Origin of the sequence: Pseudonocardia thermophila (assembly GCF_900142365.1) — a bacterium.
Lineage (GTDB): Bacteria > Actinomycetota > Actinomycetes > Mycobacteriales > Pseudonocardiaceae > Pseudonocardia > Pseudonocardia thermophila.
In genome coordinates this window covers 336,215-393,885 of sequence record NZ_FRAP01000002.1, presented here as the reverse complement: position 1 = coordinate 393,885, position 57,671 = coordinate 336,215, and the positions used below count along the sequence as shown (strand labels likewise).

The following is a 57,671-nucleotide window of genomic DNA, read 5'->3' as shown; positions in this document are numbered from 1 at the left end:
GCCGCCGGGGGTCGAGACGCGCCCAGCCCACGCCGACCTCGCATCGTTCGACGGTCTGCGCCTCGGCGCCGGCAGCCGCGTCACCATCGAACCCGGGGGTCAGGTGGAGCTGTCCACCGCCCCGTTCCCCACGGCGGCCGGCGCCCTGAGCGCCGCGCAGGCCGACAGCGACGCCCTGTTCGCACTCCTGCACCGGGCCGACCTGGTCCCGTGCACCCTCGCGGTGGACGATCGCCGCAGACCGCAGCGCATCCTCGACAAGTCGCGCTACGGCGCGATGGAGGAGTTCTTCGCCGGGCAGGGCTGGGCGGGCGCGTGGATGATGAACAACACGACGTCGACGCAGATCAACCTCAGCCACGACGCCGCGGACCCCGTCGGCCGCTGGGATCTCCTGCACCGCCTCGCGCCCGTCCTCATCGCCGCGTTCAGCAACTCGCCCGGCGTCGACGTGCACGGACGACGCTGGGCGTGTCTGCGCCAGGCGATCTGGTGGTCCATCGACCCGGGGCGGACCCGCCCGGTCCGCGTCGCCGCCGACCCCGCCCGCGCCTGGGCCGACTACGCGCTCGACGCGCCGGTCATGTTCATCACCGGCCCGGACGACACGCGGGTCGTCCCGGCGCCCGGCCTGACCTTCCGGGACTGGTTGACGCACGGCCATCCGGCGGGCTGGCCAACGGTGGACGACCTGCGAAGCCATCTGACCACGCTGTTCCCACCGGTGCGACCCCGCGGCTGGCTGGAGCTGCGCGTCCTGGACGCCCTGCCCGAGTGGATCCGCTCGGTGGCCGTCCTCGCCGTCGCGACGGCGGTGCGGGACGACGCGCGCCGGGAACTGCTCCGGCGGCTACCGGACACCGGCGGCCTGTGGCTCCCGGCGATCCGCGACGGCCTGGCCGACCCCGCCCTGGCCGGGCAGGCGGAGATCTTCTTCGAGGTCGTGACCGCCCACCTCGACCCGGCCACAGTCGGCCCGGAACTCGCCGCGCGGGTCGCCGAGTTCCGGGCCCGCTACGTCGCGCGCCGGCGTTGCCCCGGCGACGACCGGCCGGTTCCGTTCGACCTGCGTGCGCCGCTGCTGCGCACCGCAGGAGCGGCCTGACCCACCGAGCCCCGGCCCACCGGCAACGGCCTCCTCAGCCACCCTCGGCGCTGTCCTCGTCCGGGTGTTCGAACTCGGCGAGGAGGATCTTGAGCAACCGGCGCAGCTCCCCGCGGTCCCGCTCGGTGAGGACGGACAGCAGCTGGTTCTCGTGCTCCATGAGGTCCGCGAGAACGCTGTCGACCAGCGCCATCCCCTCCGGGGTGAGCTGGACCTCGATGCGACGCCGGTCCTTCGGGTGGATGTGGCGGCTGATCAGGCCTGCTCGTTCCAGCTTGTCCAGGCGCTGCGAGACCCCGCCCGAGGTGATCAGCGACGAGCGCGTGAGCTCCCCGGCCGTGCGCCGGTACGGCGGGCCGGACCGGCGCAGCATCGCCAGGACGTCGAGCGTCACGCGGTCGGTGCCCAGCTCGGCCAGCCGCTCCTTACGCACCCGCTCGAGATGCCGGCTGACCCGCCAGAGCCGGGAGATGATCCCGACCGAACTGACGTCGATGTCCGGGCGCTCCTTGCGCCAGGCGGCTTCGACCCGGTCGATCCCGTCCTCGAAGGAGGCTCGTCGAATGGCCGCGCGCCTGCTCGCCAACGGCGCAACCTCCTCGGTCCGGATTACCTTACGACTAAACAAGTCGTGTCCAGGCTACCGGCCGCGGAGGGCACGAGCCCAGACGGCCCGCCGCCGTCGTCAGGCGCCGTGGCGCAGGACGCGGCGGACCGTCTCCGACGGCAGCACACCGAACCGTTCGCGGTACTGCTGCGCGAACCGGCTGAGGTGGAAGAAGCCCCACCGCACGGCGACGTCGGCGACCGCGACCTCGCCGGCCCGTTCGACGAGCTCGGCGTGCACCCGGTCGAGCCGCACCGCGCGCACGTACGCGGTGGGCGACATCCCGACGACCTCCTTGAACCCGCGCTGCAGGGCACGCGCGGTGACCCCGGCGGCGTGGGTGAGCTCGGCCAGCGTCCAGTTCGCGTCCGGGCGCTCCTCGATCATCTCGATCACCCGCCCGATCTTCGCCCGGGTCGCCGGCCGCTCCGGGCGGTGCAGGACGTCGGTGTAGGAGTTCGGGATCGTCAGCAGGATCTGCGTCAGCACCATCGACTCCAGCTGCTCCCGGACCAGGTGCTGGGAGGCGATGCCGCCGGGTCGGCTCAGCTCCTGCCGCAGGAACGTCACCGCCGACAACAGCGCCTGCCCCATCGGCGTGGTGAGGTCGAACCCGAGATCGAACCGGATCGGCTGCTCCACCGGCTGGTTGATCAGCCGGGAGAGCTGGCCCTCCAGCGAACGCCGGGGCAGCTTGACCGCGTACTGCACGGCCTCGGGGCTCCAGCGGACGGTGAACGGGTCGGTCGGGGAGAACATGACCCCGCCACGGCCGGCGTCCGTCGCGGCGCGGCGGCCCTTCTGCGTGACCATCGTCCGACCGTGCAGGGTCAGGTTCATGTGGTAGCACCCGATCATCGGCGGCACCAGCAGCTCCGAGTCGGCCCCGTACACCAGGTGCCCGACGGTGAGCCGGTCCGACGCGAGGTAGGGCAGCGTGAAGTCGAGCCGGTTCCCGTCCCGGGTCTCGAGGTCGTGCGGGATGTAGACGTCGGTGATGTACTGGTGCGCCTCGTCGGGGTTGTCCGTCACGAGGAGCGGGAGCGCCTCGTGGGACGACGTGTCCACTGCCGTACTGCCCGTCATCGCAACCTCCACAAAGGCCCGCTGTCCGAGCACCGGGCGACGATGCCCCGGCGGTGAGCGAAGGCGAATCTAGGCGAGCCGTGACGGCCGCCACCATCCGCGGAACGACGTAGATGTCCGCGGAACGACGGGTGGGCACGACCGCTTCGCGGCCACCGCCCGCCGCCTCGCGGATAGCGCGGCGCTGCCGGTGACACCTAGTGTCGGGGCACACCACGTCGAGGAGGACGCCGCAGATGCCTGGCGAGCTCGAGCAGTTCCGCATGCTGATCGGTGGGAAGCCGGTCGACGCCGCCTCCGGGCGCACCTTCGAGTCGCTGAACCCCTACACCGGTGAACCGTGGGCGGTCGTGCCCGACGGAGGGCCGGAGGACGTCGACGCCGCGGTGGCCGCGGCCCGCTCCGCGTTCGAGGGCGAGTGGGGGCAGACGACCGGGTTCGCCCGCGCCGCGCTGCTGCGCCGGCTCGGCGACCTCATCGCCGACGACGCCGAGCGGCTGGCCCGCCTGGAGGTCAACGACTCCGGGAAGCTGTACCGGGAGATGATCGGCCAGACCACGGCGCTGGGATCCTGGTACCACTACTTCGCCGGGCTGGCCGACAAGATCGAGGGCCGCCAGATCCCCTCACCCAACCCGAACTACCTCGTCTACACCCGCCGCGAGCCGGTCGGCGTGGTCGCGGCGATCACGCCGTGGAACTCCCCGCTGCTGCTGATGAGCTGGAAGCTCGCGCCCGCGCTCGCCGCCGGCTGCACCGTCGTCGTGAAGCCCTCGGAGCACGCGCCGGTGTCGACGCTCGGGTTCGCCGAGCTGGTCGAGAAGGCCGGGTTCCCACCCGGCGTCGTCAACGTCGTGACGGGGCTGTCCCGCGAGACCGGTGCCGCGCTCGCGGCCCACCCCGGCGTCGACAAGGTGGCGTTCACCGGTTCCACCGCCACCGGCCGCGCGGTCGCGAAGGCCGCCGCCGACAACATCAACAAGGTCACGCTGGAGCTGGGCGGCAAGTCCCCGCAGATCGTGTTCCCCGACGCCGACCTCGCCGCGGCCGCCAACGGGATCGTCGCCGGCGTGTTCGCCGCGACCGGCCAGACCTGCATGGCGGGCTCCCGACTGATCGTCCACGCCGACGTGCACGACGAGCTGATCCGCCTCGTCGCCGACCGCGCGGCCCGCATCAGGCTCGGCGACCCGACCGCACCCGAGACCGAGATGGGCCCGGTCGCCAACGAGCCCCAGTACGAGAAGGTCCTCCACTACCTGGAGACCGCGAAGGCCGAGGGCGCGACCGTCGCCTACGGCGGCGCCGCCGACCCCGGCCTCGGCGGCCTCTTCGTCCAGCCCACCGTCCTCACCGGGATCACCCCCGAGTCCACCGTCTACCGGGAGGAGGTCTTCGGCCCCGTCCTCGCGGCCCTGACCTTCACCGACGAGGACGAGGCGATCAAGCTCGCCAACGACACCCCCTACGGCCTCGCCGGCGCCGTCTGGACGAAGGACGTCCACCGCGCCCACCGGGTCGCGGCGAAGATCCGCGCCGGTTCGGTGTGGATCAACGCCTACCGCGTCGTCGCGCCGTCGGTGCCGTTCGGCGGGTACAAGATGTCCGGCCTCGGGCGGGAGAACGGCATCCACGCCATCGACGAGTACCTGGAGGAGAAGGCGGTCTGGGTCGAACTGACCGGGGGGACGAGGGACCCGTTCACGTTGGGCTGAGGCACCGGAGGGCGATCAGGTGGCGACCGCCTGATCGCTGACGAGGACCTGCCCGACCACGGGTGCGTCGAACACCTCCACCAAGGAGGCGAAGTACTCCTCCGCCCCTGCTCCCCCGACCACGGCCGCGAACTTGACCCGCAGGTCCTCCTCGGACACGGGGTTGTCGCAGACCCCGCGGGGCCGGTCGACGCGGGCGCGCCGGGTTCCGGTGACGGTCTCGACGGTGACGGTGGCACCACCGATCGGCTCGCCGGCGCGGGCGTGGCTGTCGTCGACGACGAGGCGGACCTTCTCGGCCAGTGCGAACGCGTGTGCGTCGTAGCCCATCGCGGTCACGCTCGCCTCCCCGCGGAGCAGAGCGGTCGCGACCGCGTACGGGATCGAGAAGCGGGTGGAGAGCGAGTTCGGGCGAGGCAGGGCACCGATCCGCTCCGCGGCCCCGGACATGACGGCGACGGTGACGGAGCGGATCTCGGCCGGGTCGAGAGCCGGGCGGCGGACCGCCAGCGCGGCCTCGATCGCCGCGTGGGCGTGCAGGCAGGCGCTGTGGATCTTGAAGGTGTTGCGGGTGATCTGGGCGTGCCGCCAGCCGTGGCCGGCGTGCGCCGGGTTCGCCTGGCGGACTCGGCAGCCGAGCGCCGCAGTGAGGGAGTCCAGCACGGTCGCGGACGGGCCGATCCCGGCCGCGGCCAGCTCGGCGGCCCGCACGCCCATCGCGGCGGCGTCGGCGGCGAGGACGTGCCGCACCGTCGCGCCCTCGGTGCACGGGTCCCACACGCCGACGGGCAGGAGGTTCGACGCGATGCGGGCCGGCGGCCCGGGGTCGTCACCCCGGGCGACCGCAGCGCCGACGGCCGCCCCGACCGCACCGAACAGGCCGTGCGGGTGCACCGGATAGCGCAGGTCGTACATCGCGTAGAGGGCTGCGGCGACCTCGTAACCCGTGACGAGGCCGCGGAGCAGCTGCTCACCGGACAGGCCGTCGCGCTGCGCCACCGCGAGCACGGCGGGCAGGACCTGCGCGGCGACGTGCCCGCCCGGTTTGGAGTCCTCGTCGATCTCGAGCCAGACACCGGCCATCGCGTTGACGGCAGCCGCCGCGGCGGCGCCGACCCGGGGGTGCCCCGGCACCGCGACCTCGGCCTGCGGGCGCGGATCGCAGGTCGCGGCGAGGGCGGCGAGCTCCGGAGACCGGCCGCCGGCGATCATGGCGCCGACCGTGTCGGCGAGGACCAGCCCAGCGTGGTGGCGGACGGCCGCGGGCACCCCGGTGGCGACGACCGCGGTGACGTCATGGACGAGGGCCTGCAGGTCCATCGCTTCCCCCGGGGTTCGATGCGCGGTAGCGGACGAAGGGCGCCGTGTCGTCCCCGGTGGGGATGTGGCGCAGGTGGTCGCGGCGGAGCTCGGCGAGGTCCTCCCGGATCCGGATGACCTCCACCGGCGAGGCGAAGCCGTGAGCCGCCGCTTGCTCCGCGGTCGCGGCGTAGACGATCTCCTGGACGCCGGCGGCGACCGCGACGACGTGGCAGACCGGGCACGGTTCGCAGCTCGACACCACGACCGCGCCGGGGAGCGCGGTGGTGCCGAGCGCCCGGCACGCGGCGCGGACGGCGGCGACCTCGGCGTGCGCGGTCGGGTCGTGGTCGCGCAGGGTCGTGTTGACGCCGGTGGCGATCACCTCCCCGGCCCGGACGACGACGGCACCGAACGGCAGCTGCCCGGTGGCGCCGTTCGCGGTGGCGAGCCGCACGGCCTGTTCGACGAACCGGAGCTCGGTGGCGGGTTCCATCAGGAGGCCTCCACCGGGACCCTCCGGGCGTCCTCGAAGAGGTTGATCTCCCAGAGCACCTCGTCGTGCTTGTCGCCGGTGAGGATCGCGGGGAAGCGCTGCGGCCGCTCGGGGGTGCAGCAGGTGGCGAGCGGTTCGAGCACCGTCCACGCGGTCGGGTGGCAGAACTGGACGACGCTGTAGCGGTCGCCGACCTGGTCGGGATCGGCGACGACGCGGTGCACGCCGCGCGGTATGAGCCCGTTGGTGAGGTGCTCCAGCATCTTGCCGGTGTTGATGATCGCGGCCCCCTCGGGTGCGACCGCATCGATCCAGCCGTCTTCCGTCTTGACCTGCAGCCCGCGCGCTGTGGCCCGGGGCAGCGCGGTGATGAGGTCGATGTCGGCGTGCTCGCCCGCCCAGACCTGGTTCCCCTCCGCGTGGTGCTCGTGGATGTCCGGGTAGTGCAGGGCCCGGCTCATCGCCGACGCCGGGATCACCATTCCATCGAAGAAGTTCTCGTGGACCCCGAGCCCCAGGGCGATGATGCGCAGAACGCGGCTCTGCAGATCGAAGATGCGGTCGTGCAGCAGCCGCAGTGCCGCCTCGATGCCCGGGACGACGTCTTCGGGGAAGATCTGGTCGCGGTAGCGGTGCGGGAACCTGCGACGCAGCGGATGCCCGGCGGGCAGTTCCGCACTCCAGTTGTACATCTCCTTCAGATCAGGCTTCCCGACCGACACCGGGGTCTCCACGCGCATTCCGGTGTAGCCGGTCTGCCCGGCGGAGCCGACCACCGTGTACCGGTTCTTCACCTCCGCAGCCAGGGAGAAGAAGGTCTCCAGCTTGTGGTACGCGTCGTCGAGCACGCCGACCGGGAGATCGTGCCGGGCGTAGACGAAACCAGTTTCGAGACTGCGCCGCATTCCGTCGACGATCGCCCGACGGGTCCGCTCATCACCGCGCTCGAATTCCACGACGTCGATCTCAAGAATATGATCCATACAACCTACAATACAATCCGAGAATTGTTATGTCAACAAAAAGGGTACAATTTCGATCAGCGTGTCCCGAAGCCGTACGCGCGGCGGGCGGAACGGATCTGCACCGTCTTCAGGCTGGTGAACTCCAGGAGCCCCGCACGGCCCGCTTCGCGGCCGAAACCGCTCGCCTTCACCCCGCCGAACGGGATGTGCGTCGATCCGTCCAGGTGGGTGTTCACCCACACCGTGCCGGAGCGCAGCTCGCGCGCGACCGCGTGCGCCGTGGACACGTCGGAGGTCCACACGGTGTGCGCGAGCCCGTAGCTCGTCGCGTTGGCCAGCCGCACCGCCTCCTCGACACCGGTGATCTCGGTCAGCGACACGACCGGGCCGAAGATCTCCTGGTGGAACACCGGCGACTCGGGGGTGAGGCCGTCGAGGATCGTCGGCGGGAGGAACGCGCCGCGGGCCAGCTCGCCGCCCGACCGTGCTCCGCCGCGGAGCACCCGCGCTCCGGCTGCCCGTCCCGCGTCGACGTGGCCGAGGACCTTCCGCAGGTGATCTTCATGGATGAGCGGACCGAGATCGGTGCGCTCGTCGGCGGGATCCCCGGTCACGAGCCGGTCGGCCTGCGCGAGGAAGGCCTCGCGGAACCGATCCGCGACGGCGGCGTGCACCAGGATCCGCGGTCCCGCGACGCAGCACTGCCCCGAGTTGAAGAACGCCGCGAACACCGCGGCCTCGACAGCCTGGTCGAGATCGGCGTCGTCGAGCACGACGACCGCGCCCTTCCCGCCGAGCTCCAGGCCGGCCCTGGTCAGCGACGCCCCGGCGGCCGACGCGACCGCGCGTCCGCTCGCGGTCGACCCGGTGAACGACACGACGTCGACGTCGCGGTGTGCGGACAGCGGGGCGCCGACCTGCGATCCGAGGCCGGTGACGACGTTGACGACGCCCGGCGGCACCCCGGCCTCCTCCGCCAAGCGGGCGATCTCCAGCGCGCTGCTCGACGTGAACTCCGACGGCTTCACGACGACCGTGCAGCCGACCGCGAGCGCGTAGGGCAGCTTCTGGCAGAGGATCCCGGCGGGGAAGTTCCACGGGATGATCAGTCCGGCGACGCCGGCGGGCTCGTGCACCGAGTACGCGACGAGATCACGATCGACGTCGGTCCACGACTCGCCGCACTGCGTCTCGATCAGCGCGGCAGCGGTGGCGATGTGCGCGGCGGCGGAGCGGACGTCGGCGCGCGCGAACCGGATCGGCCTGCCTGCCTCCTCCCGGTCGAGCGCGGCGAGGGCGGGTAGCTCCGCCTCCACCGCGGCGGCGAATCGGCGCAGCACCGCGGCCCGCTCCCCCGCCGGCATCCGCGGCCACGGCCCGTGGTCGAACGCGCGCCGCGCCGCGGTGACGGCGAGGTCCACCTCGTGCGCCGAGCCGGCCGCGAACTCGGCGACCGGTTCGCCGGTGGCCGGGTTCTCCCGGACGAGGTAGGTCGCGGAGACCACCGGTTCCCCGTCGATGTGGTGGTCGCGGCGGCGCGCCGCGGTCGAGATCGTCATCGGACCTCCGTTCCCGGCGTCGGCCGGTAGATCGGGCCGCGGGCGACGACCGGGTCGAGCAGGCCGTCGTGCACGGTGCGGACGACGTCGTCGGGATCGACGATCTTCGGTTCCTGGCCGGGGTAGCCCAGAGCCGCCTTCACCCGCGGGGACATGAGGTAGCCGCCGGCCACGACGAGCGCGACGACGTCGAACCCCGCCACGGCGCCGGAGCGCAACCGGGCGACGGCGGACACGGGATCGTCGTCCGCGACGGCGGTCAGCACGTCGGCGAGCGGTGCGACGAGATCGGGCCGAGCGCGCACGACGTCGTCGAGCAGCGTGTCCGCGACGCCGACCTCGGTCGCCGACGGCATGCCGTGGGCGGCGGGGATGAGCTGGTCGGCGATGCCCCCGAGCACCGCCCGCAGCCGGGGGTCGAGCGCCCTCACGCCGGCACCACCTGCTCGGCGCGGGCCTTCACCAGTGCGTCCGCGCAGCGCAGCGCGTTCGCCGCGATCGTCGCAGACGGGTTCACCCCGGACGACGTGGGGAACGTGCTCCCGTCGAAGACGAACAGGTTCGGCACGTCGTGCGCCCGGCCGACCGGGTCGACGACCGACGTCGCGGGATCGGGGCCCATGACCGCGGTGCCCATCAAGTGCCACCCGGACGCCCGGATGTGGCCGTTCAGGATGATCTCCTTCGCCCCCATCTCGCGCAGCACCTCCTCCAGCCGCGCGAGGTGGAAGGCCATCATCGCGCGGGCGTTGTCCGAGGTCCGGTACTCGATCCGGACGCCTGGGACGCCGCTGTCGTCGACCGTGTCCGGGTCCAGGACGACCCGGTTGTCATCGTCGGGCAGGTCTTCGCAGATCACCGTCCAGATCGCGGAGCGGCCGAGCCTGGACCGCAGGGCGAGGTGGAAGTCCGGACCCCAGTGCCCCTCCGCGCCCCACAGCCCGGGCAGCATGATCGACAGGGGTGCCCCGCTCGGCAGCAGGTTCCACTTGGCCCCGCGCACGAACCCGCGCGAGGTGTCGGTCTCGTAGAACTGCAGCGAGTACAGGTGCTGCCCGAGCGGCCCGCGCCAGCTCTCCAGGTCCTCGTCGAAGATGCCGATCGCGTTGCCGAACGGGTGCATCATGAGCCGCCGCCCGACCAGCCCGGACGAGTTGGCCAGTCCGGAGTTCAGCAGGATCCGCGGGGTGCCCAGGGCGTTGGCGCACAGGATCACCACCTGCGCCCGCTGGATCCGCTCGACGCCGGCCTCGTCGACGTACACCACCCCATCGACCAGGCCGGACGCCGTGGGGACCAGCTCACGGACCCGCGCCCGCGTGATCAGCCGCACCCCGTCGGCGATGAGGTCGGGCCAGTGCGTGCGGTCCGGAGAGGCCTTCGCCCCGACCGGGCAGCCGAACGGGCACGCGGTGCTCTGCGCGCAGGCGTGCAGGCGCCCGTAGTCGCGGGTCGCGATGGCGTTGCTGCCGGGCCACCAGTGCCAGCCGAGGCGGTTGAGGGCCTCGGCGCCGCGCCGGCCGACCTTGTTGAGCGGTACCGGGGGCAGTGGCGGCGGTGTGGACGGCGGCAGGGCCGGGTCGCCCTCCAGACCGGACACGGCGAACTGCCGCTCGACCTCGTCGTAGTACGGCGCCATGTCCTCGTAGGTGACCGGCCAGTCGTCGGCCACCCCGTCGAGCGTGCGGACGCGGAAGTCCGAGGGCAGGAACCGCTCCCAGTGCGCCGCGTACATGACCGCGCTGCCGCCGACCCCGTTGAACATCAGCGCCGTGATGTCGGAGCCGCGGTCGTCGATCGGGTAGTCCCCGGGTGCCCGGCGGGTGTTCGGGTCCCAGTCCCAGTGCTTGCGGGCCACCAGCTCGAAGTCCGGGAAGCCGGCGCGGGCGGTCGAGTAGTCGGGCCATCCGCCCTGCTCCAGGCAGACGACGGACATCCCCGCATCCACAAGGCGCCGGGCCGTGACCGCCCCGGACGGCCCGGACCCGACGACGACGGCGTCGATTCGGTCGGCGTCTCGCATGGTCACCTCCTTCACCAGTTCTGCAGCGACTCGGTGAGGATGCGGCCGAGCACGTCCGCGTCCACCGGCCGCGGCGCGCCCGCGAGCAGCCGCTGCTGCTGCAGCGCGCCCTGCGCGAGGGACGGGACATCGGCCGCGGCGTAGCCGAAGTCGGCGAGGCCGCGCGGGCCGCCGATGTCACGCATCAGCTCGACCACCCCCGCAGCGAGATCGTCCGGCGCGCCGAGCGCCTCCGCCGCCGCGCGCTGGGCGTCCGGCACCGCGGGGGCGACGTAGCGCAGGGTCGCGGGCAGGGTCGCCGCGACCGCGCAGCCGTGCGGGACGAACGGCCGTCCCGGCGGGAACCCGGGCGGACGGAAGTCACGCACCTGCGCCGCCACGGAGTACGAGCACGCGTGCGGGATGTGCACCCCTGCGGTGCTCGACCCGATGGCGGTCAGGGTCGCGGCCAGCATCATGTCGGTGCGCGCGGCGACGTCGGCACCGTCCTCGACGGCCTTGCGGAAGCTGCGCGCGACCAGCCGCAGCGCCTCCCGGCACAGGGGGTCGGAGACGGGGTTGGCCCCGCAGTACGTCGGCCGCTCCCCCGTCGCGCGCGGCCGCGTGTCGAACCGGCTCGCCGTCAGCGACTCCAGGACGTGGGAGAGCACGTCGAGCCCGGACGAGACCGTGGCCTCCCGCGGCAGCGTCAGCGTGGTGAGCGGGTCGACGACCGACAGGACGGGCCGCAGCGCGCGGTGGCTGATCCCCGACTTGAGGTGCAGCCGGGTGAGGTCCATGACGCACACCCCGCTGCTCTCCGAGCCGGAACCCGCCGTCGTCGGCGCCGCGATCAACGGGAGCAGCGGCGCGTGCGGGGCGCGGCCCGCGCCGACCGGCGCGTTCACGTAGTCGGTCAGCGCACCGCCGTTCGTCCGCAGCAGGTCGACCGCCTTGGCGGTGTCGATCACCGATCCGCCGCCGACGGCGACGATCCCGTCGACGTCCAGGTCCTTCGTCGCCGCGTGCGCCGCGGCGCAGGACTCGTCGGTCGGCTCGATCGCGACGTCGGCGTACACCTGCACCTCGACGCCCGCGGCGGTCAGCGAGTCGACGGCCCGCCCGGCGACGCCGGCGTCGACGACCTGCCGGTCGGTGACGACGAGCACCCGCTCGAGCCCCAGTCCAGCGGCGTCCGCGCCGATCTCGTCGAGCGCGCCCGGCCCGAACTTCAGTGCTCCCGCGAGCCACCAGAACAACGACTCGCGCGCAACGGTCCCCCACTGATCAGTCATCGGCGCCGATCACCGACAACCGCTGGGAGCCGAGCCCGGTGACCCCGAGCTCGATCACATCGCCCTTCGCGAGGTACCGCGGTGGGTCCTGCAGGTTCCCGACGCCGCCCGGGGTGCCGGTGTCGATCAGGTCACCGGGCTCCAGCACCATGAACTGGCTCAGGTGCCAGACGAGGAACCCGACGCTGAACAGCATGTGCTTGGTGCTGCTGCGCTGCATCGGCTCGCCGTTGACGTCCAGCCACAGGTCGAGCGCCTGGACGTCGTCGATCTCGTCGGGGGTCACCAACCACGGGCCGAGCGGGTTGAACGTCTCGCACGACTTCCCCTTCGCCCACTCCCCGCCCCGGGTCAGCTGGAAGCCGCGCTCACTCATCTCGTTGACGACGGCGAACCCGGCGACCGCAGCGAGACCCGCGGCTTCGTCCGGTAGGTAGCGGGCCTCGCGGCCGATGACGACGCCCAGCTCGACCTCCCAGTCGGTGCGGTCCCCGCCGCGCGGGATCCGCACCTGGTCGTAGGGCCCGACGATCGTGTTGGGCGCCTTGAAGAACACCGTCGGCTCGGTCGGGACGGGGAACCCGGCCTCCTCGGCGTGGTCGGCGTAGTTCAGGCCGATGCAGACGATCTTGCCGGGGCGGCCGATCGGCGGCCCGATGCGGACCGTGGCCGGGTCGACACGCGGGAGCGCCTCGGCCTCACGCAGGACCTCCTCGAGGTGGGCGAGCCCGCCCTCGGCGAAGAACCGCGGATCGTAGTCCCGGATGCGGCTGCTCACGTCGACGATCACGTCGTCCTGCAGCACGCCGGGGCGTTCCCGGCCGGGGTCGCCGAATCGCACGAGCTTCATCTGTCGGTCCTTCCGTATCGATCTGTCAGGTACCGGTCCAGCGGGGGGCGCGCTTCTCGCGGAACGCGGCCGGGCCCTCCGCGCCGTCGGCCGAGCCGAGGGCGCGGACGACCTCGGGCGTCGCGATCTGCGTGATCTCCTCGGGAGCGGGCCGGGTGCTGGCGTGCATGAGCTGCTTGATCGCCCGGTGGGACAGCGGCGCGGCCCGCAGCACGCGCTCGATCCACCGGTCCACCGCGGCGTCGAGTTCGGCGGCCGGCACCACGTCGTTCACCAGCCCGAGGGTGAGCGCCTCCGCGGCCGGGATCCGGCGGCCGGTGAGCACGAGCTCGGCAGCGACCTTCCGCGGGAGGGTCTGCAGCAACAGCGGCACGCCGCCGTCGAGCGGCAGCCGGCCGACGAGCGCCTCCGGCAGCCCGAACTCGGCGGTGTCGACGGCCACCGCGAGATCGGCCCCGAGGACCATCTCGAAGCCGCCGCCCAGCGCGATCCCGTTCACCCGGGCGATGACGGGGACGTGCAGGCTCCGGCGGACCGAGATCCCGCCGAACCCCCCGCGGCGGGGCTCGGTCCAGTAGGCGAGCCCGTCGGCGTCGCCCGCCTTCATGTCCGCACCTGCGCTGAAGGCCCGGTCACCCGCGCCGGTGAGCACGACGACGCGGATCTCTTCCGTGCGCTCCACCTGATCCCACGCGTCCTCCAGTGCGCGCTGGGTCCGCCGGTCCACCGCGTTGCGCACCTCGGGCCGGTCGACGGTGATCCGCGCGACGTGCCCGTCGACCTCGAACCGGACGGTCACGCCACGATCCCGGCCGATCGGAGCGCGGCGATCCGCTCGGCGTCGTATCCCAGCTCGGCGAGGACAGCGTCGGTGTGCTCGCCGAGCCTCGGCGGGGGGAACCGGACGGTCGCCGCCCCGTCGGTGAGCTTCACCGGCGAGCCGACCGTGCGCACCGGTTCCCCGTCCCGGTCGATCTCGACCACCATGCCGTTGGCGTCGGTCTGCGGATCGGCCAGTGCCTCGTCGAGGGTGCGGATCGGGGCGCACAACAGGTCCGCCTTCTCCAGCACCTCGATCCAGTGCTGGGTGGTGTTCCGCCGGAACACCGCACTCAGCTCAGCGTGCAGCTCGGACCGGTTCGCGCACTGGAGCGCGAACGTGGAGAACCGCTCCTGGCGGGTGAGGTCCTCGATGCCGAGCGCGGCGCAGATGTCGGCGATCGGGTCGTCGCGGAACGCCCCCACGAGCACGAGCGCCCCGTCGCTCGTCTCGAACACGCCGGTGTGCGGCATCGCCACCCAGTTCAGCTCCACACCGCGCATGAGCAGGTGCGTCGCCTCCTGCATCTGCATGGCGAGCATCGCGTCGTACAGCGACGCCTGCACGAGCTGGCCCCGTCCGGTCCGTTCGCGGGCGAGCAGCGCCAGCAGGATGCCCTGCATCAAGTGCATCCCGGCCGCGTAGTCGGCGACGGTGGTGGCGTACAGCTGCGGTGGCCTGCTCGGGTCCGCGCGCCGGTGCGTTGCGCCGGTGAGCGCTTGCGCGAGCATGTCCTGGCCACCCTTCGACCGGTACGGACCGGTGAGGCCGTAGCCGGTCCCCACCGCGAAGATCAGCCGGGGGTTGAGCTCGCTCAGCTCGTCGTAGCCGAGGCCGAGGCGCTCCATCACCCCGGGCCGGAAGTTGCTGACCACGACGTCCGCGTCGCGCACCAGCTCCCGGGCGATCACGCGGCCCGCCTGCGTGGACAGATCGAGCGCGATGCTGCGCTTGTTGCGGTTGAGGCTGCTGAACGCCGGGTTGTCCGAGCCGGCCGGGTCGTCCGGCAGGGTCACCCGGGACAGGTCGCCGGTCCCGGGCCGCTCGATCTTGATCACGTCGGCGCCGTAGTCGCCGAGCATCTGGGTCGCCGAGGGCCCCAGCATGATCTGGGTGAAGTCGATGACCCGGACCCCGGCGAGGGGCTGACTGGACACCACGGACGTCTCCTGTCTCGCGTCGACTGCTCGTTCTGCCGCCGTCACCTCGGGAACACCTCCCGGACATCGCGGCCCAGCGCCAGCGCGACCTGCAGCCGCAGCCGCGCCTTGAGCGCGGGTAGCCGTCCGGCGTGGACGGCGCCGAGACCGCGCAGGTGCGCCTCGCCACCGGGCCCGCCGTAGGTGTCGTGCAGGGTCGGACCGGCCGCGCACCGCGAGGCGACGACGACGGGGGTACCGCCGGCGACCACGGCCCCGATCGCCTCGGCGACCGACGGCGGCGTGTGGCCACCCCCGGTCCCCGCGACGACGATGCCGTCGGCTCGCTCCGCAGCGGCCTCGATCAGCGCGCCGTCGGCGCCGGCGTAGATCCACACCAGCTCCACCCGGGTGCCGCCGAGCGAGTCGGGCAGGCCGAGGTGGTCGGAGTCGGCGGGCGGGGCGTTCATCAGCACCCGCCCCTCGACGACGACGCCGGCCGGGCCGGTCTCGGGCGAGGCGAACGCGGCGGGTCGGCTGGTGTGCTGCTTGGTCACCCACCGCGCCAGGTGCAGCTCGTCGCCGAACGCGAGCAGCGGCCCGAAGGCAGCGAGGTCGCGGCGGGTCGCGGCCACCACGGCGGTGCGCAGGTTGGCCCCGCCGTCGTGGCCGGGATCGGCCGGCAGCCGCATCGCCCCGGTCATGACGACGGGGACGGGCACGTCGAGCATCAGCGCGAGGGCGTAGACCGTCTCCTCGATCGTGTCGGTCCCGTGGGTGATCACGACCCCGGAGCACCCGGCGGCCACCTCGGCACCCACCCGGAGCGCGATGTCGTGCATGTCCTGCGGGGTCATCGCACGGCCCGGGATGCGGCGGACGTCGCCGCTGCGGATCACCGCGATCTCGTCGAGGGCCCCGGCGCCCGTGACGATCTCGCCCGCCGAGAGCCCTGCTCCGTTGCGCCCGCGGGCGTCGGCGACGGCGGAGATGGTGCCGCCGGTGCCCAGGACGACGATCTCCGGCAGCATCGTCGGTGCGCTCACAGCTCCCCCTCGATCAGGTCGGCGCAGTCCTCGGCATCGCGCAGCGCGGTGAGCCGGGCGTACAGATCAGCGCGGCCGGGGACCAGCTCGGCGAACTTCGCCGCGAGATCGGCCTCCGTGGCGGGCCGCCCGGGAGCGCCCTTCGGCTCGGTCACCAGGGCGGTGCGTTCCCCGTCCGGGCCGACCACGGTGACGCGGGCGGCGTGCGTGCCGGGGTGACGAGCCTCGAGCTCGGGCTCGGCGGCCACGCGGACCCGGCCGGCCAGTGCGGCGACCTCCGGGTCGTGGTCGAACGACCGCACGCGCGCCGGGTCGCGGCACAGCGCAGCCGCCACCGCGTACGGCAGGGAGAACCGGCTGGACAGCGAGTTGGGCCGGGGCAGGCCGGCGAACTTGGCGTTGTTCGGGACGGTGGCGACCCGGACCTCGGTGATCGGACCCGGCCGGGCGAGGCTGCGCGCCGCCTCCACGGCGCAGTGCAGCGGTCCGGCCACGCTGACGTGCTTGGTGACGGCGCCGTGCACCGCGAGCCGGGCCGGGTCGACCGGCGCTGCGAGCCCGGCGAGGTCCCGCCGCTCACCGGCGACCTGGCCGAACGCTTGCTCCAGCGCGTCGGCGGCGCCGGTGAACCCCGCGTCGGCGAGGTCGACGGAGGTGATCGCGACGAGGTTCGCCAGCCCCACGACGGCGTTCCGCGCGGATGCGCCCTCGAAGCAGGCCGCCCAGGTCGACAGGATCGGCAGGGTCGAGGCCACCCTGGCCGCGGCCACCGGGTCCGTCCCGGAGAGCAGCGCGACCGCGACGGCACCACCGACGGCACCGAGGTGCCCGTGCGGGTGCGCGGGATGGCGGAGCCGGAAGGCCCGGAACAGCCGGGCGGCCACCTCGTACCCGGCGGCCACGGCGACGACCAGCTCGCGTCCTGCGCGGTGCGCGCGCTGGGCCGCGGCGAGGGCCGCGGGGATCACGTGAGCGCCCGCGTGACCGCCGCCGACGAGCCCGTCGTCCAGCTCCAGCGCGACGCACGCGCAGCCGTTGACGAACGCGGCGACGCCGGCCTCGCCCCAGCGATCGCCCGGGACCAGCATCCGGGCCTGCCGGGTGCTCGCCGCCTTGTCCGCGTAGCGGGGCAGCTCGCCGCGGCGCGCGCCGGCGACGGCGGCGCCGACGAGGTCCGCGACGAGCAGCTCGACCCGGCGCACGGTCGGCTCCGGCAGGTCCGGGAAGGTCAGCCCGGCCACCCGGTCGACGAGGTCGTCGAGCACGACCGTCATGCTGCGGCCCCCACGGGATCGGGCAGGGTGGCCGCGCTCGTGCGCACCAGCCGGCCGCGACCGGGCTGCACCGGTTCGCCGTCGCGCATCACGATCTCGCCGCGCAGGAGGGACGCCACCGCCGCGCCGCGCACCGTTCGCCCGTCGAACACGGAGACCTTGTGCTTGGTGTGCAGCGCCGCGGCGGTGATGCAGTGCTCGCGGTGCGGATCGACGAGGGTGAGGTCGGCGTCGAGTCCGGGCGCGATGCGCCCCTTGCGGTGGTCGATCGAGTACAGCCGGGCGGTGTCGCCGGCGAGGACCGCGGCGAGCCGCTCCGGCGTGATGCGGCCGCGGGCCATCCCGTCCAGCATCAGCGGGACCATCGTCTCGACGCCGTGCACGCCCGCCGGGCGCGCAGCGAGGGAGCCGCCCAGCTCCTCCGGCGCGTGCGGGGCGTGGTCGGAGCCGACCGAGCACACGGTGCCGTCGGCGATCGCCGCCCACAACGCCTCCTGGTCCTGCGCGCCCCGGATCGGCGGGAAGACCTTCATCCCCGCACCGTGCCGCGCGTAGTCCGCGGCGGTGAGCCAGAGGTAGTGCGGGCAGGCCTCCGCGCTGATCGGCACTCCGTCGGCGCGGGCGGCGCGCACGATCTCCAGCGCCCGCGCCGTCGAGATGTGCACGACGTGGAAGCGGCACCCGGTCACCCGGGAGAACTCGGCGGCCCGCGAGACCGCGGCGACCTCTGCGAGCGCGGGACGGCCGGCGAGCAGGTCCTCGTACGTGCGGACCTCGCGGCCGAGCGCGCGCTCGCCGCCGAGGACGACCTCCCGGTCCTCGCAGTGCGCCGCGAGCAGCCCGCCGTGCGCGCCGACCACCTCGAAGACGCGCAGCACGTCGCCCGCGTCGGGCGGGGCGACGACGTCACCGGGCGCAGCGTCGGCGGTGTTGTAGACGAGCTTCTTGGTGCGCTTGTCGAGCGCGTAGCCCCAGAACAGCTTGATCGCCACCGCGCCGGCGTCGAGGAGACCGGGCAGGTCGTCGAGGTTGGACGCGCCGAACACCTGCCCCCACAGCCCGAAGTCGACGGACGCCACGCGCTCGTGCGCGGCCGCCCGCTCCTCGAACACGGTGCGGTCGCCGATCGGCGGGACCGCGTTGGGCATCTCCAGCAGGGTCGTGACCCCGCTGCACAACGCAGCCAGCGTGGAGTGGGCGAAGTCCTCCTTGGCGACCTGGCCCGGGTCGCGCGAGTGGACGTGCGGGTCGATGAACCCGGGGAAGACCAGCAGTCCGGACGCATCGACCCGCTCGTCGGCCGCGGCGGTGGCGCCGCTCTCCAGGATCGCGGCGATGCGGCCGTCGGCGCAGAGCAGGTCGGCGCGGACCTGACCGGCGTCGGTGACCAGCGTGCCGCCGGTGATGTGGATCCTCATCGATCGTCTCCGCTTCGGTCGGGTGCGGGCTGGGGAGCGTGCGGGGAGCGGCGGAACCTGGTCAGCCAGGAGCCCTGGGCGAGCGCGCCGGTCATGAGGGCGAGCAGGATGATCGCGCCGTAGATCGCGTTCACCCAGAACGACGGGATCTGCGAGACGAGCAGGATGTTCTGAACGAGCGCGAGCAGCAGCACACCGGTGGCGACCCCGACGATGCGCCCGCGGCCGCCCCGCAGGTCGATCCCGCCGATCACGGCGGCGGCGAACACCGTGAAGAGGATGTTGTTGCCCTGGCTCGCGGTCACCGACGCGATCCGCGCGGTCATCAGCAGCCCGGCCAGCGCGGCGAGCACGCCGCTGGCGACGAACAGCCAGAACGTGATCCGCTCGACCCGGATGCCGCTGGCCCGCGCCGCGTCGGGGTTGCCGCCGATCGCGTAGATCTGGCGCCCGGTCACCGTGTAGCGCATGAACAGGCCGGCGGCGACGAACACCGCGACCGCCACGACGACCTCGGCCGGGATCCCGAGCCAGCGAGCGCTGCCGAGGTAGGTGAACACCTCCGGCAGGTTCGACAGCGTCTCCCCGCCGCCGATGCCCAACGTCATCCCCTGCAGCAGGATCAGCATCGCCAGGGTCACGATGAACGCGTTGAGCTTCAGCCCCGCGACCAGGAACCCGTTGATCGCGCCGACCACCGCTCCGAGCACGAAGATCAGCAGCAGGCCCAGCACCGGGTCCAGCTCGACCCCTGAGCCCCCCGCCGCCGCGGGCATCACCAGCCACACCGACAGCACCGGGGCGAACGCGACGACCGACTGCGTCGACATGTCGAAGTGCCCGGCGATGATGATCAGCGCCGCGGCCACGGTCAGCACGCCGAGGACGGCAGACGCGGCCAGCACGTTCGTCATGATGTTGTCGACGGTGAGGAAGGCCCGGTTGAGCTGGCTGCCGACCAGCACCGCGATGACGATCGCGGGCAGCGCCGCCAGCTGCCCCAGCATCGACGGCTTGAGCACCCCGCGGACGCGGGTGAGCACCCGCGGCGGGGATTCCGTGGTGGGCGTCGCGATCACGCCGCCTCCCCCTGCATCGCGGCGACCAGGTCTGCCTCGGTCCACTCCTCGTCCAGCACCGCCACCACACTCCCGCGGATCATGATCAAGATGCGATCGCACAACGCGAAGTCGTCGGCGTCCTCGGAGAACACGAGGACGCCCGCGCCGCGGTCGAGGGCACTCGACAGCGACGCCAGGATCGAAGCCTTCGCCGACACGTCGACCCCGGCCGTCGGGTTGACCAGCACGAGCAGCCGCGGATCGGTGGCGAAGGCGCGCGCCATCACGCACTTCTGCTGGTTCCCACCGCTCAGCTCGGAGATCAGCTGACGCGGCGAGGAAGCGACGATGCGCCACTGCCGCGCCAGCTCGGCGTACGCGCGATCGAGATCGGCGCGCCGGGAGAGCCGCGGCAGGAACCCGAGCGGGCGCCGGCCGATGCGCGGCGCGAGCGCCATCGTGGAGTTCTCGCTCACGTCCAGCACCGACACCATCCCGTCGACGTGCCGGTCCTCGGGGACGTAGCCGATCCCCGCGCGCAGCGCCTCCGGGACGTCTCCCGGTTCGACCTCGCGGCCGTCGACGACGACCTCCCCGCTGCGCGGTTCCAGCCCGACGAGCGCCCGAGCGAGCGTCGCCTTCCCGCACCCCTCCAGGCCGGCGATGCCGATGCACTCCCCGGCACGCAGCTCGAGGTCGACCGGGCCGACCCGGTCGTCGACCCGCACGTCGCGCACGGACAGCACGACCGGTGCCTCGGACGCGCGCGGCGGCCGGGTCACGGCCGACGGCGGTTGTTCCCCCACGATCGCCTCGACCAGCTGCGCCATCGTGACGTCGCCGATCCCGGCGGTGAGGACGTGCCGCGCGTCGCGCAGCACCGTGACGGAGTCGCAGACGCGGAAGACGTCCTCCAGGTGGTGGGAGATGTAGAGCACCGTCGTGCCGCGCTCGCGGAGGCGCTCCAGGAGGGCGAAGAGCCGGGCGGTGTCGCTCTTGTCCAGCCCCGCGGTCGGCTCGTCGAGGATGAGGACCTCGGGGTCCGAGACGAGCGCCCGGCAGATCTCGACGATCTTCTTGTGCATCGGCTGTAGGCGCTCCACCGGCTCGTCGGCGAGATCACCGATCGTCCATTCGTCGAGCAGGCCCCGGGCCCGCTCCCGCAGCTCCCGCCAGTGGATCAGGCCCCCGCGCCGGCGCGGGTAGTGCTTGATCAGCACGTTCTCCGCGGCGGTGAACGCCGGGATGAGGCTGGAGCGCTGGTAGACGCAGCCGATGCGGTCGTCCTGCCCGTGCAGCGGTTCCCCGACGATCCGCAGCTCGCCGGTGTCGGGCCGGGCGATGCCGGTGATCAGCGAGACGAGGGTCGACTTGCCGGCGCCGTTGCGGCCGAGCAGGGCACGGGACTGCCCCTTCGCCACGGCGAACGACACGTCGTCGAGGGCGCGGGTGGGGCCGAACCACTTGCTGACGCGGTCGACCTCGATGGCCGGAGGGTCCGTCGGGCTCATCGGGTCAGCCCTTGGCCTGGTTGCCCCACAGGGTGGGGTCGTCGACGTTCGCCTTGGTGACCGGGGTGGCGACGAGGATGTCGGCGATGTTCTCCCCGTCCTGCACGATCGTCGAGTTGTGGTCCGTCGGGCCGAGGTCGAAGGTCTCGCCGTTCATGGCCCGCTCCAGGTACTCGGCGGAGAGCGTCGCGTAGTCCCCGAGCCGGGCGGCCATGACCGCGTCGACGTAGCCGGCGCGGACCTGCTCCAGACCGAACGGGGAGCCGTCGATGCTGACGATCGGGACGTGCCCCTCCTGTCCGGCGGGCACCAGTCGGCCGAGCCGGCTGAGCACCTCGATCACGCCCGGCAGCATCGCCGAGTCGCTGGCCAGGAAGATCCCGTTGACGTCGGGATCGGTGCTCAGCACGGTCTGCGTGGCCGTGGTGGCCTTCTCCTGCGCCCACTGCGTCGGCCGCGAGACCACGGTGATGTCCGGGTACTCCTCGGCCATGCAGTCGTTGAAGCCCTTGCTGCGCTGCACCCCGATCGCGCCGGCGAGGTCACCCTGCAGCTCGAGGACCTTGCCCTTGCCGCCCATCGCCTCGCCGAGCGCCTCGCAGCCCTGCCGGCCCTCCAGCACCGAGTCGCCGCGCACGGTGATCGCCACCTTGCCGGCGGTGGGCCCCTGGTCGACGGCGACGACCGGTACCCCGGCCGCCTCGGCGCGGTCGAGCGCCGGCTTGATCGCCTTGCTGTCGAGCACCACGATGAAGATCCCGTCCACGCCCTGGCCGAGCAGCGTCGTGACGTCGGTGATCTGCTTCGCGGGGTCGTTGTTGGCGTCGGTGAGCGGCAGCATCTCGAAGTTCCGCGCCGCCGCGGCCTCGTTCAGGAGGCGGACGAACGTGACGCGGTACTGGTCGCTGATCGACGTCGACGAGTAGGCCACGCGCTTGCGGCCGTCGTCCGCGCCGCCCGCGTCGGCGGGTCCGCCGCACCCGGCGGCGGTGCCGAGCATCGCGGCCGCTGCTGCGACCGCCAGTAGGGCCCTGACCGACCTGCTCATGCCGTTCCCCTTCGCCCACGGTGACCGATTGTTCTTCTTGTACTTGTCATTGTTGCGCGCTGTGTGGTTTCTACGTGATTGATCCGGTACAGTCAACCCACACAAGCGGTACATATCCACGCACGAATTGCTGCACACGAGTCAGTGCAGAACAATGACCAGAACAATTCGCCCGGCGGAGCGCACGAGACGAGCGCGGCCCCGCGAACGGGACCGCGCTCGTCAGGTGCGACTACGGTGCGGACCGGCTCAGGCCGCGACGGCGACCGCCCCCATCGGCTTCCACCGCAGGACGATCCGCTCGACCACCCCGACCGCACCGAAGAACAGCAGCGCGTAGCCGCCCGCCACGAGCATCGAGGCGTACAGCAGCGGCGCATCGAAGTTGAACGAGGCCTGCACGATCAGGGCACCGATGCCGTCGGCCGACCCGATCCACTCCGCGACGATCGCGCCGATCACCGCGTTCGTGGTCGCGATCCGCAGCGCGGCGAACAGGTAGGGCAGCGACTTGTACAGCCTCAGCTTGAGGAACACCTCGCGCCGCGACGCCGACATGATGCGGAACAGCTCGACCTCGTTCGCCGTGACCGACTCGAACCCCTTCAGCATGTTGACCAGCGTCGGGAAGAAGCAGATCAGTGCCGCGATCAGCACCTTCGGGGTGAGCCCCGAGCCGAAGATCATGACCAGCAGCGGGGAGATCGCCACCGTCGGGATCGTCTTGGACATCACCGCGAGCGGGTACACGGAGCGTTCCAGGCGTTTGCTGTGGACGAACCCGATCGCCAGCAGGATGGCCGACCCGTTGCCGATGGCGAAGCCCAGCAGGCTCGCCTGCGCGGTCGGCACCAGGTTGCGCAGCAGGACCCCCGACTCCTCGGCCAGGCACTCGGCGATCACCGACGGCCGCGGTGCGACGTACTCCGGTATCCCGAACCGGACGCTCGCGAACTCCCACAGCCCGAGCAGGAGCGCGACGACGATCAGCGGGTCGAGCCACTTCCGCATCCCGGTCCGCTTCCGCTTCGGCCGGGTGCGCTCCGGTGGACGCTCGGTCGTCATGGCCACCTCGATCACCCCAGCATCGCGCGCAGCTCGGCCGCGACGGCCACGAACTCGGGCGAGTCGCGGATCGCGGGATCACGTGGGTAGCCGAGTGGGATGTCCCGCAGCGCCCGGACCCCGCGGGGGCCGGCGTGCAGGACGAGCACCTGTTCGGAGAGGTAGACAGCCTCCGGGACACTGTGCGTCACGAAGACGACGGACGTCCCGGTGTCCTGCCAGATGCGCAGCAGCTCCTGGTTGAGCCGCTCCCGAGTGATCTCGTCGAGCGCCCCGAACGGCTCGTCCATGAGCAGCAGCCGCGGGCCCGTGACCAGCGCGCGGGCGATCGCGACCCGCTGGCGCATGCCACCGGACAGCTCGTGCGGGAACGCGTTCTCCCGACCGGCGAGGCCGACGAGCTCGAGCAGCTCCGCGGGTGTGCGCCCGCCCCTCGGTGCCCCGCGGATCTCCAGCGGCAGCGCGACGTTCTGCAGGGCGGTGCGCCACGGCAGCAGGCTCGCATCCTGGAAGACGAAGCCGATGGCGCGGGCGGTGCGGGCCGCGCCCGGCGACGAGCCCAGCACCGAGACCGTGCCCGCGGTCGGCTGCACGAGATCGGCGATGACGCGCAGCAGCGTCGACTTACCGCACCCCGATGGCCCGAGGATCGACAGGAAGCCGCCGTCGCGCAGGGTGAGGTCGACGTCGCGGAAGGCGCAGACGGTGCCGCGGTCGGACTCGAACTCCACCGTGACTCCGGAGAGCGACAGGGCCGGGCGCGTCCCGGGGTCGGTGGCCACCTCGCTGTGCTCCAGCTGGGTCACCGCACGTCCCGGGTGGCCTCGAGGACGGAGTTGTCGCGCACCTGGTCGATGGACGGCGGGTCGTCGTTGCCGAACGCGCCGACCTTCGCGAGCAGGTCGAGCTGGCGCTGCCACACCTCGTCGCTCATCACGCCCCAGCCGCCCTTCTCCGTGGCGCCGGTGAAGACGTACGGCATGAGCGCGGCGAGCCCCTCGGCCTCGTCCTCGCGCTTCAGGTTCGGGTAGGCGGTGACGAGGATGTCCACCGCCTCCTCCGGGTGCTCGTGGGCGTACTTCCAGCCCCGGGCGAGCCCGCGCACGAACTTGGCCAGCAGCTCCGGCTTCTCCTCGATCGTCTTCTCGGTGGCGTAGTACGGCAGCGGGTAGAGCTGCACACCGTTCTCCCAGAGCGGGATGAAGCCGTAGCCCTCGGGCAGCTGACGCAGCCAGCCGGCGTTGCTGCGCCATGCTCCGAACGCGTCGACCTGTCCCGTGAGCAGCGGTGTGATCTCGGTGCCGGTCGGCACGATCTCCACCTCCTCACGCGGGATGCCGTTCGCCTCGAGCAGCGCGTTGATCAGCACGAATCCGGTCGAGGTCGAGCCGATCTTCCGGCCGCGCAGGTCCTGCGGGCTGTCGAGCCGGTTGTCCGGCATCGACACGTAGCCGTAGGGATGCTGTTGGCCACCGACCGCGATCGCGCGGACCGGGATCCCCTGGGAGGCGGCGAGGAGCAGGGACGGACTGGACGAGACCTGCCCGACGTCGGCGCGCCCGGAGGCGACGAGCGCCACGCCGTCGATGTTGGGCCCACCGAGGTTGATGGTGACGTCGAGGCCCTCCTCCCGGAAGAACCCCTTCTCCTTGGCGACGATCTCCCCGATCGACTGGGTGCTCGCGATCCAGCCGAGCTGGTGGGTGAGCGGGATCAGCTCGTCCTCCCCCGTCGCACCGGCCGGCTCCGTCGGCCCGGCGCACGCCGCAACCAGCGACATCGCAAGACCGAGCGCGACGAGCACCGCACGCGTGAGGCGTCGGGGCTTGCGCAGGTTCATCGGCAACTCCGTCGTTCGAGGACCACGGCTCCGCCGGGCCACGCGTCACGGGGTGAGATATCAATCCAGCAATTGTTATTCTTGATTGTCATTGCTGGACGCCTCTTTATACGCGTAGGTCGTACCGGCGTCAACAAGGTCTGCAGCAGTGGCGAAGCCCGCGCACGCACCCGACCCGCCACCTCGGCCGGGCTGCCGGGTCCGATCGGACGGCGTCCTACTACGGGGTCAGCCGCGACACCGAGCGCGCGTCGGCACCGGTGGCGGCCCGGATGATCGCGCGGGCGGCCGCGGAGATCTCGTCAGCCGTCGCCGAGCCCGAGTTGAGCCGGAGGAACCGCCCCGCGCCGGGGCGGATGAAGAACGGCTCCCCGGGAGCGACCAGGAACCCCTCCTGCGCCACCAGCTCGGCGACGATGCTCGCGTCGCTGCCCGGCGGCAGACTGATCCAGGTGTAGAGCCCGTCGTGGGCGTGCTGCACGGAGCCGCCGGCGGCGCGCAGGCCCTCGGCGAGCAGCTCCTCCGCGACGTCGCGTCGCTCGGCGAACACCTTCTTCGCCCGCTCCAGCAGATCGGCGGTCTCACCGGCGGCCAACACCCTGGCGAGCACCCGCTGGGTCGTGCGCGAGGTCCAGCCGGTGGTGAGGTACTGGACCTGGGCGAGCGAGGAGTGCAGCGTCGAACGCACCACGGCCGCAGCGAGGCGCAGGTCGGGCGCGATCGCCTTGGCGAAGCCGCGGACGTGCACGACCCGGTGCGCCACCCGCTGGTCGGCCAGCAGCGAGCCCGGCGTGCTCGCAGCGGCATCCGCGAAGTAGTCGTCCTCGACCACCAGCACGTCCGGGTGACTGGCGACGATGTCGGCGATCTCGGCCAGCCGCTCCGCCGACCACGTGGTGCCCGTGGGGTTCGCCGCCCGCGGGGTGAGCACCACCAACCCGGCGCCCGCGTCGAGCGCCGCCCGCAGGTGATCGGGCAGCACGCCGTGCTCGTCGATGGCCATGCCGATCAACCCGCAGCCGAACCGTTCGAGCACGTCCATCCCGGCCTGGTAGCCGGGCTCCTCGACGGCCACGGTGAGCGGCCAGTCGTTCGGCCGGTCCCGGCGCAGCAGCTCGATGACGATCGAGAGGAACTGGATGGTCGAGCTGCCGACGAGCAGATCCCCCTCCTCCACCGGGATCCCGTCGGTCTCGAACCGGGGCAGCAGCTGCGCGACCAGCTCCGGCTCCGGAGCGGGGCTGACCGGGTACTGCACGTCGTCGACCGTGAGCTCGCGGGCCACCGAGGTCCACGCCTTCTTGAGCGGGCCGAGCGGCAGGTACGCCGAGTTCGAACTGCCGCGCATCAGGTCGACCGCCCGCGGATACGCCCTGGTCAGCCGGTCCTCGGCGTTGGCGAGCGCGCGCCGGCGCCAGGTGGCCGGGGCTCCGGACGCGGCGAGGGTGATCGGCGCGTCGGACCGCGCGGCGGGCTCGGCGCCGCGGACGAACGTGCCGCGCCCGACCTCGCCCTGCACCACGCCGTCCTCCCGCAGAGCGCTGTACGCGCTGACGACGGTGGTGATGCTGACCCCGAGTCGGGAGGCGAGCTCACGCACCGTGGGGAGCCGGTCACCAGGGCGGAGCAGACCGCTGCGCACCGCCTCCTGAACGAAGCTCGCCAGCTTCTGATAACGCGCGCGACCCCCGTCACCCGCTGCGAGAGCCCGTTCCGCGTCCGCCCAGAGGTCGTAAGTCACTCACATATTGTACTCATTCCAACCAGAACATAAGAGGGTATGTTCTGTTCCGGGCGTGCCGGAGCTCTCGCCGACCTCCAGCACCAGCAACGCCAGGTGCACGTCGAACCGCGTCTGCACCTCCCCCAGGTCCCGCCGCAGGATCTCCGCCACCCGCTTCAACCGGTACGCCACGGTGTTGACGTGCATGACCAGCGCCTCGGCCGTTCGCGCCACCGAACAGCCGCTGGCGAGCCACGCCCGCAGCGTGGTCACCAGGTCACGGTCCCGCTCGGTGCGCGGGTCGGCGAGCGGGCCGAGGACCTGGCGGGCGAAGCGGCGCAGGTCCTCCGGTGGCCCACCCTGGGCGAGCAGCAGGGCCGCCGTGCCGAGCGCACGCGCGTCGACGAGGCCGGGACCGCTCCCCGCCCGCAGCCGAGCCACGCCCGCAGCGATGCGGTAGGCAGGCAGGTAGCCGTCGAGGGTGTCGACGGTCCGGCCGACGACGGTGACCGGCTCGTCCGGGCCGCGGCGGGCGTGCAGCCGGCCGAGGGCGGCGACGGGGTCGGCCGCGGCGGGCAGCAGGACGACGACGGCGCCGTCGTGCACGCCGACCAGGGCCGGGGCAGGCAGGACGTCGCGGCACCGCGCGGTGAGGGCGCCGGGTCCGCGGCCGTCGGCGGGGACGACGAGGCAGAGGGTGTGCGGTTCGCGCAGGTCGAGGCCGAACGCGGCGGCCCGGTCGAGCAGCGCGGCGGGCTGGGCGACGCCCGCGGGGCGCAGGAGGTCGGCGAGCAGGTCGCCGGAGAGCCGTTCCTGCACCTCGACGAGGTGCTTGCGCTGCAGCAGCTCCACGCCGACGACCAGCACGAACCGCTCGATGGCGCGACGCTCGATCGGTGAGAGCGGCTCGGCGAGCCCGGTGACCCACAGCCGGCCGACCTGCTGACCGCCGAGCACGACCGGGGCGGTCCAGGCCTCGTCGGGGCCTTCGACGCGGACGATCTGCAGGCCGGCGCCGCCCTCGGTGACCTGCCACGGCGCCGGGGGCGGCGGGACGTAGGCGCCGTGCGCGGCGTGGGCGAGCCGACGGCCGCCCTCGCCCTCGACGGTGATCGACGAGCGCAGGATCTCCGCGAGCGCCCGGCAGATCCCGTCCAGCCCGGCGTCGTCGAGGACCAGCTGCATGAGGCGGCGGTGCTGGTTCTCCGCCCACTCCAGCTGCTGGCGTGCCCGCGTCATCTCCGCGTTGACCGCCGACAGCTCGCGGATGACCTCCTGCTGGGCCCGGCGCAGATCGGCGGTCTGCAGGGCGGCCGAGGTCTGTTCGGCGAGCAGTTCGGCCAGCTCGATCTCCAGCGCGCTGAAGGTGTGCGGTTCCTGGCGGTAGCCGACGAGCAGCCCGCGCACGGTGTCGCCCTGCTTGAGCGGCGTGGCGAGCAGGCTGCGGTAGCCCTGCTTGGGAGCCAGGTCGCGCAGCCGGCCGAACACCGTCGCCGCGCGCGTGTCGGGGACGGCGATCGTGCGCTGCTCGCGGAACGCGCGGGCGGCCGGGGTGTCGCGCTCCGGGCCGTCCGGGTGGATCTGCAGTGCGCCTTCGTCGTTGACGAGGTCGACGTACTCCGAGGTGAGTCCGGCGAACCCGACGACGCGCAGGGCCTGCTTCTCCTCGTCGGCGAGCATCACGGCGCAGTAGTCGAAGCCGATGAGCGCGCACGCCCGCTTCGCCACCATCGTCAGCACCGCCGCCGGGGAGTGCGCCGCGTTCACCGCGCGGGCCACGGCGCTGACGGCCGACATCCACGAGCGCAGCGTCTGCGCCTCCGGGACGACCCCGCGACCCGGCGACGACCGGCGCCGGTCGGGCGGCGGGGCGTGCGTGCCGCGGGCGAGCAGCCGCGGCACGAGCACGACCCGCCGGGCCGGGGCGTCCGGCGAGCGCAGCCGGGCGGCCAGCGCCTCCGCGACCGTGGTCGCCATCGCCGCGAGGTCGACGTGGACGGTCGTGAGGTCGTCGCGCCCCCATCCGGTGCGGGACGTGCCGTCGAAGCCGACCACCGTGAGGTCCTCCGGCACGCGCAGCCCCAGCGCCGTTGCGGCGTCGAGCACGCCACCGGCGATGACGTCGTTCCCGCAGAACACGGCGGTGGGCAGCGCGGACCCGTCCCCCAGCAGCGCCTCCAGTCCGCGGCGGCCGGTTTCCGCGGTGAACGGGCCGCGCACGAGCGCCACGTCCTGCGGCGGCACCCCGAGCGCGGCCAGCCGGTCGACGAAGCCGATCCACCGCTCGTGCCCGGTGCTGGCCGACTCCGGACCCATGATGGCCGCGATCCGCCGGTGTCCCAGCTCGACCAGCAGCTCGGCGACGGTGGCCGCGCCGAACCGGTTGTCGGCGACGCAGGTGTCGACGGCGCACTCGTCGACCGCGCGGTCCGCGAGCGCGACGGGCACACCGCGGGCGGCGAGCTCCGCCGGCAGCGTGCTCCCCCGCTCGCAGGTGGTCAGGACGACGCCGGCGAACGCGCCGTCGACCAGGGTGGACAGGTCCGGCGGCCGGTCAGGGAGGTCGACGAGCAGCACCGTCCGCAGGCCGAGCCGGTCGAGCGCCTCCTGCAACGGCCCCACCAACGCCGGGTAGAACGGGTTGTCCAGCGGGGCCGACACCACCGCAACGGCCCCGGTGGACCGCGGCCGACCGGCGACGTAGCCGAGCTTGCGCGCGGCGGCGCGCACGCGCGCTCGGGTCTGCGGCGATACCCCGCGCTCGTCGCGCAGGGCCCGGGAGACCGTGGCCTGCGACACCCCGGCCGCGCGGGCCACGTCCAGGCTCGTGATCATCCTTGATCGCCTCCGCGAGCACACGTGGGAGCTCCGGCTCACCGAGAATACGTATTCACCTCCGGGGCCATCAGGCCCGAACGGGCGCAGCGAACGCGGCGGCCGTCGGTGGTGACCACGAAGAACTCCCCCGAGTCTCGTGGCTGTGGACATGGCCTCCGTCACAGCCGCTCGGGAACATGGCGGACATGAAACCTGCCGCCTTCGACTACGCGGCGCCCACTCGGCTCGCTGACGCCATCGACCTGCTGGTCGCGCACGCCGACGCCGAACCGCGGGTCCTCGCGGGCGGGCAGAGCCTGGTGCCGCTGATGAACTTCCGGCTCGCGCAGCCCGGGTTCCTGGTCGATCTCCAGCACGTCGACGGGCTCTCGGACATCCGCCTCACCGACGACGAGCTGGTGATCGGCGCGATGGTGCGGCAGAGCACCGCCGAGGAGTCCGCCGACGCCGCGGCCGGCGCACCGCTGCTCGTCGAGGCGCTGGGCCACGTCGCGCACCCGCCGATCCGCAACAGCGGCACGATCGGCGGGAGCATCGCCCACGCAGACCCGTCGGCGGAGCTGCCCGCCGTCGCCCTCGCCCTCGACGCGACGATGACGGCCGCCGGCCCGGGTGGGGAACGCCGGATCCCCGCGGCCGAGTTCTTCCGCGGCCCGTTCGAGACCGCGCTCGGTCCCGACGAGATCCTCACCGAGGTGCGCCTCCCGCGTCGTCCCGGCGGGCACGCGTTCGTCGAGCACGCCCGCACGCACGGTGGGTTCGCGGTGGTCGCGGTCGCCGTCGACCTGGCGGTGGACGACGCCGGGACCGTCACGCGCGCGGCGATCGCGCTCAGCGGGGTCGGGCCCACCCCGATCCGCGCCACCGCCACCGAGCAGGCGCTCGTCGGTACGGTGCCGGACGCCGAGAGCATCCGCTCGGCGGTGGCGGCGACGGTGGCCGTGCTGTCCCCCGCGGGTGATGTGCACGGCAGCAGCGAGACCAAGGTCGACATGGCCCGCAGCTACCTGCGGCGCGGCATCGAGCTGGCGCTGGACCGCGCCGCGAGCAGGAGGTGACATGAGCACCCGCGAGATCACGCTGACCGTCAACGGGCGCAGGACCACCCTCTCCGTCGAGCCCCGCAAGCTGCTGGTCGACGTCCTGCGTGAGGACCTCGGCCTCGTCGGCACGCACATCGGCTGCGAACACGGCGTGTGCGGCACCTGCACCGTGCTGCGCGACGGGCGCAGCATCCGCTCCTGCACCACGTTCGCCGTGCAGGCCGACGGCGCCGACATCCGCACCGTCGAGGGCCTCGCGCAGGGTCCCGAGCTCCACCCGTTGCAGGAGGCGTTCTGGGAGAAGCAGGGCCTGCAGTGCGGCTACTGCACCCCGGGGATGCTGATGCGCTGCGTGGAGATCCTGGAACGCGACCCGGACCCGACGCCGCAGAGCGTGCGCGAGCAGATCGCCAGCAACCTCTGCCGCTGCACCGGCTACGCCACGATCACCGAGGCCGTCTGCGCGGCCGCCGAGGTGATGCGCTCCGGTGCACGCGCCGGGACGGAGGTGGCGTCGTGACCACCGTCGATCGGCCCACCCCACCCGTCCGCACGCACAAGGCCGAGCGCACGTGGGTCGGCAAGTCGATCCGGCGCGTGGAGGACCCGCGGTTCCTGCGCGGGCGCGGCGGCTACATCGCCGACCTGGTGCTGCCCGGCATGCTGCACGCCGCCGTGCTGCGCAGCCCGCACCCGCACGCCCGGATCGTCTCGATCGACACCTCCCGCGCCGAGGCCGCGCCCGGCGTCCACGCGGTCGTCACCGGGGCGCAGGCGGCGGAGCTGACCGATCCGCTGCCCGACTTCGGGCCGAACCCGGCCGCCCACACCTGGCGCTGCCTGGCCGTCGACAAGGTCCGCTACGTCGGCGAGGGCGTCGCGGTCGTGGTCGCGGACGACCGGTACCTCGCCGAGGACGCGCTCGAGCTCATCGACGTCGAGTACGAGCCCCTGCCTCCGGTCGTCGACCCGCTCGCCGCGCTGGCCGACGACGCCCCGCTCGTCCACGAGCCGCTGGGCTCGAACTGCGCCTACGACCGCACGTTCGAGTTCGGCGACGTCGCCGGCGACTTCGAGCGCGCTGACGTGGTGGTGACCGACCAGCTGCGCTGGCACCGCTCGGGCGGGCAACCGCTGGAGACCGTCGGTGCGGTCGCCGAGCACGATCCCGCCACCGGCGGTTTCCGCGTGCACACCAACTCGCTGAGCTTCACCAGCTACCTGTTCATGGTGGCCACGGCGCTGAAGATCCCGGCGAACCGGCTGGACATCGTGCCGATGCCGGCGGGCGGCAGCTTCGGCTCCAAGCTGTTCGTCACGAAGCCGCTGGTGATCGCGGCGATGTGCGCGCGGTTGACCGGGCGGCCCGTCCGGTACCTCGAGGACCGCGTGGACAACATGGCCAACTGCGACCACCACGGGTCCGACCGGCACTACGACGTCCGCATGGCGCTCACCCGCGACGGGAAGATCACCGCGATCGACATCGACACCGTCGACGACTACGGCGCCTACATCCAGTTCGGCGTCGGTCACCACGGCAACGCGCTGGCCCAGGTCGTCGGCCCGTACACGATCGGCAGCGTGCGCTACCGCGTCCGCGCGGTGCTGACCAACAAGAACCAGCAAGGCGCCTACCGCGGCTTCGGCTCCGAGGTCAACAACTGGATGCTGGAGCAGATGGTCGACAAGGCCGCCCGGGAGCTGGGGATGGACCCGGTGGAGATCCGCCGGCGCAACTTCATCCGCTCGTTCCCGCACTTCATCCCGACCGGCAACGTCTACGACTCCGGTGACTACGACGCCGTGCTCGACAAGACCCTCGAGCTGGGCCGCTACGAGCACTGGCGCGAGGTGCAGGAGCAGGCGCGCGCCGAGGGCCGCTACATCGGGATCGGCCTGATCACCGCGCAGGAGCGGTCGGTGTTCTCCGCGACCGAGTTCTGGTTCTGGTTCGACGAGCCCGGCGCGCCCGTCACGTCGATGCCGGAGAGCGTGACGCTCAAGGTCGACGCGACCGGTGCGATCACCGCGACGCTGTACTCGTGCGCGTTCTGGGGCAACTCGCCGGAGACGATGGTCGCGCAGCTCGTGGCCGAGGAGTTCGACTGCGATCCGCACGACGTGTCGGTCGTCTACCAGAGCAGCAAGAACGGCCTGCCGGCGACCGGCCCCGGCGGTTCGCGCACGACCGTCATGCTCGCCGGCGCCGTCGAGGGCGCGAGCGCCAAGATCAAGGAGAAGGCCCGCCGGGCGGCCGCGCACCTGCTGGAGGCCGACCCCGACGACCTGGAGTGGCGCGACGGAGGGTTCGAGGTCCGCGGTGTGCCGGAGAAGCGCAAGACGCTCTCCGAGATCGCGATCATGCTGCACCTGTTCAAGCACAGCTTCGACGAGGACGTCGAGTCGGGGCTGGAGGAGAGCAAGGTCTTCGACCACCCGTACACGACGATGCCCAGCGCGGACCGCAAGGACCTGGGCGTCTTCTACCCGTTCATGGGCCACGCCTGCCACCTGCCCGTCGTGGAGGTGGACGTCGAGACCGGCGTGGTGACGTTCCTGGACTACGCGGCCGTGCACGACTGCGGCACGCTGGTGAACCCGCGCTCGCTCGCCGGGCACATCCAGGGCGGCACCGCGCAGGGCATCGGCACGGCCCTGTACGAGGAGTTCGTGTACGGGCCGGACGGGCAGCTGCAGACCACGAGCTACCTCGACTACCCGATCCCGACCTCGCTGGAGGTGCCGGAGCTGAAGATCGGGCACGTCGAGACCCCGTCGCCGTGGACCCCGCACGGCATCAAGGGCGGCGGTGAGGGCGGACGCATGATGGCGCCGGCGGCGATCAACGCCGCAGTCAACGACGCGCTCGCCCCGCTCGGGGTCCGCATCACGGAGCTGCCGCTGACGCCCGACCGGATCCGGGCGGCGCTGCGGGCCGCCGGCCACGGCTCATGACGGACCACGTCGCGGTCGTCACCGGCGCGAACCGCGGCATCGGAGCCGCGATCGCGCTCGCGTTCGCGAGGGAGGGCTACCGCGTCGCGGCGACCGCACGGGACGTCACGACGCTCGACGGGACCGTCGGTGCCGCCACCGGTGCCGCCGGTTCCGTCGAGCCCATCGCCTGCGACGTGCGCGACGAGGAGTCGGTCACCGCGCTCGCCGCCGCGGCGCAGGCGCTGGGGCAGGTGCACGTCGTCGTGGCCAACGCGGGCATCGCCGGCCCGACCGCCCCGCTGCACCAGGTGTCGCTCGCGCAGTGGCGGGAGACGATCGCCACCGATCTCGACGGGGTGTTCCTGACCTTCCGCGCGTTCGTCCCCGGGATGATCGAGCGGGGCTCGGGCTCGCTGATCGCGATCTCGTCGATGACCGGGAAGCGGCCGCTGCACGGCCGCACGCCGTACGCGGCGGCGAAGATGGGCGTGATCGGGCTGGTGCGGACGCTGGCGGTCGAGCTCGGCCCGCACGGCATCCGCGTCAACGCGGTCTGCCCCGGCGCGGTCGCCGGGCCGCGCATCGACGACGTCATCGCCCGCCAGGCCGAGGCGCGCGGGATCAGCGTCGACGAGGCCCGCCGCGCGTTCACCGATCCCTCCCCCCTGAACCGGCTCGTCGAGGCCGACGAGGTGGCTGCCGCCTGCGTCTACCTCGCCTCCCCCGCCGCCTCCGCAATCACCGGCGAGGACCTCAACGTCTCGGCCGGTGTCGTCATGCACTAACGCACCAGGAGCTGCGATGCCGATCGTCGACCTCTCCCAGGACATCTACGAGGGCATGAAGGTCTACCCCGGCCACCTCAAGACCGTGCAGTTCGAGCACGCCACGCACGAGGAGACCGCACCGCGGTTCGACAGCGGTTTCTCGTTCCAGACGACCGGGTTCCTGATGAACGACAACGGGCCGACCCACGTCGACTCGTTCTCCCACCTCGACCCGGACCCATCGGCCCAGACGATCGACAAGATGTCGCTCGACCTGTTCTGGGGGCCCGCCATCTGCCTGGACGTCACCGGGATCCCGGCGCGCACCGACATCACCGCGGAGGACCTCGACAACGCGCTGGCGAAGTCGGGTCAGCAGCTGCGGGCCGGCGACATCGTGCTGTTCCACACCGCCACGTGGAACCGGTACGCGGGCGATCCCCGCTACCTGACCGAGTTCCCCGGGCTCGGCGAGTCGGCCAGCGAGTGGATCGTGCAGCACGGGGTGAAGACGTTCGGCGTGGACAGCCCCACCCCGGACAACCCGGCGAGCACCAGCTACCCGTGCCACATGATGTGCCGGCGCGAGCACATCACCCACTACGAGAACCTCGCCAACCTCGACAAGGTCGTGAACACCCGGTTCGTGTTCATCGGGTTCCCGCTCAAGCTGCGGGGCGCGCACGGGGGACCGACGCGGGCGGTGGCGCTGGTGGGTGAGGACGCGGCCGGGTTGCTCCAGGCGCCGTAGACCGCGCACGGAGCTGGGAGCGCGGCGGATGCGTCAGCTCAGCCGCGAACCCAGCTCCTGCGCGGCCGCGACGACCGCCCGGCCGATGGCCTCGATCTGCGGAACCACGCGTTCCGCGGGGCCGGACACCGCCAGTGCGCACTGCGCGACGCCGTAGCGGTCGCGGACGGCCGCGGCGACCGCGCACAGCCCGGGCTCGCTCTCCTCGATGTTGGTGGCGTAGCCGGTCTCGCGCACCTTCTCCAGCTCCGCCTCCAGCGCGCGGCGGCTGTGCACCGCACGGGCGGTGCCGCCGCGCAGCCGCGCGGTCGGGAAGCGCCGGCGCAGCTCCTCCTGGTCGAACTCGGCGAGCAGCGCCTTGCCGGCCGCCGACGCGTGCGCCGGCCCCCGGTGCCCGGTGCGCAGGGCGGCGCGGATGACCTGCGGGCCTTCCACACCCTCGATGAACACGGTCTCGGTGCCCTTGAGCACCAGCAGGTGAGCGGTCTCGGCGGTGTCGGAGACCAGCTTCTCCAGCACCGGCCGAGCCTCGGCGCGCAGGTCGGACGCACCGATCACCGCCAGGCCCAGCTTCGCCAGGTTCGAGCCGGGCCCGTAGGCCTTCGTGGCGGGGTCCTGCCGCAGCAGGTCCCTGGCCTGCAGGGTCGTCAGCATCCGGTGCGCTGTCGAGCGCGCCACGCCCAGCTCGCTCGCGACGTCGGAGACCCGCAGAGCAGGGGTGTCGAGCAGCATGAGCAGGATCCGGGCGGCGTTGTCGATCGACTCCACCGGGTAGGCCGCCGGTACCGCCACGCCGCGCACCTCCGCCGAGGACCGATGCCACGGTTCTGCTGTCCGAACCGCGTGTTGCCAGACAGACTACCGGCGGCAGGGGCTACGCCTCGACGGGCCGCGCTGCGACCCGGCCGACGAACTCGCGGACCTCGGTCGCGACCAGCTCGGGATGCTCGTAGGGAGCGAGGTGCCCGGCCTCGGCGAGCAGGACCAGCCTTCCGCCGGGCATCGCGAGCACGTCGCCGATCAGCGCGTCCCGCGGGGCGACGGTGTCCCGCCCGCCCAGGACGTAGCAGACCGGCACCGTCATGCCGGGCAGCTCGTCGAGCATGCTGGTGAACACGCCCGCGCCGTACCAGCGGCGCCAGAACGCCTCGCTGACCGCGCCGGTCATGGTCTGCTGCACATCGGTCGTGCGGGCCGGATCGAGCGAGATGAACTCGACGACGTGCCGCACCGCATCGGGATCGGCCCAGGAATCGTGCAGCTGCGCCATGAACGGGTCTCCCGGCTCGGTGCCACCCGCGTTCCACGGCATGAACGCCATGACGGACTCGACCCGTTCGGGGACGTCGAGCCCGAGGCGGACGCTGACGCTGCCGCCGAACGACAGCCCGACGGCGACGAACCGGTCGAGGCCGAGCTCGGTGACGGCGTCGATCACGGGCCGGGTGATCGCGGCGAGGCTCGACCCGTCGGCGGGGGCGTCGATCGAACCGGCGTGCCCGGGCAGGTCCATGGCGATGCACCGGTAGCCGTCGAGGAGCGGGATCACCCCGTCCCAGCACCGGGTCGAGCAGCCGAGGCCGGGCAGGAGGAGCAGCGTGACCGGACCGGCGCCGTGCACCTCGTAGTGCATCCCGTTCGTGGTGGTGGGCATGGGCGTCCTCTCTCGTCGCGGTTGCGGGCGGGCAGCACCGGCGCTCCCGGCGGGACCGGGGTCCGGGCGAGGTTCATGACCATGGCGAGCGTCGTGTAGTAGCCGGCGGTCACCACGAGCTCGACGACGCCGCGCTCACCGAACTGCGCCACGGCGCGCTCGTACGTCCGCTGCGCCACGTCGTTCCCGCGCAGCGCCTCGGTGACCAGGTCGTACGCGGCGACCTCGGCGTCGGTGAGCCCGGTGGGCCGCTCGTCCGCCGCGATCGCGGCGATGACCTCGTCGGGCAGCCCGGCGGCACGGGCGAGGGGCTCGTGGTGCGCCCACTCGAAGCCCTGGTCGCGGTGGCGCGCGACGAGCAGCACGGCCAGCTCGAACACCCGCGCGGGTAGCCCGCAGCCGAACCGCAGGTACGCGCCGAGCGCCTGCAGGTGCTCCGCCGCCTGCGGGCTGTGCAGCACCGGCACGAACGGACCGCCGAGCCGGCCGCGCGGGCCCGCGACGATCCGCTCTGCGACGGCGCGCTGCTCGGCGGTCAGCGCGTCGTCCGGCAGCGGCGGCAGCCGATCGGTGCTCACGAGCCGACCGCCGCACGACTCGGCCGCAACGGGACCACCGGGACCGCAACGGCCACGGTGTTGCGCAGCGCGCCGAGGCCCTCGACGGCGGCCACCACCTCGTCGCCCGGCCGCAGCCAGGGATAGGCGTCCTCGCCGTGGGTGCGGGAGAGCTCCAGGATGCAGCCCGTGCCGCAGGTGCCCGAACCGATGACGTCGCCCGGCCGGACCTCGGTGCCGCGGGAGGCGTAGGCGATCATCTCGCCGAACGACCAGTACACGTCCGCCCACGACGCCCGCGCGTACTCGACGCCGTTGACGTGGCAGGTCATCCGCAGTCGGTACCCGTTGCCCACGCGCAGATCGGCGATCTCGTCGGGGGTGACGAGGTACGGCCCGAGCCCGGTGGCGGTGTCCTTGCCCTTCACCGGGCCCAGCGACAGGGTCATCTCGCGCTGCTGGACGTCGCGGCCGCTCCAGTCGTTGAGCACGCAGTAGCCGGCGATCAGCTCCTCAGCGGCCTGCGGGGTCAGGTCCCGACCGCCACCGCCGAGCACGGCGGCGACCTCGAGCTCGAAGTCGAAGCACTCGGTGCCGGGGGTCATCGGCACAGGGCCACTGCCGAGCACCGCGTACGGGTTGGAGAAGTAGAAGACGGGCAGCTCGTACCAGGCCGGGTCCATGTCCAGGCCGCGCCACGCACGCCCGGCGCGGACGTGCTGCTCGAACGCGTAGAAGTCGCGCACGGTCGGCGGCTCGGCGACCGGTGCCAGCGGTACGACGTCGGCGAGGGCCACCGCCTCGCCTGCGCGCAGTGCTGCGGCCCCGGCCTCGTGCAGCGCCTGCCGCCCGGCCCGCAGCAGCGGCAGCAGGTCGGTCACCCCGTCGACGACGCGCACGACGTCACCGTCGACCACGCCCACCCGGGGCGCCGGTTCGGCCGCGAACCGCACGAACTTCACGGCCGCACCTCCTCGGCCACGGTGACGGGGGCGCCGGCGACCCGCTGCTCCTGCGTCCACGCCCGGTAGCCGGGTTCGGTGTACCCGGTGTCGCCGTGGCGCTCGACGGACTCGCGGACCCGGCGGAGCAGTTCGTCGGGATCGGTCTCGATGTCGATGTGCTCGACGAAGGGCTGCCGTGCCCGCAGGCCGGTCTGCCAGTACACCTCGCACCGGTTGCCCTCGGGGTCGTAGAAGTAGACGCCGATCGCGTTGCCGTGCGACACGATCATGTCCAGGCGGACCCCGTGCTCCCGGAAGCGGCGGTGGAACCCGATGACGTCCTCGAGCCGTGCGCACCGGAACGACACCTGCTGGATGAGCTTGGCCTCCTGCGGCACGTTGCGCCCCTCGGCGAGCAGCAGTTCGTGGTGCTCGGTCTCCGGCCGCGCGGACAGGAACCAGATGCCGAGTTCGTCGTCGTGATCGGTCACCGCCAGGCCGAGCACCTCCGTGTAGAAGGCCAGCTGGCGGGCCAGATCGTGGCAGCGCAGGCCGACGTGGCCCAGCTCGGCCACGCGCGGCGTCGGGGTGGTCACTCGCTACCTCCGTGTTCTGCTGTCCAGAATGTGTTCCGACCGTAACCACTGGTCGTCCGGCCCGTCAACGCCCGTCCAGGCTTGACATGATCTGCTGAACGGAATCTATTCTTCTCAGCAGAACAACGCTGAGGGTGAGGAGGCGCGATGACCACCGCAGGTGCAGTGCCGGACGAGGAGGCAGCGGACGAGCAGACCGCGGCCCGCCTGGCGGACGAGCTGCGCAGGCGACGACGCCGCGTGGTCGCGGTGCTCGGGCTGCCCTCGCTCGCCTGCAGCGTCGCTCACCTGGGCCTGGTCGCGTTCGGGCAGGACGTCCTGCGGGAGCCGGTGCCGGGCGGGCTCACCGTGGACTGGATCGTCGCCGCGACGATGCTCGTGCTGCCGTGGGCCGTGTGCGCCCTGTTCGCGAGGGCCGCGCACCACCGCCTGGACGCGCTGCACGCGGGCGCGGCGGTGCCCCGGTGAGCGGGCGGACGATCGCGCTGCTCCTGTTCGCCGCGCTGGCGCTGGCCGGGCTGATCCTGACCTACCTGGCGGGCCGGCGCAGCCGCACGGCCGGAGAGTTCTGGGCAGCAGGCGGCGGGATCAGCCCGACCCGCAACGCGATCGCGACGCTGGGCGATCTCATGTCCGGCTCAGCGCTGCTCGGCGGCATCGGCCTGATGTTCCTCGTCGGCTACGACTCCCTGCTCTACCTGGTGCTTCCGCTGCTCGCCTGGATCCCGGTGATGCTGCTGGTGGCCGAGCGACTGCGGAACCTCGGCGAGTACACGCTGACCGACGTGCTGGTCCGGCGGTTCCGGTCCGGGTCGTTGCGCACCGTCCTCGCGGTGTCGACGCTGGCGATCTCCGGGCTCTACCTGCTGGCGCAGGTCGTGGTCGCCGGGAACCTGTTCACGCTCCTGTCGGGCACCGGCTACCCCGTCGCGGTCGTCGTCACCGGCGTGATCATGGTGGCGTACGTCGGGCTCGGCGGGATGCACGGCGCCACGGTGATCCAGGTCGTCAAGGCCGTGCTGCTCATCGGCGTGCTGGCGGGGTTGACGGTGCTGCTGCTCGTGCGGTTCGGCGGCGACGTCGGCGGCATGGTGGCCCGGGCGGTCGCGCCGGCTGGCGGTCTCGACCCGCTGCGGCCCGGGAACCTGCTGAAGGACCCGTGGGACCTGCTCTCGGTCGCGCTCGCCGGCACGCTCGGCGTGGCCGGGCTGCCGCACGTCATGATGCGCATCTTCACCGTCCGCGACGCCGTGCACGCCCGCCGGTCGGTCACGGTCACCGTCGCCCTGCTCACGGTCGCGACCGTGCTCATCGCGTTCGTCGGGCTCGGGGCGAGCGCGCTGCTGCGCAACGAGACGAAGGAGCTGGCGGCGAGCGGCGGGAACCTGGTCGCGCCGCGGCTGGCGGAGCTGCTCGGCGGCGCGCCGACGCTCGGGATCGTCTCCGCCATCGCGTTCGCCACGGTGCTGGCGGTCGTCGCGGGCTTGCTCGTGAACGCGTCGAGCGCGGTCGTCCGGGACATCTGGCCCAGCCGCGCCGGCGACGAGGTGCGCCGGGCGAAGCGCACCACGGTGGCGATCGGCGTCGTGGTCGTCGTGGTGGCGATCGCGCTGGGACCGACGTTCAACGCCACGCTGCTCGTGACGCTGGCGTTCGCCGTGGCGGCGAGCGCGAACGTCCCGGTGCTGCTGTTCACGCTGACCTGGCGCCGGTTCACCACCACGGGCGCGATCACCGGGGTGCTCACCGGGCTCACCGCCGCCGTCGTGCTCATGCTGCTCGGCCCGACGCTGTGGCCGGGCGAGCACCCGCCGATCAGCCTCTCGGCCCCGACCCTCATCGCACTGCCGCTGGGCGTACTGGGTTGCGTCGTCGGCACCGTGCTGTCCAGGCGCGCACCGGCAGGCGACTTCGCGGCGATCCAGATCGAGTCCGAGCTCGGTCGCGGAGCGCGGGCGACGGCGGAGAGCGCGCGATGACGGAGGCGGCCAAGCGGCGCGCCGCCCAGCTGCGCGCCATGCCGGTGACCCGGATGCTCGACTACGGCATGGACCACTGGGACGCCGTGCACCTGGCGGAGTCCCCGGTCCAGACGCCGTGGCACGAGACCGCGGCCGGCCTCGCAGAGGCCCAGCTCGACCGGGCCCGGGCCGCGGCCGATCGCGGTGACGTCGAGACCGCGGCGGCGGGCTACCGGCGGGCTGCGGCGGCGTTCGTCTTCGCCCAGATGGAGTTCAACACCGACGTCCCGGCCAAGCGCGCGCTCTACCGGCGACTCGGCGAGGCGTACCGGGCGGCGGCCGAGCTCGATCCCGACCTGCGGGTGGAGCGGCTGGAGATCCCGTTCGGGCCCGGCCACTGCTATGCGTGGTTCGTCGGGCCGCGCACCGGACGCCCCGGCCCGCCTGTCGTCATCGTCGGTGGACAGAGCGGCTGGGGCCCGGCGTACCACCGGCAGGCCGAGGCGCTCGTCCGCCGCGGGCTCTCGGCCGTCCTGCTCGAGGCACCCGGGCAGGGCGAGACCCGGCTGTTCGGCGGGCTGCACCTGGACTCGCGGGTCGACGCGGCGTTCGGCGTGACCCTCGACCTCGTCCGTGAGCGCACCGGGCACCCCGGGCCGTACGGGGTGTGGGGCAACAGCTTCGGTGGACTGCTCGCCGCCCGCGCCGCCGTGCACGATCCGCGGTTCGGGGCGTGCTGCATCAACGGCGCCACCGCCCGTCCTGAACCGCTCCCCTTCCGGGCGGCGAGCGAGCAGACACTGGCGCTGCTCGGCGTCGCCACGGTCACCGAGGCAGCGGCGGTGCTGCGCACGCTCTGGCTCGACCCGGCCACCGACCAGACGGCGGCCGACGTGCTCGTGCTGCACGGCGGCGTCGATCCGCTGGTCACGCTCGACCAGCAGAAGGTCTTCCTCGACCTGTCCCCCCGCTCCACGATGCGGATCTGGGAGGACGGCGAGCACACGATGTACAACCACTCGGCCGAGCGCACGGAGTTCGTGTGCGACTGGTTCCGCGCCCGGCTCGGCCGTTCTCCCGCACCCGACGAAGGAGCCCGCCCATGACCGATCTTGATGCCGACGTCCTCGTCGTCGGGTACGGCCCGGTCGGGCAGAGCCTCGCCGGCCTGCTGGGCACGGCCGGGCACCGCGTCATCGTCTGCGAGCGGCGGACGGCGCGCTACGAGACCCCGCGCGCGGGCCACTTCGACCACGAGATCATGCGCATCTTCCAGGGGCTGGGTGTCGCGGAGGAGGTGCAGCGGATCGCCGACCCGGCGCGCGTCTACGAGTTCCTCGCCCCGGACGGCACCGTGCTCTCCCGGCTGCCGCGGCAGTGGGCAGCGCCGTCCGGCTGGGAGGCGTCGTACCACTTCTACCAGCCGGAGCTGGAGGACGTCCTGGATGCGGCGGTCCACGCGATCCCCGAGGTGGACGTGCGGTTCGGCACCACCGTCACCGGGCTGCGCCAGGAGCGCGACCACGTCGTGGCAGAGCTGACCGACGGCGGCACGCTCACCGCGCGGTTCGTGGTCGGGGCGGACGGCGCGGGCAGCACGGTGCGGGGCTTGACCGGCATCGCGTCGGCGGACCTCGGGTTCCGGGGCGACTGGCTGGTCGTCGACGTGCGGCCCCGCGAGGGCGCGCCGGTGCCCGACATCCCGGACACCGGCCAGGTGCTCGACCCGGCCCGGCCCAACCACATGGGGCGGGTGGCGCAGCGGTACCTGCGGTGGGAGTTCATGCTCGTCGACGGCGACGACCCGGAGGCGATGGTGCGGCCCGACCGGGTGTGGGAGCTGCTGCGGCCGTGGATCGGGCCCGACGCGGGCGAGCTGATCCGCCAGACCGTCTACACGTTCCGGTCGGTCGTCGCCGAGACGTTCCGGGCCGGCCGGGTGTTCCTCGCCGGCGACGCCGCCCACCTCATGCCGCCGTTCCTCGGGCAGGGCATGTGCTCGGGCATCCGCGACGCCGCGACGCTGAGCTGGCTGCTCGACCTCGTGCTGACCGGGGCCGCCGGCGACGCCCTCCTCGATCTCTACACCGCGTCGCGCCGGCCGCACGTGCTCGCCTACATCGAGGAGTCGGTGAAGGTGGGATCGATCATCTGCGAGACCGACCCCGGCCGCGCCGCCGCACACCGGGAAGCGATGCGCGCAGCCACCGAGGTGCCGCCGCCGTTCCAGCCACCGGTCGGGGCCGGGTTCCGCGCCGGAGATCTGCTCGCCGGCCACCTGGCCGTGCAACCGCTGCTGCGCACGAGCGACGGGAAGGCCGAGCGGTCCGACGACGTGCTCGGCCGGGGCTTCACCCTGTTCTGCCTGGCCGAGCTCGATCCGGCGAGCGCTGCAGCGGTGACGGAGCTCGAAGGGACGATCGGGCTGCGGCACGCGGTGATCGAGCCGGGCCACGTCGTCGAGGACGGTTCGACCCTGACCGACAGCATGACGGCGGCGGGCGTGGTGGCCGTGTTGGTCCGGCCGGATCACTACGTGCTCGGGTCGGCGGTGTCGATCGACGGGGTCGCCGGTCTGCTGGCCGATCTGCGTTCACTGCTCGAAACCGGCACGATGCCGTTGGAAACAAGCCGGCACGATGTCGTTGGAAACCGTTAGAACACTTGTTCGAAATCGGGTTCGCGGATAACCTTGCCGCCCGGGTGCGCGCGTGCGAGGAGGAGAACACCATCGCCGCCCGGCAGGCCACGGCGATCCTCGAGCTCGCTCGGGAGTTCGCGGCCGCAGGTCTCCGCCGGGATCACCGAACCGCGCCAGATCGAGAGGATCCTCACCCACGACGTCGGAGTGGCCTGCCGGGTCTCGGCACACCGGGGCGGGGTGCGGGTGCGGACCGCCCGGGATCTGCCCGACGGGCACGACCGGGTCCGGCACTGTTCGCCGCCGGGGTGCTGAACGAGCAGAAGATCGCTGCCATCACCACCCGGCACAGGGCTGTGCGCGTTCCACAACTACCTGAAAGAGATCCGCGACCACCGCCACGGCAGCCACTCACCGAGCCGAGCACCGCGAACACGATCACCGGGACGCCGCGACAGCCCGAACCGGGACGGCTCCACACGACCCGCGCGCACCGACACCGACCCGGTCGACGAGCGACGTACCGAACACTGCGCGATGAACCATCGTGGCAACGGCACCACAAGCAGTCGACCACGTCCACGACCGGCGGGGAGGCACGCAGAACGAGATCCCAGCCGAGCGACGCCACCGCAACCGCACTATCCGAGAGATCCCCACGCCCAACGGGCACGCGCTCCGCAAACAGCCACCCGGCCAACTCGCGGTGCGAGAGGCGACCACCCCGCCCGGTCGCGATCGACTTCGGACCGAGCGGGGCGGGCCCAGCGATCAGGCCCCCACGGCCGTCAGTGCCGCGATCCGCCCGAAGCAGAACGCCTCCGACAGGTTCGCCCCGTCGGCCGGGTAGAGCATCCCGACCGGCTGACCGAGCTCACCGGCGGCGTAGAGCCCCGGGATCGGCTCGTCGTACGGGTCGAGCACCCGGCCCGCTGCGTCGCGGCGCGGGCCGCCGCAGGTGTTGGAGCCACCCGGGTACAGGGGGACGACGTAGTAGGGAGGGGAGTCGAGGGGGATGAGGGTCTCGGGGGCGCGACCGAAGGGGTCGACGCCCGCCGCGCAGGCGGCGTTGTACTCCGCGACCGTGCGGGCGAGGGCTTCCGGGTCCTCCATGCCGGCCGCGGCAGCGGCCTCCTCCGGGGTGTTGCCGCGGGCGATCCAGCCGCGCTCGATCTCGGCGGAGTTGTCGGGACTCCAGTCGTAGAGGCCGACCTTCACGGCGCCGATGTGGCTGAGGGTGAGCGGACCTGCGGTGCGGCGGCGCTCGTCGAACACCCACCAGCTGGGGATGCGGCTGTAGGTGGCGCGGTCGTAGTCGTAGCGCAGCATCTCGTAGTAGAAGCCGTGCAGCAGCTGCGCCTGCATGGTCTCGTTCGCGTAGCGCTGGCCGCCGCGGTCGACGATGACGTGGCCGGGCGGGTTGATGTCGATGATGAAGTTCAGCCAGCCGCCCTCGGCGGACTCCAGCGGGAAGTGGCCGATCGCCCGGCCGATCATCGTGTTCATGTGCCACAGCCCGGCGCCGGCGGCCTGGGCCATGCGGACGCCGTCGCCGGTGTTGCCGGGGTTGCCGTAGAAGTGGACCGGATAGGCGCGCAGGTTGTCGCGCTTCAACTCCTCGTCGAACTCGTAACCCCCGCACGAGAGGATCACGCCCTTGCGGGCGCGGATCGGCCCGGAGTCGGTGGTCACCCCGACGACGCGACCGTCCTCCACGATGAGCCGCTGCACCGGCGTTGCCCATCTAACGTCGATTCCCCGCTCGTGCACGGCGGACGCGACCGCGGTGAACAAGGCGTCCCCGCCGCCGGCCGAGGGGTCGAGCCGGAACGCGGCCTCGCCCGGCTGGTGGACACCGATGGCGTCGGCGCCGGGCAGCTCGGGGTGCTCTGCGGTGTTGATGCGGGAGAAGGTGAGGCCCGCGGTGGTGCGCAACCAGTCGAGCACACCGGCGGCTGACTCCGCCCACGCCCGCGTGACCTCGGTGGGAACCATCCCGCCCGCGCACGCGTCCAGGTAAGCGGCACCCTTCTCGGCATCGTCGACGGCCATGACGAGCCCGCCGGACATCCGGGTGCTCGGCGTGTGCGCGTCCGCCGCCTGCTTCTCGCAGACGACCACTCGCGCACCCGCGTCGTGCGCGGTGATGGCGGCCGCGGCCCCCGCTCCACCGAACCCGACGACGACCAGGTCGACCTCGCCCATGAGCACACCTCCGTCGTGAGAAAACTAGCGACGCTTATCGTGCCCCATTCCACTCGATCACGACATGCGCCCACGGTGGTCCATCCGGGTTCTGTCGACCGGTTTCCGCAGGTCCACCGACCCTGATCCCCAGGCCCTGCCTCAGGACTTGATCCCCAGGCCCTGCCTCAGGACTTTGGCCCGGTTGCAGTCGCATAGGGCGAGTGCTAAGTAAGAATTAGCACTCGGACTTCGCGAGTGCTAGGCGGGCGGCTGCGCGCCCTGCGGGCGCCAGGTCGACGGGGGTGCTGGACACGATCGGGCAGCACTCGTCGCGCGCCGATCCGGCTGGGAAGTGCGGTCATCGTGAGCGTGGGAGGGGGACACCACCATGGCGAAGCTGGTCGCATCGCACCGGCGCCCACAGTCGGGCACGCCCGCACACCCCGGCGCAGGCCACCGATTGTGCTGACGTCCGGGACACCGACGTCCTGATCCGTACCTCGGGCCCCTCCGCCCCCGTCTCGGGTATCCGTGTCCCCGGACCCGAGGCCCTCCTGCTGTCGTCGAGCGGCGGACCCGTCGCGCCGCCGACGCCGTCGCGCTCCCTCCGGTCGAGCGCGCGCGTCGCCCGGGTCCGCCCATCCCTCCGGACCGTCCGCAGAGGAGCAGCTGCATGACCCACCCGTCCCTGACGTTGCCGAACCTCGCCGCCGTGCCGCCGGGCCCCACCGAGTCCGCGCCGCTCCCCCGCCCGTCCGGCGGCGGTGTGCTGCTGTCCCGCCTGCTCGAGATCGGCCGGCTCACCCCGCTGCAGGCGGTCGCCGTCGCCGCCGACGTGCTCACCGAGGCGACGGGACGGACCGGCGTCCGCGGAACGCTGCGCCCCGAACAGGTGCGCATCGGCATGCACGGCCGGGCCCGCCTGACGACCGGCGACGACGAGACCGCCGGGGACGGTGCCGATCAACTCGACGATCAACCCGACGACCTACCCGACCTCACGCCCGTCCTCGCCGCTCTGACGGACGCCGCACACCGCTCCGCCCCGTACCCGGGCGCGGTCGCCCACCTCGCCGCGCTCGACAAGGCCGGCCGCATGGTCGAGGACCGGACGGCCGAGGCGCTGCGCGACGCCGCGGTGGCCCTGCGCTCGGCGGCCGGACTGGACATCGACACCGCCCGCGTCGAACTCGCCCGGCTGGTCGCGGTCGCCACCGGCCACCGCGTCCTCCGCCCGGCCGCGCCCGTGCGCGTGGTGAACGCGCTCCCGAAGCGCCCGCTCATCCCCCGCGGGCTGCCGAACCCCGCCGCGCTCGCCCGCTCCGTCTTCGCTCGCACCTGGCGGTGGGGGGTCTCGTTCGCCGTGGTGGCCGTGGTGGTCATGCTCGAGATCGTCCTGCTCCAGGACAAGATCAACCGGGACGTCGAGCTGCTGCTGCAGGCCGGCCGCACCGGCACCGTGGACACCTCCGCCGACGAGCCCGAACTGCCGCCGGTGGACCCGCCGGCCCCCGCGGCCGCCGGTCCGATCACCTCGGTCGGCCTCCGTGCGCTGCAGCCGTGCAGCCCCGGCGAGGACTGCGAGGTGGGGCTGCGCGTGATGCTCGCGCCGCGACCCGAACCGCAGGTCGTCAACTGGACGTTCCAGGTCGTCGACCGCTGCACCGGCGAGACGACGCAGCTGCCCGGCGGCACCCTCACGGTCCCGGCGGGCGGTGACCGCGTCGACGCGGTCGACACGGTGCCGCTCCCGCCCGGCTCCGCTTCCGCTGTGCTGGCCGTGACCGGCGCCCCCGCGGAAGCGGCCAGCGATCCGGTCCCGATCCCGGCCGACGGCGGCACCTGCACGCCGGCCGAACCGGCCCGCTGAGCCGTGGCGAGGAGAGCGCCTGTGCTGCGACGCAAACGGACCAACCAGAAGAAGCCGCTGCTGGTGGCGGGCAGTGAGCTGCCCGCCCTGCTCGCCCGTCCCCACCGCCGCGACCACAGGGGGGTCACGTTCGACCTGCTCGCCGTGGTCGCGGCGCTCGTGCTGGTCGGGCTCGGGCTGGCCAACCTCGTCGTGTCCGACGGGGCGCCGATGGCGCTGCGCCAGGCGGTCGTCGCCGTCGCCGGCGTCGTCGTGCTCGCACTGTTCTGGCGGTTCCGGGTGCGTCTGCTGACCGTCCTCGGGGCGGTCAGCTACGTGCTCGCCGTCGCGCTCATGGGGGTCGTGGCCGTCGCGGGCGTGACCGCGAACGGCGCGACCCGCTGGATCGACATCGGCCCGTTCACCTTCCAACCCTCGGAGCTGGCCAAGCTGGGCCTGCTCGTCGCGCTCGCCGGGGTGCTCGGCTCGGCCCGCCCCGACTGGCAGCGCCTGGTCCTCGCGCTGGCGCTGGCCGCCGTGCCGATCGCGCTGACGCTGCTGCAGCCCGACCTGAGCACCGCCCTGGTGATGATCGTCCTGACGGTGGCGATGCTCGTCATGGGCCGGGTCCCCGGCAAGCTGCTGCTCCCGCTGCTCGCCGCCGCGGCACTGCTCGCCCCGCTCGGCGTCGGCCTGCTGCGCCCGCACCAGATGCAGCGGCTGGGCAGCTTCCTCGTCGGCACCCAGGAGTCGCCCACCGGGGCCGGGTACGCCGTGGAGCAGGCGCGGATCTCGCTGGGCTCCGGCGGCCCGTTCGGCTGGTACGGCAACCCGCTCGCCGAGCTGCGCGCCCGGTACCTGCCCGAGCGTGAGACCGACCTGGCGCTGTCCGGGGTCGTCGAGCAGTTCGGACTGGTCGCCGGCGGCATCGTCGTCCTCGCCGCGATCGTGCTGGTCTGGCGCATCGCGCTCGCCGCCCGCCAGGCCCGCAACGCCCACGGCGCGCTGGTGTGCGCCGGCCTCGCCGTCCTGTTCGGCACCGAGACGCTGGTGTCGGTCGGCGGCAACCTGGGCCTGCTGCCGCTCGCCGGCATCCCGTTCCCGCTGCTCAGCTACGGTGGATCGGCGCTGCTGGTGAAGCTGGCCGCGCTCGGTGTCGCGCTCGGCATCCGCCACGACGGCGCCCGCAAGCGCATCTGGGCGCTCGGCCTCCGGCGCCGCAACCGGCCCCGGCTCGTCCGCGCCGTCGCGCTCGGCACCACCGCGGTGCTGGCCGTCTTCAGCGCCTACGGGGTGAACCTGCAGGCCGTCCACGGCCCCGAGCTGCTGGCGGCCGCCGAGGACCAGATGACGCGGTGCATCCGCATCCCCGCGCAGCGCGGGGCGATCACCGACCGGCACGGCACCCCCGTCGCCTTCAGCACGGTCGACGCGCCCGACGGCGTCGACGAGGTCATCGCGGTACCGGCGCTGCTGCGCACCCGACCCGACGACGTGGCCCGCGTCGCCGCGCACGTCGGGCGGCCGGCCGAGGAGGTGCAGGCCCAGCTCGACGCGGTCCCCGCCACCACGCTCTCGCTGAAGCTGGGCGAGGTCCCGCACTCCGTCGGCGCCCACGTCGCGGCCGCGGGCATCGACGGCGTCATGGTGGTCCCCGAGGCGCGCCGCTACTACCCCACCGGCTCGCTGCTCGCGCCCGTGCTCGGCTTCGCCGGCGTGGCCACGGAGAAGGAGACGCAGCGCTGGCCGGACCTGCCCTCCGGGGAGATCGTCGGCCGCGCCGGCCTGGAGCTGCAGTACGACGCGGTGCTGCGCGGGGTCAACGGCCGCCAGTGCGTGTACGTCGACCCGACCGGTGTCCCGGTCGCGATGGGCCCGCGCTACGACCCGGTGCCCGGCTCCGACCTGCGCCTGTCGATCGACCTGGGGCTGCAGCGCCGGCTCGGCGAGAGCCTGCAGGCCGCGATGCGGGCGCAGTCCAACCCGAAGGCGGTCGGCGCGGCCCTCGCGATGGACGCACGCACCGGTCAGGTCCTCGCCATGGCGAGCGTGCCCTCCTACGACAACAACGCGTTCGGCCCGCCGCCGGACCCGGGGGAACTGCAGGCCATCGCCGAGAACCCGAACCGGTCGATGCGCAACGCCGCGATCCAGGCCGCCGTGCCGCCCGGGTCCACGTTCAAGCTGGTGGTGGCCGCCGCGGACGCCGTCGACCCGGTGATCCCGCCCGAACAGGTCATCCCCACCGGCGCGGACTACACCGTCGGGGGGCACACCTTCCGCAACTGGAAGCCGATGGGCCCGATGGACATGGTCGACTCGATCGCCTGGTCCAACGACGTCTACTTCTACAAGCTCGCCCAGGCCATGGGCCCCGAGCCGATCATCGAGACGGCCCGGGCGCTCGGCGTGGGCGCGGTCAGCGGCATCGACCTGCCCGGGGAGTCGGCGGGCTACCTCGGCACCCCCGAGTCGGTCGCGGAGCGCGGCGGCACCTGGTACGGCGGGTCGACGGTGATCCTCGGCATCGGCCAGGGCTACCTGCTGACCACGCCGATCCAGGTGGCCCGGTGGACCGCCGGCATCGCCACCGGGCAGATGGTCACGCCCCGGCTGGGGCTGGCCGTCGGCACCAGCGGGGGCCCGCTCACGGCGCTGCCGGCGCCGCAACCGACCGCGCTGTCGTTCACGGACGTGCTCGGCCCCGTCCGTGAGGGGATGCGCGCGGTCGTGACCAGCGGCACCGCCACCGCCCTCGGTTCCCTGCCCGCCGCCGGGAAGACCGGGACGGCGCAGGACAACGCACTGGCCGCGGGCACCTACCACAACTGGATGACGGCCGTGGCGCCCCACGACGACCCGCGGGTCGTCGTGACCGCGCTCGTCCAGGGCCCGGGCGGTGGCGCCAACAGCGCGAAGAACGTCGTGGCCGACGGGCTGCGGCACTTCCTCGACCACCAGGGCGAAGTCCTCGCCACCGACCTGCTGCAGTCACCGTAGATCTGGGAGAGACCAGTGATCGAGCTCGGAATCGACCTGGGCACCGCGAACACCATCGTGTGCGACACCGACGCGGGCATCGTGCTCGACGAGCCCTCGGTGCTGCTCCAGGCCGAGGAACCCCGCGGCCACCGCCGGGTGGTGACGGTCGGCCGCGACGCGTCCAGCCTGCTCGGGCGCACCGCGGGCGGCGTCAGAGCGCTCCGCCCCGTCCAGGACGGCGTCATCGTCGACACCGAGTCGGCGGAGACCTACCTGCGGGCGCTCATCCGGCGGGTGGCACCCCGCCCGTGGCAGCGCGCCAGGGTCCGCGCCGTCATCGGGGTGCCGTCGGGTGCGACCCCGCTGGAGCGGCAGGCACTGATCGAGGCCGCCGACGAGGCCGGCATCCGCCGCGCGACGGTGCTGGACGAGCCGGTCGCCGGCGCGGTCGGTTGCGGCATCGACCCGCTCGAGCGGCGGGTGCACATGGTCGTCGACATCGGCGCGGGCACGTCCGAGGTCACCGCCTTCTGCTACGGCGGGGTGCTCGCCACGCGGTCGTGCCGCATCGGCGGCGACGAGATGACCACGGCCGTCGCCCACCACCTGCGCGACCACCACCTGCTGCTGGTCGGCGACCGGACCGCCGAGGCCGTGAAGATCCAGGCCGACCGCGAGCTGGAGCCCAGCATCGTCGTGCAGGGCCGCGACTCCGCGACGAGCCGGCCGAAGCTCGCCACGATCCCGGTCGCCGAGATCGCCGAGGTCATCCGCCCGATCAGCCAGACGATCGTGCAGACCCTCGCCGGATGCCTCGACGACCTGCCGCCGGAGGCCGTCGAGGACATCCTCGCGGACGGCGTCCAGCTGTTCGGCGGGGCATCGCTCACCCGCGGGTTCGACGCGGTCCTGGAGAACGCGTTCGGCTTCCCGGTCAAGCGGGCCGGCAACCCGCTCACCTGCGTCGCCGAGGGCGCGGCCCGCTGCCTGCAGCTGCCGGACGTGCTGCGGGCCTACGGGATCAGCTGATCTCGTCCACCAGGCCCCACGCCAGCGCGCGCTCCACGTCGAGCGCGGTCCCGGAGAGCGCCAGGTAGAGGCAGCGCCAGCGGCCGATCCGCCGGGTGATGCTCACCGTCCCGCCCGCCCCGGGCACCAGGCCCATCGCCAGCTCGGGCAGGCGGAACGTGGTGCCCGGCGCGGCCACCACCCGGCGGGCGAACGACGGCAGCTCCACCCCGGCGCCGACGCACGTGCCGTGCACCCGCACCTCGGCGCGGTCGGCGAGCCGGTGCAGGGGCAGCGCCGCGCCGCCGTGAGTGCGGATCAGGTGCGCGGTCACGAGGTCCGGGGTGGTGCCGAACTCGTCGAGATCGCCGCCGGAGCAGAAGCACGGGCCCGCCCCGTCGACGACGACGCGGGTGATCGTCGGGTCCAGCTCGGCCACCCGCAGCCCGTCCACCAGCGCGTCCCGCAGCTGGCGGCCGTAGGCGTTGCGCCGCTGCGGCCGGTTGAGCGTGATGCGCAGAACAGCGCCGTCGCGGGCCAGCAGGACCGGGTCCGGCACGTCCGGCGGCAGCGGCCGCGGCCCGCGCGCGGTGAGCCAGCGGCGGAACTCCGGCCCCCCGAGCAGCGTCGAGTAGGCCAGCGACTCGGCGTCTAGGGCATCGGGCACCGGCAGCATCGACGACCAGCGCAGCAGCCGGGCCAGCACGAGCGCGGCCTGCGGGTTCTGCACCACCGCCGCGACCAGCGCGTCGACCGCCGCCTCGAGATCGGCGACGGCCACGGTCGCGCGGTGCCGCTCCGGCCCGGTGACGAGCGTGAGGTCGAGCGCCTCCACGACGTCCGGAGCCGGCACGCCGCCGCTGGTGCCGACGACGAGGCGCGGCGTGGCCGCCACCGCCGCGGCGAGCCCGGCCGCGTCCACCGGTCCGTCCAGGTCCACCACCACAAGCGGGTCGACGGGGACCCCACCGGGGCCGAACAACGGCTCCGCCGCGGCGGCGAGCAGCCCCGCCGGGGTCGTGCGCACCACCGCATCCACCACGGACCGCGACGTTAGCCTGAGCCCGTGGCGCGCTGCTCCGAGGAGGTCCGGGTCGCGGACTGGCTGGCCAGCGGGGTCGTGCCGCTGACCGGCCGCGCCGACGGCCCGCCGCTCGTCCCGCCCGGGCACGCCGCGACCACCGCCCGTGAGCTGGCCGGCCGCATCGCCGAGGCCACCGGCGGCCGGGTCCGCGTCGACGGTCCAGCGCTGCTCGGCGAGCGGGCCGCGTTCACCGGGCACACCCGGAACGGCCGCAGCTCCCCCGGCGGCGCTGCCCGCCTGCTGCCCACCGCCGACGGCTGGGCCGCCGCGTCGTGCGCCCGCCCCGACGATCCCCTGCTGTACGGGGCGCTGATCGAGCGCGAGATCGACGGTGACCCGTGGTCCGCGATCGCCGGCTGGCTCGCCGAGCACACCGGTGAGGAGCTGGCCGAACGCGCCGAGCTCCTCGGGTTGCCGGCGGCCCCGATCCGCCCCACCCCGCCCGCTGCACTGCTCACTGAGCTGTCCACTGCACTGCCCACGTGGCCGCCCCGGGATGTGCGCGGCCTGCGCGTGGTCGACTTCAGCGCGCTGTGGGCCGGGCCGCTGTGCGCGCAGCTGCTCGGCCTGGCCGGCGCGGAGATCGTCAAGGTGGAGACGGCCGACCGGCCCGACGGCGCCCGCCGCGGCCATCCCGGCTTCTACCGGCTGCTGCACGGCGGCCACCGCGCGGTCGCCGTCGATCCGTCGACGGCGGACGGACGATCCGCCCTCGCCGCGCTGGTCCGATCCGCGGACATCGTGATCGAGGCGTCGCGGCCGCGGGCCCTGCGCGGGTTCGGCATCGACGCCGAGGCCGAAGTCGCCCGGGGTGCTACCTGGATCTCGATCACCGCCGCCGGGCGGACGAGCAACCGGGTCGGGTTCGGCGACGACGTCGCGGCCGCGGCCGGGCTCGTCGCCACCGACGACGACGGCGGGCCGCTGTTCGTCGGCGACGCCATCGCCGATCCGCTCACCGGGCTGACGGCCGCAGCCTGCGCACTCACCTCGCCCAGCACCGGGGTGCTGTGGGACGTGCCGATGGCGGGCGTCATCGCCGCCACGCTCGACGGCACGCCGAGCCGCCCCGCCCCCGCGGGAGCCGCCCCACCGCGGCACCGCCCGCTCGGCCCGCCCGCCCCGGACCACGGCGCGGACCCGCTCATCGCGCTCGGGATCGGGCACCCGTGCTGATCCGCGACGTCACGCTACCTACCGCCGGGGTCGGCAGCCGTGCCGATTTCCGTGCCGATGACCGTGCCGATGTCCGGGTCGATGTCCGGGCCGATGTCCGGGTCGACGGGCACCGGATCACCGACATCGGTCCGGAGCTGGCCCGCGCCCCCGCAGAGGAGGAGGTCCCCGGCCGCGGCGGCGCCCTGCTGCCCGGCCTCGTCGACCACCACCTGCACCTGCACGCGCTCGCCGCCACCGAGGGGTCGGTGCGCTGCGGCCCGCCGGCCGTCACCGACGCGGCCGGGCTCGCCGCCGAGCTGGCCGCCGCCCCCGCCGACCGGCACGGCTGGGTCCGCGGCCTCGGCTACGCCGAGTCGGTCGCGGGCTTGCTCGACGCCGCCGCGCTCGACCGGCTGCACTCGACCCGGCCGGTGCGGGTGCAGCACCGCAGCGGCGCCCTGTGGATCGTCAACACCGCGGCCGCCCGCGCCCTCGACCTGGACTCCGGACAGCATCCCGGCATCGAGCGCGGCCCGGACGGCACCCCGACGGGGCGGCTCTGGCGCGCCGACGACTGGCTGCGCTCCCGCCTGCCCCCGGCGGCGCCGCCGGACCTCGCCGCCGTCGGTGCCCGGCTCGCCGCGCTCGGCGTCACCGCCGTCACCGACGCCACTCCCGACCTCGACGACTCCGCGCTCACCGCGCTGCGCACCGCCGTCGAGGCCGGAGCGCTGCCGCAGCACGTGCACCTGCTCGGCGTCCCGCTCGGCCGGGAGGTCCAGGGGCCGCGGCTGAGCACCGGCCCGTACAAGCTCGTGCTCGCGGACTCGGAACTCCCGCAGTTCCCCGAGCTCGTCGACCGGGTCCGCGCCGCGCACGCGGCCGGCCGAGCGGTGGCCGCGCACTGCGTCACCCGGGAGGCCCTGGTGCTGCTGCTCGCCGCCCTCGACGAGGCCGGTCACCGGCCCGGCGACCGCGTCGAGCACGGCGCCGTCATCCCGGGCGAGCTGCTCGCCGAGCTGGCCGGCCGCGGCATCCCCGTCGTCACCCAGCCCGGGTTCATCGCCGACCGCGGAGACGACTACCTGCGCGACGTCGAGCCCGCCGATCTGCCCGATCTCTACCGCTGCGCGAGCCTGCAGGCGGCCGGGGTGCCGCTCGCGCTGTCCAGCGACGCCCCGTACGGGCCGCTGGATCCGTGGACCGTGCTGCGCGCGGCGATCCACCGGCGCACCCGGACCGGCGCGGTCGTCGGGGAGCCGGAGCGGCTCTCCCCCGCCGCCGCGCTCGACGGGTTGCTCGCCGCCCCGCAGACCCCCGGCGGGCCGCCGCGCCGGATCGCGCCGGGAGCCGCCGCCGACCTGGTCCTGCTGGATGCCCCGCTGGCGGAGGCGCTCACCGGCTCCGGGATCCGGCCGCAGCTGGTCCTCGTCGGCGGTCGCCCGATCGGGAACCGGCCGTAGCCGCGTGCCAGGCTGTGGACGTCGGGGAACGGACGGAGGAAGACCGGCGATGACGGGCGGACGGGCATGGGTCGCAGAGGCGATCCGGCGGATCGAGGCGGACAGCAACCGCAGCGCCGACACCCACCTGCACGTCTTCCCGCTGCCTCCGGAGTGGAGCATCGACCTGTACCTGAAGGACGAGTCGGTGCACCCGACCGGCTCGCTCAAGCACCGCCTCGCCCGCTCGCTGTTCCTCTACGGCCTGGCCAACGGCGACATCCGGGCCGGCACCACACTCGTCGACGCGACCAGCGGATCGACCGCGATCTCCGAGGCGTACTTCGCCCGGATGCTCGGGCTGGAGTTCGTCGCGGTCGTGCCGCGCGCGACGACGCGGGCGAAGCTGGAGCTCATCGAGCAGGCCGGGGGCCGCTGCCACCTCGTCGACCGCGCCGAGGACATCTACGCCGAGGCCGAGCGGTTGGGCGCGCTGCCCGGCCACCACTACCTCGACCAGTTCGGGATGGCGTCGATCGTCACGGACTGGCGCGGCAACAACAACATCGCCATGTCGATCTTCGAGCAGATGGCGCAGGAGCGGTTCCCGATCCCCGCGTGGATCGTCGTCGGCGCCGGCACCGGCGGGACCAGCGCCACCATCGGCCGCTACTGCCGCTACCGCCGCGTCGAGACCCGGCTCGCCGTCGTCGACCCCGAGGGCTCGGTCTTCCACGAGGCCTGGCGCACCGGCAACCGCGACGTCACCGGCCCCGGCTCACGCATCGAGGGCATCGGCCGCCCGCGCGTCGAGCCGTCGTTCGTGCCGACCGTGATCGACGAGATGTTCACCGTCCCGGACGCCGCCAGCGTCGCCGCCATGCGGCTGATCCGCGACCGGACCGGCCGCACCGTCGGTGCGTCGACCGGCACCAACATGGTCGGCGTCATCCAGCTGATCGCGCGCATGCGGGCCGAGCGGCGCACCGGCAGCATCGTCACCCTGATCTGCGACTCGGGCGACCGCTACCGCCAGACCTACTGGGACGACGAGTGGGTCGCTGCACAGGGCTGGGACGTCGAAGCGGAACGCGCACGGCTGGAGGAGCTGCTCGACGCGCCGATGGATCCCGTGCACTCGCCGCGGGGCGCGGCGCTGTCCTGAGCGGGGCCGAGTCAGCCGGCGGCGCGCAGCCACACCGGCCGGAGCACAGCCGGATCGTCGCGCTCCGGGTCGAACCCGGCGATCGTGGCCAGCCGCGCCGCCTCGCGGTCGCGCTTCTCCTCCGCCGCGGTGAGCACGGCCGGCACCTCGGCGCGCGGGATGACGACGACCCCGTCCGCGTCGCCGACCACCAGGTCACCGGGGTGCACCGGGACCCCGGCGCAGGTGATCGGCACGTTGATCCGCCCCGGTTCCGCCTTGCGCGGCCCGACCGGGTGGAAACCCTGCCCGAACACCGGAAGACCGATCTCCTCGAGCGCGGCGCGGTCCCGCAGCAGGCCGGCGACCACCAGGCCTTCCCAGGCCAGGGCCCGCGCCGCCCGCACCATGATCTCGCCCGCGTAGGCGTGGTCGCGGTGATCGTGCCCGTCGGCGACGAGCACGTACCCGGTCCCGCGCTGGTAGAGCGCCGCGTGCAGCGCGGTGTTGTCGCCCGGCGGCAGATCGACGGTCACCGCGGCCCCGGCCATCCGCATGTCCGAGCGCACCGGGGACACGTCGTGGCGCATGGCCACGTCACCGGCGGCGACGTCGGACAGGAGCGTGGTGGCGAGCGCCCGGGCCCGGGCCAGGTCCGCCGCGGGCAGCGGCTGCGGGAAGTCGTTCACGCGTGCTCTCCGGGTCGGCCGACGGACGTCGGCGAGGACCCGATCATACGGCCGGTCCCTACCGGACAACGGCGTCGATGCCGGAGGATGCGTGCCCCACCCTGCGTCCGAGGTGCCCCATGTCCGAGGCCGACCACCCCGCCCCGCTGCGGGTCCGTCTGCTGGGCGACTTCCGGGTGGACGGGGTCGAGCTCGACGCGCTGCGCAGTCGGAAGGCGCGGACCCTGGTGAAGCGGCTGGCGATCGAGCGCGGGGCGAGCGTCTCCGTCGGCGGGCTGACCGAGGCGATCTGGCCCGCCGCGGCGCCGGCGCGGCCGGAGCGCGACCTGCACGTGCTGGTGAGCCGGGCGCGGGCTGTCGTGGGGGCGCAGCGGATCGCGCGGCGGGACGGCGGCTACGTCCTCGTGGCGGACTGGTGGGACGTCGAGGAGCTCCTCGCGCTCGGGCAGGAGGCGGACCGCCGGTCCGCCGCGGACGATCTCACCGGGGCGCGCGCCGCCGCGGAAGGGGCA

At 73.3% G+C, this 57,671-nt stretch carries 49 protein-coding genes (2 of these 49 running past the window's edge); 18 read left to right on the top strand and 31 right to left on the bottom strand.

Annotated features, from left to right (window positions below):
• Positions 1 to 1,105 carry the 3' portion of a glutamate-cysteine ligase family protein gene (locus BUE41_RS04185; protein WP_159444853.1) on the top strand. 80 nt of this gene lie to the left of the window's left edge, so the window shows 1,105 of its 1,185 coding nt (coding positions 81-1,185); its start codon lies off the left edge, out of view; the stop codon is at positions 1,103 to 1,105.
• A 34-nt stretch (positions 1,106 to 1,139) separates the two neighbouring features.
• On the opposite strand, the gene BUE41_RS04180 is transcribed toward BUE41_RS04185, so the two are convergent.
• Both BUE41_RS04180 and BUE41_RS04175 read right to left on the bottom strand, forming a co-directional pair.
• The gene (locus tag BUE41_RS04180) at positions 1,140 to 1,691 is read right to left on the bottom strand and encodes a MarR family winged helix-turn-helix transcriptional regulator (RefSeq protein WP_084754353.1); all 552 of its coding nucleotides are present in this window, start codon (positions 1,689 to 1,691) and stop codon (positions 1,140 to 1,142) included.
• Between the two features lie 99 nt (positions 1,692 to 1,790).
• On the bottom strand, positions 1,791 to 2,798 hold the full coding sequence (locus BUE41_RS04175) for an AraC family transcriptional regulator (protein WP_073455482.1): 1,008 nt from the start codon (positions 2,796 to 2,798) through the stop codon (positions 1,791 to 1,793).
• 236 nt (positions 2,799 to 3,034) lie between these two features.
• Between BUE41_RS04175 and BUE41_RS04170 the strand changes: the two genes are divergently transcribed.
• Positions 3,035 to 4,513 (top strand): aldehyde dehydrogenase, encoded by a 1,479-nt coding sequence (locus tag BUE41_RS04170; protein WP_073455481.1) that lies wholly within the window; start codon positions 3,035 to 3,037, stop codon positions 4,511 to 4,513.
• Between the two features lie 15 nt (positions 4,514 to 4,528).
• On the opposite strand, the gene BUE41_RS04165 is transcribed toward BUE41_RS04170, so the two are convergent.
• The 21 genes from BUE41_RS04165 to BUE41_RS29455 form a co-directional block, all read right to left on the bottom strand.
• On the bottom strand, positions 4,529 to 5,833 hold the full coding sequence (locus BUE41_RS04165; RefSeq protein WP_073455480.1) for an MmgE/PrpD family protein: 1,305 nt from the start codon (positions 5,831 to 5,833) through the stop codon (positions 4,529 to 4,531).
• The gene (locus BUE41_RS04160; protein WP_073455479.1) at positions 5,808 to 6,308 is read right to left on the bottom strand and encodes a nucleoside deaminase; all 501 of its coding nucleotides are present in this window, start codon (positions 6,306 to 6,308) and stop codon (positions 5,808 to 5,810) included. The genes BUE41_RS04165 and BUE41_RS04160 overlap by 26 nt, the downstream gene beginning before the upstream one ends.
• Complete coding sequence (locus BUE41_RS04155; RefSeq protein ID WP_073455478.1) at positions 6,308 to 7,291, bottom strand: isopenicillin N synthase family dioxygenase; 984 nt, start codon at positions 7,289 to 7,291, stop codon at positions 6,308 to 6,310. The genes BUE41_RS04160 and BUE41_RS04155 overlap by 1 nt, the downstream gene beginning before the upstream one ends.
• A 56-nt stretch (positions 7,292 to 7,347) precedes the next feature.
• A complete protein-coding gene (locus BUE41_RS04150) occupies positions 7,348 to 8,832 on the bottom strand; it encodes an aldehyde dehydrogenase family protein (protein ID WP_073455477.1) in 1,485 nt (494 codons plus the stop codon).
• Positions 8,829 to 9,263: a hypothetical protein gene (locus BUE41_RS04145; protein WP_073455476.1), complete on the bottom strand. Its 435-nt coding sequence runs from the start codon at positions 9,261 to 9,263 to the stop codon at positions 8,829 to 8,831. The genes BUE41_RS04150 and BUE41_RS04145 overlap by 4 nt, the downstream gene beginning before the upstream one ends.
• Positions 9,260 to 10,855, bottom strand: a complete 1,596-nt coding sequence (locus BUE41_RS04140) for a GMC family oxidoreductase (protein WP_073455565.1) — start codon at positions 10,853 to 10,855, stop codon at positions 9,260 to 9,262. Before BUE41_RS04140 ends, BUE41_RS04145 begins: the two co-directional genes overlap by 4 nt.
• Before the next feature lie 11 nt (positions 10,856 to 10,866).
• On the bottom strand, positions 10,867 to 12,129 hold the full coding sequence (locus BUE41_RS04135) for a hydroxyacid-oxoacid transhydrogenase (protein WP_073455475.1): 1,263 nt from the start codon (positions 12,127 to 12,129) through the stop codon (positions 10,867 to 10,869).
• The gene (locus BUE41_RS04130) at positions 12,122 to 12,979 is read right to left on the bottom strand and encodes a fumarylacetoacetate hydrolase family protein (protein WP_073455474.1); all 858 of its coding nucleotides are present in this window, start codon (positions 12,977 to 12,979) and stop codon (positions 12,122 to 12,124) included. Before BUE41_RS04130 ends, BUE41_RS04135 begins: the two co-directional genes overlap by 8 nt.
• A 25-nt stretch (positions 12,980 to 13,004) precedes the next feature.
• Positions 13,005 to 13,778 carry an enoyl-CoA hydratase-related protein gene (locus BUE41_RS04125; protein WP_073455473.1) on the bottom strand — a complete coding sequence of 258 codons (774 nt, stop codon included), beginning with the start codon at positions 13,776 to 13,778 and terminating at the stop codon, positions 13,005 to 13,007.
• Entirely contained in the window at positions 13,775 to 14,956 is a 1,182-nt protein-coding gene (locus BUE41_RS04120; protein ID WP_073455472.1) for a CaiB/BaiF CoA transferase family protein, read from the bottom strand. Before BUE41_RS04120 ends, BUE41_RS04125 begins: the two co-directional genes overlap by 4 nt.
• Before the next feature lie 44 nt (positions 14,957 to 15,000).
• The gene (locus BUE41_RS04115) at positions 15,001 to 15,984 is read right to left on the bottom strand and encodes an asparaginase (protein WP_084754351.1); all 984 of its coding nucleotides are present in this window, start codon (positions 15,982 to 15,984) and stop codon (positions 15,001 to 15,003) included.
• The gene (locus tag BUE41_RS04110) at positions 15,981 to 17,249 is read right to left on the bottom strand and encodes an MmgE/PrpD family protein (protein WP_159444852.1); all 1,269 of its coding nucleotides are present in this window, start codon (positions 17,247 to 17,249) and stop codon (positions 15,981 to 15,983) included. The genes BUE41_RS04115 and BUE41_RS04110 overlap by 4 nt, the downstream gene beginning before the upstream one ends.
• A 5-nt stretch (positions 17,250 to 17,254) precedes the next feature.
• The gene (locus tag BUE41_RS04105) at positions 17,255 to 18,676 is read right to left on the bottom strand and encodes a dihydroorotase (protein ID WP_073455470.1); all 1,422 of its coding nucleotides are present in this window, start codon (positions 18,674 to 18,676) and stop codon (positions 17,255 to 17,257) included.
• Positions 18,673 to 19,755: an ABC transporter permease gene (locus BUE41_RS04100; protein ID WP_073455469.1), complete on the bottom strand. Its 1,083-nt coding sequence runs from the start codon at positions 19,753 to 19,755 to the stop codon at positions 18,673 to 18,675. Before BUE41_RS04100 ends, BUE41_RS04105 begins: the two co-directional genes overlap by 4 nt.
• The gene (locus BUE41_RS04095) at positions 19,752 to 21,248 is read right to left on the bottom strand and encodes a sugar ABC transporter ATP-binding protein (protein WP_073455468.1); all 1,497 of its coding nucleotides are present in this window, start codon (positions 21,246 to 21,248) and stop codon (positions 19,752 to 19,754) included. Before BUE41_RS04095 ends, BUE41_RS04100 begins: the two co-directional genes overlap by 4 nt.
• A gap of 4 nt (positions 21,249 to 21,252) precedes the next feature.
• Positions 21,253 to 22,296 (bottom strand): sugar ABC transporter substrate-binding protein, encoded by a 1,044-nt coding sequence (locus BUE41_RS04090; RefSeq protein ID WP_159444851.1) that lies wholly within the window; start codon positions 22,294 to 22,296, stop codon positions 21,253 to 21,255.
• Positions 22,297 to 22,545: 249 nt separating this feature from the next.
• Complete coding sequence (locus BUE41_RS04085) at positions 22,546 to 23,361, bottom strand: ABC transporter permease (protein ID WP_143171960.1); 816 nt, start codon at positions 23,359 to 23,361, stop codon at positions 22,546 to 22,548.
• An 11-nt stretch (positions 23,362 to 23,372) separates the two neighbouring features.
• Entirely contained in the window at positions 23,373 to 24,167 is a 795-nt protein-coding gene (locus tag BUE41_RS04080) for an ABC transporter ATP-binding protein (RefSeq protein ID WP_073455465.1), read from the bottom strand.
• A complete protein-coding gene (locus BUE41_RS04075; RefSeq protein ID WP_073455464.1) occupies positions 24,164 to 25,201 on the bottom strand; it encodes an ABC transporter substrate-binding protein in 1,038 nt (345 codons plus the stop codon). Before BUE41_RS04075 ends, BUE41_RS04080 begins: the two co-directional genes overlap by 4 nt.
• Positions 25,202 to 25,421: 220 nt before the next feature.
• Positions 25,422 to 26,942 carry an aminotransferase-like domain-containing protein gene (locus BUE41_RS04070; protein ID WP_073455463.1) on the bottom strand — a complete coding sequence of 507 codons (1,521 nt, stop codon included), beginning with the start codon at positions 26,940 to 26,942 and terminating at the stop codon, positions 25,422 to 25,424.
• Complete coding sequence (locus BUE41_RS29455; RefSeq protein WP_084754348.1) at positions 26,943 to 29,759, bottom strand: substrate-binding domain-containing protein; 2,817 nt, start codon at positions 29,757 to 29,759, stop codon at positions 26,943 to 26,945.
• A 188-nt stretch (positions 29,760 to 29,947) separates the two neighbouring features.
• On the opposite strand from BUE41_RS29455, the gene BUE41_RS04050 reads away from it, so the two are divergent.
• From BUE41_RS04050 to BUE41_RS04030, 5 genes are read left to right on the top strand one after another with little or no spacing between them, the layout of a single operon-like run.
• Positions 29,948 to 30,820: an FAD binding domain-containing protein gene (locus tag BUE41_RS04050; RefSeq protein ID WP_073455562.1), complete on the top strand. Its 873-nt coding sequence runs from the start codon at positions 29,948 to 29,950 to the stop codon at positions 30,818 to 30,820.
• 1 nt (position 30,821) lies between these two features.
• The gene (locus BUE41_RS04045) at positions 30,822 to 31,325 is read left to right on the top strand and encodes a (2Fe-2S)-binding protein (protein WP_073455462.1); all 504 of its coding nucleotides are present in this window, start codon (positions 30,822 to 30,824) and stop codon (positions 31,323 to 31,325) included.
• Positions 31,322 to 33,763: a xanthine dehydrogenase family protein molybdopterin-binding subunit gene (locus BUE41_RS04040; protein ID WP_073455461.1), complete on the top strand. Its 2,442-nt coding sequence runs from the start codon at positions 31,322 to 31,324 to the stop codon at positions 33,761 to 33,763. Before BUE41_RS04045 ends, BUE41_RS04040 begins: the two co-directional genes overlap by 4 nt.
• Positions 33,760 to 34,530, top strand: coding sequence for an SDR family NAD(P)-dependent oxidoreductase (locus BUE41_RS04035; protein WP_073455460.1), 771 nt, complete (start codon positions 33,760 to 33,762; stop codon positions 34,528 to 34,530). Before BUE41_RS04040 ends, BUE41_RS04035 begins: the two co-directional genes overlap by 4 nt.
• Positions 34,531 to 34,546: 16 nt before the next feature.
• Positions 34,547 to 35,263: a cyclase family protein gene (locus tag BUE41_RS04030; protein ID WP_073455459.1), complete on the top strand. Its 717-nt coding sequence runs from the start codon at positions 34,547 to 34,549 to the stop codon at positions 35,261 to 35,263.
• A gap of 33 nt (positions 35,264 to 35,296) precedes the next feature.
• Here BUE41_RS04030 and BUE41_RS04025 read toward each other — a convergent pair whose 3' ends face one another.
• The 5 genes from BUE41_RS04025 to BUE41_RS04005 form a co-directional block, all read right to left on the bottom strand.
• Complete coding sequence (locus BUE41_RS04025) at positions 35,297 to 36,055, bottom strand: IclR family transcriptional regulator (protein WP_084754346.1); 759 nt, start codon at positions 36,053 to 36,055, stop codon at positions 35,297 to 35,299.
• A gap of 82 nt (positions 36,056 to 36,137) precedes the next feature.
• The gene (locus BUE41_RS04020) at positions 36,138 to 36,917 is read right to left on the bottom strand and encodes an alpha/beta fold hydrolase (protein ID WP_073455457.1); all 780 of its coding nucleotides are present in this window, start codon (positions 36,915 to 36,917) and stop codon (positions 36,138 to 36,140) included.
• Positions 36,809 to 37,495 (bottom strand): carboxymuconolactone decarboxylase family protein, encoded by a 687-nt coding sequence (locus BUE41_RS04015; protein ID WP_073455456.1) that lies wholly within the window; start codon positions 37,493 to 37,495, stop codon positions 36,809 to 36,811. Before BUE41_RS04015 ends, BUE41_RS04020 begins: the two co-directional genes overlap by 109 nt.
• Entirely contained in the window at positions 37,492 to 38,436 is a 945-nt protein-coding gene (locus tag BUE41_RS04010; RefSeq protein ID WP_073455455.1) for a fumarylacetoacetate hydrolase family protein, read from the bottom strand. Before BUE41_RS04010 ends, BUE41_RS04015 begins: the two co-directional genes overlap by 4 nt.
• Positions 38,433 to 39,014, bottom strand: a complete 582-nt coding sequence (locus BUE41_RS04005) for a VOC family protein (protein ID WP_073455454.1) — start codon at positions 39,012 to 39,014, stop codon at positions 38,433 to 38,435. The genes BUE41_RS04010 and BUE41_RS04005 overlap by 4 nt, the downstream gene beginning before the upstream one ends.
• Positions 39,015 to 39,161: 147 nt before the next feature.
• Between BUE41_RS04005 and BUE41_RS30650 the strand changes: the two genes are divergently transcribed.
• Genes BUE41_RS30650 through mhpA form a run of 4 tightly spaced genes read left to right on the top strand, consistent with a single transcriptional unit; the run spans position 39,162 to position 43,634 of the window.
• The gene (locus BUE41_RS30650; protein ID WP_073455453.1) at positions 39,162 to 39,482 is read left to right on the top strand and encodes a DUF485 domain-containing protein; all 321 of its coding nucleotides are present in this window, start codon (positions 39,162 to 39,164) and stop codon (positions 39,480 to 39,482) included.
• On the top strand, positions 39,479 to 40,993 hold the full coding sequence (locus BUE41_RS03995) for a solute symporter family protein (RefSeq protein WP_073455452.1): 1,515 nt from the start codon (positions 39,479 to 39,481) through the stop codon (positions 40,991 to 40,993). The genes BUE41_RS30650 and BUE41_RS03995 overlap by 4 nt, the downstream gene beginning before the upstream one ends.
• Complete coding sequence (locus tag BUE41_RS03990) at positions 40,990 to 42,081, top strand: alpha/beta hydrolase (protein WP_073455451.1); 1,092 nt, start codon at positions 40,990 to 40,992, stop codon at positions 42,079 to 42,081. The genes BUE41_RS03995 and BUE41_RS03990 overlap by 4 nt, the downstream gene beginning before the upstream one ends.
• A complete protein-coding gene (mhpA, locus tag BUE41_RS03985) occupies positions 42,078 to 43,634 on the top strand; it encodes a bifunctional 3-(3-hydroxy-phenyl)propionate/3-hydroxycinnamic acid hydroxylase MhpA (RefSeq protein WP_073455450.1) in 1,557 nt (518 codons plus the stop codon). Before BUE41_RS03990 ends, mhpA begins: the two co-directional genes overlap by 4 nt.
• Before the next feature lie 753 nt (positions 43,635 to 44,387).
• Here the strand turns inward: mhpA and BUE41_RS03975 are convergent.
• Complete coding sequence (locus BUE41_RS03975) at positions 44,388 to 45,821, bottom strand: FAD-dependent oxidoreductase (RefSeq protein WP_073455561.1); 1,434 nt, start codon at positions 45,819 to 45,821, stop codon at positions 44,388 to 44,390.
• 655 nt (positions 45,822 to 46,476) lie between these two features.
• On the opposite strand from BUE41_RS03975, the gene BUE41_RS03970 reads away from it, so the two are divergent.
• From BUE41_RS03970 to mreB, 3 genes are read left to right on the top strand one after another with little or no spacing between them, the layout of a single operon-like run.
• A complete protein-coding gene (locus tag BUE41_RS03970; RefSeq protein ID WP_073455448.1) occupies positions 46,477 to 47,673 on the top strand; it encodes a hypothetical protein in 1,197 nt (398 codons plus the stop codon).
• A 21-nt stretch (positions 47,674 to 47,694) separates the two neighbouring features.
• Complete coding sequence (locus BUE41_RS03965; RefSeq protein WP_200803749.1) at positions 47,695 to 50,652, top strand: FtsW/RodA/SpoVE family cell cycle protein; 2,958 nt, start codon at positions 47,695 to 47,697, stop codon at positions 50,650 to 50,652.
• A 15-nt stretch (positions 50,653 to 50,667) separates the two neighbouring features.
• Positions 50,668 to 51,663, top strand: coding sequence for a rod shape-determining protein (gene mreB, locus BUE41_RS03960; RefSeq protein ID WP_143171959.1), 996 nt, complete (start codon positions 50,668 to 50,670; stop codon positions 51,661 to 51,663).
• On the opposite strand, the gene BUE41_RS31670 is transcribed toward mreB, so the two are convergent.
• Positions 51,656 to 52,684 (bottom strand): enoyl-CoA hydratase/isomerase family protein, encoded by a 1,029-nt coding sequence (locus BUE41_RS31670; RefSeq protein WP_234996944.1) that lies wholly within the window; start codon positions 52,682 to 52,684, stop codon positions 51,656 to 51,658. The genes mreB and BUE41_RS31670 overlap by 8 nt on opposite strands.
• A gap of 24 nt (positions 52,685 to 52,708) precedes the next feature.
• On the opposite strand from BUE41_RS31670, the gene BUE41_RS03950 reads away from it, so the two are divergent.
• Genes BUE41_RS03950 through BUE41_RS03940 form a run of 3 tightly spaced genes read left to right on the top strand, consistent with a single transcriptional unit; the run spans position 52,709 to position 56,491 of the window.
• Complete coding sequence (locus BUE41_RS03950; RefSeq protein WP_073455447.1) at positions 52,709 to 53,902, top strand: CoA transferase; 1,194 nt, start codon at positions 52,709 to 52,711, stop codon at positions 53,900 to 53,902.
• Entirely contained in the window at positions 53,896 to 55,347 is a 1,452-nt protein-coding gene (locus BUE41_RS03945) for an amidohydrolase family protein (RefSeq protein ID WP_234996942.1), read from the top strand. Before BUE41_RS03950 ends, BUE41_RS03945 begins: the two co-directional genes overlap by 7 nt.
• Positions 55,348 to 55,396: 49 nt before the next feature.
• Positions 55,397 to 56,491 (top strand): PLP-dependent cysteine synthase family protein, encoded by a 1,095-nt coding sequence (locus BUE41_RS03940; protein WP_073455446.1) that lies wholly within the window; start codon positions 55,397 to 55,399, stop codon positions 56,489 to 56,491.
• An 11-nt stretch (positions 56,492 to 56,502) separates the two neighbouring features.
• Here the strand turns inward: BUE41_RS03940 and BUE41_RS03935 are convergent, their stop codons facing one another.
• Entirely contained in the window at positions 56,503 to 57,159 is a 657-nt protein-coding gene (locus tag BUE41_RS03935; RefSeq protein WP_073455445.1) for an RraA family protein, read from the bottom strand.
• A gap of 119 nt (positions 57,160 to 57,278) precedes the next feature.
• Here BUE41_RS03935 and BUE41_RS03930 point away from each other — a divergent pair, with 119 nt between their 5' ends.
• Positions 57,279 to 57,671, top strand: partial view of an ATP-binding protein gene (locus BUE41_RS03930; RefSeq protein ID WP_073455444.1) — the start only. Its footprint extends 2,682 nt past the window's final position; the window shows 393 of its 3,075 coding nt (coding positions 1-393); it begins with the start codon at positions 57,279 to 57,281; its stop codon lies off the right edge, out of view.

What these genes read in the sequence shown, in the direction of transcription:
- BUE41_RS03940 (WP_073455446.1), top strand. Translation starts at nt 55,397, where the DNA reads ATGACGGGCGGACGGGCATGGGTCGCAGAGGCGATCCGGCGGATCGAG.
- BUE41_RS04020 (WP_073455457.1), bottom strand. Translation starts at nt 36,917, where the DNA reads ATGCCCACCACCACGAACGGGATGCACTACGAGGTGCACGGCGCCGGT.
- BUE41_RS04085 (WP_143171960.1), bottom strand. Translation starts at nt 23,361, where the DNA reads ATGACGACCGAGCGTCCACCGGAGCGCACCCGGCCGAAGCGGAAGCGG.
- BUE41_RS04090 (WP_159444851.1), bottom strand. Translation starts at nt 22,296, where the DNA reads ATGAGCAGGTCGGTCAGGGCCCTACTGGCGGTCGCAGCAGCGGCCGCG.
- BUE41_RS04035 (WP_073455460.1), top strand. Translation starts at nt 33,760, where the DNA reads ATGACGGACCACGTCGCGGTCGTCACCGGCGCGAACCGCGGCATCGGA.
- BUE41_RS04175 (WP_073455482.1), bottom strand. Translation starts at nt 2,798, where the DNA reads ATGACGGGCAGTACGGCAGTGGACACGTCGTCCCACGAGGCGCTCCCG.
- BUE41_RS04155 (WP_073455478.1), bottom strand. Translation starts at nt 7,291, where the DNA reads ATGGATCATATTCTTGAGATCGACGTCGTGGAATTCGAGCGCGGTGAT.
- BUE41_RS04170 (WP_073455481.1), top strand. Translation starts at nt 3,035, where the DNA reads ATGCCTGGCGAGCTCGAGCAGTTCCGCATGCTGATCGGTGGGAAGCCG.
- BUE41_RS04150 (WP_073455477.1), bottom strand. Translation starts at nt 8,832, where the DNA reads ATGACGATCTCGACCGCGGCGCGCCGCCGCGACCACCACATCGACGGG.
- BUE41_RS04165 (WP_073455480.1), bottom strand. Translation starts at nt 5,833, where the DNA reads ATGGACCTGCAGGCCCTCGTCCATGACGTCACCGCGGTCGTCGCCACC.
- BUE41_RS04095 (WP_073455468.1), bottom strand. Translation starts at nt 21,248, where the DNA reads ATGAGCCCGACGGACCCTCCGGCCATCGAGGTCGACCGCGTCAGCAAG.
- BUE41_RS03970 (WP_073455448.1), top strand. Translation starts at nt 46,477, where the DNA reads ATGACCCACCCGTCCCTGACGTTGCCGAACCTCGCCGCCGTGCCGCCG.
- mhpA (WP_073455450.1), top strand. Translation starts at nt 42,078, where the DNA reads ATGACCGATCTTGATGCCGACGTCCTCGTCGTCGGGTACGGCCCGGTC.
- BUE41_RS30650 (WP_073455453.1), top strand. Translation starts at nt 39,162, where the DNA reads ATGACCACCGCAGGTGCAGTGCCGGACGAGGAGGCAGCGGACGAGCAG.
- BUE41_RS04030 (WP_073455459.1), top strand. Translation starts at nt 34,547, where the DNA reads ATGCCGATCGTCGACCTCTCCCAGGACATCTACGAGGGCATGAAGGTC.
- BUE41_RS04075 (WP_073455464.1), bottom strand. Translation starts at nt 25,201, where the DNA reads ATGAACCTGCGCAAGCCCCGACGCCTCACGCGTGCGGTGCTCGTCGCG.
- BUE41_RS04105 (WP_073455470.1), bottom strand. Translation starts at nt 18,676, where the DNA reads ATGAGGATCCACATCACCGGCGGCACGCTGGTCACCGACGCCGGTCAG.
- BUE41_RS03990 (WP_073455451.1), top strand. Translation starts at nt 40,990, where the DNA reads ATGACGGAGGCGGCCAAGCGGCGCGCCGCCCAGCTGCGCGCCATGCCG.
- BUE41_RS04140 (WP_073455565.1), bottom strand. Translation starts at nt 10,855, where the DNA reads ATGCGAGACGCCGACCGAATCGACGCCGTCGTCGTCGGGTCCGGGCCG.
- BUE41_RS04050 (WP_073455562.1), top strand. Translation starts at nt 29,948, where the DNA reads ATGAAACCTGCCGCCTTCGACTACGCGGCGCCCACTCGGCTCGCTGAC.
- BUE41_RS04130 (WP_073455474.1), bottom strand. Translation starts at nt 12,979, where the DNA reads ATGAAGCTCGTGCGATTCGGCGACCCCGGCCGGGAACGCCCCGGCGTG.
- BUE41_RS04135 (WP_073455475.1), bottom strand. Translation starts at nt 12,129, where the DNA reads ATGACTGATCAGTGGGGGACCGTTGCGCGCGAGTCGTTGTTCTGGTGG.
- BUE41_RS03975 (WP_073455561.1), bottom strand. Translation starts at nt 45,821, where the DNA reads ATGGGCGAGGTCGACCTGGTCGTCGTCGGGTTCGGTGGAGCGGGGGCC.
- BUE41_RS04160 (WP_073455479.1), bottom strand. Translation starts at nt 6,308, where the DNA reads ATGGAACCCGCCACCGAGCTCCGGTTCGTCGAACAGGCCGTGCGGCTC.
- BUE41_RS04045 (WP_073455462.1), top strand. Translation starts at nt 30,822, where the DNA reads ATGAGCACCCGCGAGATCACGCTGACCGTCAACGGGCGCAGGACCACC.
- BUE41_RS29455 (WP_084754348.1), bottom strand. Translation starts at nt 29,759, where the DNA reads ATGATCACGAGCCTGGACGTGGCCCGCGCGGCCGGGGTGTCGCAGGCC.